This window comes from Haliea sp. (assembly GCF_040222615.1).
GTDB lineage: Bacteria > Pseudomonadota > Gammaproteobacteria > Pseudomonadales > Halieaceae > Haliea.
On record NZ_JAVKCQ010000144.1, the window covers coordinates 1 to 41,622 of the forward strand.

Here is a 41,622-nt window from a genome sequence, read left to right on the forward strand (position 1 = left end):
CGTCCATGTAGGCTCGTATCGCGCATCCATGCGCTCAACGGTCCCGGAACCCTCTGCCCCTCCCCTGCGCTGCTACCTTCGGTGCCATCTCGCAGGATTGCACTCGTCGAGGCGCAGCGTCTTGGAGGGGGGCTGGCGGGACTGTGTGAGACATGGTTGTCGAACACAAGCCTACATGGATGTATTCACGGCGTGTCCCGACAGCCCCCCTCCAAGATGCTGGGCCGCGCTACGAAGCACCCAATACCACGAGACACGAAGCTAGAGCCGCTCAATGATGGTGACATTCGCCTGCCCACCCCCCTCACACATGGTTTGCAACCCATACCGCCCCTCGGTCCGCTCCAACTCGTGCAACAAGGTCGTCATCAACTTGGTTCCGGTAGCGCCCAGCGGATGGCCCAGGGCGATGGCGCCGCCGTTGACGTTGGTTTTTGCGTGGTCGTAGCCGGTGTCTGCGAGCCAGGCCATGGCCACGGAGGCGAAGGCTTCGTTGATCTCCACCAGATCAATATCGGCGAGGCTCATGCCTGCGCGCTTCAGCGCGTATTCGGTGGCGGGGATCGGGGCGGTCAACATCCAGATCGGGTCCGCGGCGCGCACGCTCATGTGGGCAATACGAGCGCGGGGAGTGAGCTTGTAGCGCTTCAGTGCCGCCTCGGAAACGATCAGCATCGCCGAGGAGGCGTCGCAGGTCTGGCTGGAGACCGCGGCGGTGATGCTGCCGCCCTCCTGCAGTGGCTGCAGCTCCGCCATTTTCTCCATGCTGGTCTGGCGCGGGGTTTCGTCCATCGCGACCCCGACCAGCGGCGCGATTTCGCGGCTGAAGCGGCCTTCTTCAATCGCGCGCAGGGCGCGGCTGTGGGACTCCAGGGCAAAGGCTTCCATGTCCTGCCGCGTCAGGCCCCACTTGTCGGCAATCATCTGCGCCGAATTGAACTGGGACACCGGGACCTTGCCGTAGCGCCTGACCCAGCCCTCGCTGCCGGAGAAGGGGTCGCTGAAGCCCAGCGGTTCCGCCGCCAGCATGGCGGAGGAAATCGGGATCTGGGTCATGGTCTGTACACCACCGGCGATGACCACGTCGTTGACCCCCGCCATGATGGCCTGGGCGGCGAAGTGCACGGCCTGCTGGGAAGAGCCGCACTGGCGGTCCACGGTAGTGCCGGGCACAGCCTCGTCGAGGCCCGCCGCCAGCCAGCAGGTGCGGGCGATATCACCAGCCAACGGGCCGATGGTATCGACGCAGCCGAAGATCACGTCGTCATAGTCGCCGTCGGGAATGCCGTTGCGCTCCACCAGGGTCTTCAGCACGTGGGCGCCGAGGTCCGCGCCGTGGACGCCGGCTAGGCCGCCCTTGCGCCGCCCTGTGGGGCTGCGCACCGCATCTACAATATAGGCATCTGCCATGGTTCTGCTTCCTGTTCCGGGTTACTGAAAGGTGGCGCCGGCGCCGAGGACGGCGTCCTCGGCAAGAATCGCCTGCGCTACCTGTTGTTTGTGGAAGCCGGCGTCGCCCCAGGTATTGGCCAGCGCCCAGGCCTTCTTCATGAAAATGTGCAAGTCGACTTCCCAGGTGTAGCCCATGGCACCGTGGACCTGGATGCTGCTCTTTGCCGCCAGGTTTGCCGCCTCGCAGGCCGCCAGCTTGGCGTGGGCCACATGGCGTGTAGCGATTGCGGCGTTCTCGGCCACCGCGTAAGCGGCGCGATGCACCGGTGCCTTGGCGTATTCCAGCTTCACGGCGACGTTGGCCAGGTGGTGCTTGACTGCCTGGAAGGAGCCGATGGGCTTGCCGAACTGCTTGCGGTCGGCGGTGTAGGCCACGGCAAGATCAACCATGCGCTGGGCCAGCCCCAGGGCCTGCGCCGCGCAGCCCAGCGCGCCGCGGTTGAGGCTGGCGTTGCGCAGCTCAGCCGCCCGCTCGCCGGATACTACCGGCGTCACCCCCGGGTTAACGGCAACCGTGAACAGGCGGCGACCGGGATCGATACTCTGGCTGAATTCGAGGGCAAACTGTCCCTGTTCGAGGGCGTACCAATGGCCGCCCTGTTCCAGCAACAGCAGATCCGCCACATGGGCATCCTCTGCCAGCAGGTTCTGTTCCAGGGCGGCGACAATGCGCGCGTCGCCGGCCGCGGCCCGCGGCAGCCAGCCTGCCGCCAGCTCACCGCCGAGATCGGCAAGCAGGGGCACCCCCACCAGCACATGGTTGACCAGCGGCTCCGCCAGGGCGACATAGCCGCACTCCTGCGCCAGCAGGACAAAATCCAGCGCCGTCATGCCCAGGCCGTCGTGTTCCTCGGGCACCGTCATGCCGGTGAGCCCCAGTTCAGCAAGCTGCTGCCACAGGGCGGGATCGCGGCCGGTTTCGCTGTCCCAATCAGCGCGCAGGCGCTCGGGAGTGATTTCGTTGACCAGGAAACTGCGCACGGAGTCGTGGAACAGGAGCTGGTCTTCGCTGAATGTAAAGTCCATGGTTACCTCGGCATGCCCAGCATGCGCTCTGCGATAATGTTGCGCTGTATCTCGTTGGTGCCGGCGTAGATGGGGCCGGACTGGGAGAACAGCCAACCGTCCAGCCAGTTGCCGACACCCTGCGCCGCGGGCGCATGCGACAGCAGTTCCGCCCGGGCCCCGAGTATGCTCATGGCGGTGGCGTGCATGTTCTGGTCCAATTCCGACCAGAAGATCTTGTTGGTGGAGGACTCGGCGCCGATCTTGCCGCCCTGGCTCAGCCGGCAGGCAGTCTGGTAGGTGCTCAGGCAATAGCTCTCCGCGTCCATCCAGGCGCGGATCACAGCCTCCTTGACAGCCGGGTCCTGACTTGCGGTCGCCTCGTTGTCGCGGTACAGCTGCACCAGCCGGCGGGCGGTTTCCTGGAAGCGCGCGGGGGAGCGCAGCATCAGGCCCCGCTCAAAGCCCGCGGTGGCCATGGCCACGGCCCAGCCGGCGCCCTCGTCGCCCAGCCTGTTGCTGACATCCACCTCGACATTGTCAAAGAATATCTCGGCGAAGCCGGGCAGGCCGTCCAGCTGCGGGATCGGGCGCACGGTGATGCCCGGGGTCTTCAGCGGCACCAGGATAAAGGTCAGGCCGCGGTGGCGTTCGGATTCAGGGTCGGTGCGGAACATGCCAAACAACCAGTCGGCCCACACCGCGCGGGTGGACCAGGTCTTCTGGCCATTGATGATGTACTTGTTCCCTTCCCGGCGGGCGCTGGAGCGGATCGCTGCCATGTCGGAACCGGCGCCGGGCTCGGACCAGCCCTGGGCCCAGACGTCTCGGCCCTCGGCCATCGCCGGCAGGAACCGCGCCTTCTGTTCTTCCGTGCCGTACTCCATCAGCGTCGGGCCAAGCAGGAAAATACCGTTCTGGTTGACCCGCAGGGGAGCGCGCGCGCGGTAGTACTCCTCCTCAAAGATCAGCCACTCGATCAGGTCACAGCCGCGTCCGCCCAGCGTCTCGGGCCAGGTGACCATGCCCCAGCGGCCCTGATTCAGGGTAGCTTCCCAGGCCCGGTGTTGCTGGAAGCCCTCGGCGGTGTCAAAGCTCTGCAGCGGTTTGGCGGGTACATGCTCCGCCAGCCAGCTGCGCACCTCCGCGCGAAAGGCCTGCTGCTGTTCGGTATAGGACAGATTCATCGATGATTCCTGCGCTTAAAACTTGGCGTCGCGTTTCTGCACGAAGGCGTCGCGGGTTTCCTGGGAGTCGCCCAGGGTGTAGGCCTCCAGGGTAAAGCCCTGCTCCCAGCGGTACTTGTCCTCCAGGCTGCCGTCCTCGATACCGTTCAGGGCCTCCTTGGCCAGCTTTACCATGGCCGGGGATTTCTCCGCGATCTTCGCGGCAATCCCGCGCGCCGTCGGCAACAGCTCTTCCCTGGGCACCACTTTTTCGATGGCGCCGAGACGGTAGGCCTCGGCGGCGTCGATAAACTCACCGGTAAAGTACATGTAGCGCACCTTCTGCACCGGGAACAGACGCTGCAGGAGGGCGCCGCCGCCCATGGCACCGCGGTCGATTTCCGGCACGCCAAAGCGGGCGCAGTCAGACGCTACCAGAACGTCTGCAGCACCAGCCATGCCGATGCCGCCGCCGAGGACAAAGCCGTGCAGGGCAATGATGACCGGCTTGGGGTTACGGTGAATGGCGCGAAAGGTCTCGTAGTTGCCCTTGTTCACCGCGACAATACGCTGGGGATCCGCCGCCAGTTCCTTGATATCCACGCCGGCGCAAAAGCCGCGGCCCTCGGCGGCAATCAGGATCACGCGGACATCGTCGTTGTCGCCCAGCGCGTCGATCTCCCGGGCAATGGCAAACCAGCCTTCGCTGTTGAAGGCGTTGACCGGCGGCTGGTTGAGAATCATCTCGGCAATGCCGTCATTGATTGTGGTGCCAAAAGGTGTGCTCATATCAGCTACCTGCCTGTGTGCTGGGGTTGGCCCGCTGCGCCAGGGCAGTCAGGCGTTGCTCGGCTTCCGCGACGATGGCGCCCACCAGTTCCTCGCAGCTGAGCAGGCTGTCGATCACACCCGCCACCTGGCCACTGGGCAACACGCCCCGGGAAGGCTCGCCATCCACCATCGCCTTCTGAATGATCATCGGCGCGTTGGCGGACATGATGGCCTGGGCCGCAGTCATGTCGTCGCTGCGGGTCATGGCCAGGGCGGACTTCAGCAGCCCGACCAGGCTGGCACCGGTGTGCTGGCGAAACGCCAGGCCATTGCGAATCGCAATCAGCAGTTTACGCAGGGTGCCGGCCCGTTCCAGCTCGCCCAGCAGCTCGTTCATGATCATGCGCTGGGGCAGGCCATCCATTGCCCGGGAGACAATGATCTCCGCCGGGTTCTTGCAGTCCAGATAGCGCTGCAGGGTGGCGTCCGGCACCGGGGACTCCCGGGTGAGTAGAAACCGGGTGCCCATGGCAATACCGTCCGCGCCCCAGGCCATCGCCGCCACCAGGCCGCGGCCGTCCTTGAAGCCGCCGGCGGCCACCACCGGCACCCTGTCGCCCACGGCGTCGATCACCTGCGGAATCAGCAGCGTGGTGGGCACGGCACCGGTGTGCCCGCCGCCCTCCCCGCCCTGCACCGTCACCGCATCCGCGCCCAGCTCCACGGCCTTGAGGGCATGTTTGGGCAAGCCTACGGTGGGCATGCAGACCACCCCAGCATCCTTCAGCTTGCGAATCATGTCCGGGCCCGGTGAGCGCGAGTAGCTCACCGCTTTCACCCCGTGGCGAATCACCATGTCCACAATGGCCGCCGCGTTGGGCTGGTACATGTGAAAATTGACGCCAAAGGGTTTATCGGTGAGTTCCTTCACCCGCAGGATGTCGCGTTCCATTTCCGCCGGCGGGATAGTGGCGCCGGCGAGGAAGCCGAACGCACCGGCGTTGCAGCTGCCTGCCACCAGATTCGGGTCCGCCACCCAGCCCATCGCGGTTTGCACGATGGGGTAGCGGCAACCGAGCAGCTCTGTGAGTCGTGTCGTCAGCATCGGGGGCCTCAGGCGCGGTTGCCCGGCGGGTTGTCGGCAATCTGGACTGCGCGCTGGTTGTGCGGGTCCAGCGCGGCGATGATGGCCAGTTGCTCCACCGTCGGCGCCGGTGTCGTCGGGACCGTGGCGGGGATGCAGAGCGCAAAGCCGGTATTTTCCTGTACCTGCTCCACCGTGATGCCGGGGTGCAGGGAGAGCAGGCGCAGCTGGTGGTCGGGGCCGCCGAAATCCATGACGCACAGGTCCGTTATCACGCGGCGGATATCGAGGTCGTCCAGGGAGCGCCCGCGCGGCAGCCGAGCCGGGTTATAGCCGATCGAAGACACGTAGTCGCATTCGCCATCGATAAACACGCGGTTGTTGTGCCCGGGGACAAAGAAGCTGTTGGCATGGGAAATCGAGTTTCCGGGGAAGCCGCGGGCTCCCAGCATCATGACCTTGGGCTGCTGGTAGGTGCCGCCCAGGGCCGAGGTGTTGGTCTGGCCCCAGCGATCGATCTGGGTCGGGCCCAGCATGGCGTGACGCTTGCCGCTCCAGACATTGTCGAATATCCGCGAGAACCCCATCCAGGTTTCATTAGCCTGGCGGAAATCCGCCGGACGCTTGCCGATGGGGTTCGGCTCACAGAGCAGGAACGCCTCGGAGTCCGTCATCATCAGGTCCGGATTGAAGGTCTTCATGGCGAGGCTGGCGGCCAGGCGAGGAATCACGCCAATACCGGTGGCCAGCACCTCACCATCGTGGCGAAAGGCCTCGGCCGAGGCAACAATGCACAGTTCGGCCAGGGTGTAGTCAGTTGCTGCAGTAGACATGTGGTGTTTCTCCCTCGGCAATCAGTAGGTAGGCAGAGCAAGCGCCTTGATGGCATCGAGCCCGCCGACGTTGCGCTGGTACTCGGCTTCGTCTGCGCCCAGGTACTGGCCCAGGTAGCCCTCAATACCGCCATCCTTCGCCGAAGCGGTGTAGGCCTTGAAGTGCGCAACGTCGAATCCGTACAGGGGATTACAGGAGGTGGGGTGGGCGCCGCCGGGAATTTCCACGATGGCGTTGGTCGCCGAGCGCTCCCAGAACACTTCCCGGGCCCGCGCGGGGTCGTGGAAGAACTCGCTGTCCACCAGCTCGTCGCAGGAAACGATGGTGTTGGTTGCGGCGCGGGCAAACCAGTCATCCATGTAGTGGTCTGGACCCCCTATCTGGCACACCCCGTGAAAATCCGCCCGATCGACGTGCAGCAGGGACACATCCAGCTTCAGGGCCGGCATGGCCACCCACTCCTTGTCGTCGTAAGGACTGTCGACAAGCTTGATGTCCGGGTTGTGGGTCAGCACATCGGTGCCAAGGCCAACCTCGGTGGGAATAAAGGGCAGACCCCAGGCCGCAGCGCGCAGTCCCAGCAGCAGCATGCCCTCGTCGATCTCCATCACCTCGATCGCACCGCTCTGCCGGGCCTGGCGGAAATAGGGCTCCAGCGGTATGAAATCCAGGGAGACAAAGGCAAACACCAGCTTCTTCACCTTGCCGGCGGCGCACAGCATGCCGACATCCGCGCCGCCGTAGGCCACCACAGTCAGGTCCTTCAGGTCCGAACGCAGGATCTCACGCACCAGCGCCATGGGCTTGCGCCGCGGACCCCAGCCGCCGATACCGACGGTCATGCCGTCTTCGATTTGTGCCACCGCATCGCGGGCACTGAGCCGTTTATCCATACTGCTTTCCTTCAGCTGACGATCCGCGCCATGCGGTAATCGTGTTTGACAAAATTAACCCCCAGGGTGCTTTCCGTGCGGCGCACTCCGGGAATGCCGCTGACGCGCTGGTGCACGAATTCCGCCAGATGCTCGTTGCTGCGCACCATGGTGATGGCGAGGATGTCCGAGCGCCCCAGCATCTCGCCGACAAAACCCAGTTCGCTGATCAATGCCAGCTCCCGTGCCACGTCCTGTATTTGGTGGCTGCGCTCGACCTCAATCCAGATCCAGGCCAGCGCCCCCTGGCGAAACCGGTCGATATTGGTGATGGCGGTAATGCGAATCTGCTTCTCCGCCTCCATGCGCTTGACCCGGGCGCGCACGGTGCCCTCGGTGACGCCCAGCTCCGCCGCAATCTGGCGATTGCTGATGCGGGCGTCCTCTGACAATCGCGCCACGATCTGCCGATCCACCTCATCCAGCCTGCGTCCGCCGCTCACAGGGCTTCCCCCTCGTGGAAGGGGACCCAATCGGGCTGGTTCTTCAGCACATTGACCGCCAGCGAGGGGGTCAGCCGCCGCACACCCGCCATGGTGGCAATGCGCTCCTGCAGCAAACGATGCAGGGCGGCCTGGTCCTCGGCCACCATGAGAATCTCCAGGTCCTGGGCGCCGACCACGACATTCACCGAGAACACCTCGGGAACGGCCGCCAACTCCCGCGCCACCTCTTCGGGCGAGCGATTTTCCACCTGCACGCCGATGGCGAGCAGCATGCCGTAACCCGCGGCCTCGATATCCGTCACCGCCACCACGCGCATGGTGCGGGACTCTTCCAGCCGCCGCACCCGGGCCCGCACTGTGGCTTCGGTCAGACCCAACTCCCGGGCGATGGAGCGATAGGGCAGCCGCCCGTCAGCCCGCAGCAGGGCAATGATACGGTGGTAGGTATAATCCAGCTCGATCTGGGCAGCTGCGTCCTGGCGCTGTGCACTGTGGGACATGGCCGAGCTAGCTCCGCTCTGCCGCCGCGCGCTGGCGCAGCTCGTTTTTCAGCACCTTGCCGCCGGCGTTCATCGGCAGCTCGGCGACAATCCGCACCTGGCGCGGCACCTTGTAGTTCGCCATGTTGTCCCGCGCCCAGGCAATCACTGCCTGTTCGTCCAGCTCCGAGCCCGGCTCGGGCACAATCCAGGCACAGGCGACCTCGCCCATGCGCTCATCGGGCACCCCGATCACCGCAGCGCGGGCCACGCCCGACATGCTGTGCAGGCTGTTCTCGATCTCTGCCGGGTAACAGTTGAAACCGCCGACGATGAACATGTCCTTGATCCGATCGGTAATGCGGACATAGCCATCCTCGTCCATCACGCCGACATCCCCGGTTTTCAGCCAGCCGTCCGCGGTAATGGTGCGAGCGGTTTCCGCAGGGTCGTCCAGATAGCCTTGCATGACGTTGTAGCCGCGACACCAGATCTCTCCCTCGGTGCCGGCCGGGACGGTATTGCCATTGGCATCCACGCACTTCATCTCGACCCCGGCCATGGCACGGCCGGAGCTGTGGGAAATGCGCTCGGCGCTGTCCTCGGGTCGACAGATGGAAATCACGCCGCAGGACTCGGTGAGTCCGTAGGCGGTGACCACCACCTTGAACCCCAGCTCGCCGCGCATCTTCTCGATCAGGGATACCGGCACCGGGGCAGCGCCGGTCACGGCGAGGCGCAGGCTGGACAGATCGTAGTCCTGGCGTTGCGGGTGGGTCAGCAGTGACTGGTAGATCGTCGGCGGACCGGGAATCACTGACACCCGCTCACGGTGGATCTGCGCCAGCACCGCATCGAGATCAAACTGCTTCACCGGCAGCATGCGCGCGCCGCGGATGATCGCCGCCAGCCAGCCGGCCTTGTAACCGAAGGAGTGAAAGAACGGGTTGATAATCAGGTAGTTGTCCCGCTCGGTCAGGCCCACCGTGGCGCTCCAGGTCTCGAACGCGCGGATATTCTGACCGTGGCTGGTGACCACGCCCTTGGGCTGTCCAGTGGTACCGGAGGTGAACAGGATATCGAGTGTGTCAGCAGGGGTGAGCTGGTCGGCGCGAGCCTGGACCTCTGCCACACCGACAGCGGCGCCACCTGCCACGAAGTCGCGCCAGCTACGGGTACCGGGTACCTCCCCTTCCAGCAGGATGATGTCCTCCAGCGCGGGGAGGTCTTCCTGCTCCAGCATTTGCGGGTAGCGCATGCCCAGGAACTCGCCAACGGTAAACAGCCAGCGGGCGCCGCTGCGGCGCAGGATGAATCCCGCTTCAGCGCCCTTGAGCCGGGTGTTCAGGGGTACCAGCACGCCGCCGACGCTCTGGGCGCCGATGGCCGCGATCACCCACTGCCAGATATTGGGGGCCCAGATAGCAATACGCTCACCCTGCTGCAGGCCTGCCGCCAGAAACGCCCGCGCGGCCTCCACACGGGCGGCGTCCAGCTCCGCATAGGTCAGGGTAACCGCGCCGTCAGTCATGGCGATATGCCCCGGCAGCGCTGCCGCGGTGGCGGCAACAACCTGGGGCAGGGTACGCTGGGGCGGTTCAGTTGTTGACATGGCTACAGGCGCAATAACGGGTCATTGGCCTGCATGGTAGTCAGTCAAACCGGGAATGACAACCGGAATTCGTAAATAATCGACCCTCTAGCTACGAATAGTGCAAATAGTTATAAGCCCGGAAAGCTATAGTCCTGGAACTGCTCACGCAGGGACACCTTGTGGATCTTGCCGGTAGCGCCGTGGGGCAGCTCGGCGACGAACTCCACCGCGTCCGGTTTCCACCAGGTCGCCACCTTGCCCTCGAACCAGGCCAGCATCTCCTCTGCAGTCAGATCCTGACCGTCGCCCTTGCGCACCACGATCAGCAGGGGCCGCTCGCTCCACTTGGGGTGGTAGTGACCAATCACCGCCGCCTCGGCCACCTTGGGGTGACTCATGGCGACATTCTCCAGCTCAATGGAGGAGATCCATTCGCCGCCGGACTTGATCACGTCCTTGGTGCGATCCGTGATCGCCATGTATCCTTCAGGGTCGATGGTCGCCACGTCACCGGTCTCGAACCAGCCGGGCTCCGCGTGGGCGCCGTCCGCCTCGCGCTTGAAGTACGCCGAACAGATCCAGGAGCCCCGCACCTTCAGTGAGCCGTAGGCCTTGCCGTCCCAGGGCAGCTCATTACCCTCGTCATCGACAATCTTCATTTCCACCCCGAAGATCGGCCGCCCCGCTTTCAGGCGCAGCCTGCTGTACTCTTCGGCGGAATAGCGGTCTTTCTGGTCGGCGCTGGCATTGATACTGCCCAGCGGGCTCATTTCCGTCATGCCCCAACCGATGCGGCTCTCCACACCATAGGCATCGAAGCCTTCGGCGATGGACAGCGGACAGGCGGCGCCGCCCACCACGACCCGCTTCAGGGTCTCTACCGTTTTACCCGAAGTCTTCAGGTGCGCCAGCAGCGCCAGCCAGACCGTGGGCACCCCGGCCGACAGGGTCACACCCTCCTCGTTGATCAGGTTTGCCAGGGTTTCGCCATCGCCCATCTTGTTGCCGGGAAAAACCATCTTGGAGCCCGCCATCGGGCAGGAATAGGGGTTGCCCCAGGCGTTGACGTGGAACATGGGCACGATGGGCAGCACGACATCGCTGGCCGAAAGACCCATGGCATCGGGCATCATGGTGGCGTAGGCGTGCAGCATGGTGGAGCGATGCGAGTACAGCACCCCCTTGGGGTGGCCGGTCGTGCCGGAGGTGTAGCACAGGGCACAGGCATCGTTCTCGTCGAGCACCGGCCACACGAAGTCCTCACTGCCACCGGCAACCAGGGTCTCATAACAAATCGCGCTGGCCAGCTCAGTCGCCGGCATATTGGCCTCGTCCGTCAGCACCACCCAGCCTTTTACCCCGGGGCATTCCGGGGCCAGCTTCTCCACCAGTGGCAGGAAGTCGGGATCGAGGAAGATATAACGATCCTCGGCATGATTGATGATGTAAACCAGCTGCTCCGGAAACAGGCGCGGGTTGATGGTGTGACAGACGTAACCGCTGCAGGCGGAACCGTAGTAGGTCTCCAGGTGACGGTAGTCGTTCCAGGCCAGGGTGCCAATACGGTCGCCGCGAGCAAGGCCCCATTCCGCCACCGCGCTGGCCAGCTTGCGGGCGCGGGCAAAGGCTTCCCGATACGTGTAGCGATGACGCGGGTTGTCCCGGGTTACAGACACAATCTCCTGCTGGCCGTTCACGCGCTCCGCGTGCTGCATGATCTCGGTAATCAGCAGCGGCATATTCATCATCAGCCCTTGCATGGTGTTCTCCTGTGCTCATGGACAATTGTTATCGCCCGCATTGTACCGGCTTGCCCGGCATTTGCTATTACCTGTCGGGCAAGCCCGGCCTGCCGGTGCAATTGCTGTTCGCGGGCGCGGCCACTCGGCGCTACAATCAGGCCTGATGACAACACCAGAGCGTGGCAATGGATGTCAATCAGATCGTAACGGACCTACCGCGGCTTCTGGGGCAACCACTCTGGCAGTGGCTTCTGGGTGTCCTCTATCTTGCCATCGCCCTGCTGGCAGCCGTTCACGCCATGCTCTACAAGCGCGACTCCCGCGCAGCGATCAGCTGGATTGCCGTGAGCCTGCTGTTTCCCCTGCTGGGGCCACCGCTCTACTACCTGTTCGGTATCAACCGTGTGCGCAGCCATGCCCGCCGGATGAGCGGGCAGCGGCGGCCACTGCTGCAGGTCGGTCACGAGCGAGGTCTCATCACGCCGGAAAACACGCTGACCCCGCCGGGCCTGGACGACAGGCTCAGGCCCTTTGCCCGGGTTTCGGGACGGGTAGCCACCCACCCCATCGAAGCCGGCAACCGGGTAATGGTCCTGCACAACGGCGACGAGGCCTATCCCGCCATGCTGGCGGCGATCGCCAGGGCCAGCAGGCGCATTCTGTTGTGCAGCTATATTTTCGAGTCCGACCATACCGGCCGGCAGTTCGTGGCGGCGCTGGCCGCTGCCCAGCAGCGCGGGGTCGAGGTGCGGGTACTCGTGGACGGCATTGGCGAACTCTATTCCTGGCCAAGGGTCGGACGCCTGCTGCGACGGGAGCGTCTGCCGGCGGCGCGCTATCTGCCGCCGCGATTGCTGCCACCTTCGCTGTCGATCAATCTGCGCAATCACCGCAAAATCCTCCTGGTGGACGACCGGGAAGCCTTCACCGGGGGGATGAATATCGGCGACCGGCATCTTCTGACTTCGGGCTCCCACAAGCTCGCCGCCGACCTGCACTTCCAGGTACAGGGACCGGTCCTGGCCCAGCTCGAGCATGTGTTCCTGGCCGATTGGCGCGTCACCACCGGTGAGCAGCTGCCGCCACTGTGCGGGGGCATTCAGCCGCTCGCGGATGGAGCGGATTTCTGTCGCTGTATCAGCGACGGGCCCGACGACGATCTCGACAAGATTTCCCTGACCCTGATGGGCGCCATCTCTGCTGCCCGGGAAGAGATCCTGATCATCACTCCCTACTTTCTCCCTTCCCGGGAAATGGTGGCCAGCCTGCAGTCGGCGGCTCTGCGCGGAGTGAGGGTCGTGGTCCTGCTGCCCGCGGACAACAACCTGCCCTTCGTGCACTGGGCATCCCGCAACCTGCTCTGGGAGCTGTTGCTCTACGGCATCGATATCCGCTACCAGCCACCGCCTTTCTCCCACGCCAAACTGTTCGTAGTCGATCGCTGCTACGCGCAGGTGGGCTCGGCCAACCTGGACCCGCGCAGCCTGCGCCTGAACTTCGAGCTCAACCTGGAACTGTTTGCCGGCGAGAGCGTTGTGCAGCTTGCGCTGGAGGTCCAGCGTCGCTACCCGCTGTCAACGCCGGTGACCCTCGAGGAAGTGGATAATCGGTCGCTGCCCGCCCGACTCAGGGACGCTTTTTTCTGGCTGTTCCAGCCCTACCTCTAGGTATCGCCATACCGGGTGCCACAGACCAGTGCTATAGTCCCGACGCAAGCATTCATAACAAGATCGGAGTACTGCCCATGCCCCAACTGAGTACAGAACAGGCCCGAGCCTACTGGCGCCGCAACCTCGCCCTGATGGCAAAGCTGCTGGTCATCTGGTTCGCGGTGAGTTTCGGCTGCGGCATTCTGTTCGTGGAGCAGCTGAACCAGATCCAGCTCGGGGGCTACAAACTCGGCTTCTGGTTCGCGCAGCAGGGCTCAATCTATGTGTTCGTCCTGCTGATCTTCTACTACAGCCGCCGGATGGCGGCACTGGATCGCGAATTCGGCGTGGACGAGGAATAGGGCATGGAACTGCAAACCCTGACCTACCTCGTGGTCGGCGCCAGCTTCGCGCTTTACATCGGCATTGCCGTCTGGTCCCGGGCCGGTTCGACCCGCGATTTCTACGTTGCCGGCGGCGGTGTCCACCCGATTGCCAACGGCATGGCCACCGCGGCGGACTGGATGTCCGCCGCGTCCTTCATTTCCATGGCCGGGATGATTGCCTTCATGGGCTATGGCGGCTCGGTATTCCTGATGGGCTGGACCGGCGGCTTCGTCATCCTCGCCCTGCTGCTGGCGCCGTACCTGCGCAAGTACGGCAAGTTCACCGTGCCCGAATTCATTGGCGACCGCTTCTACTCGCGCACCGCGCGGGTCGTCGCGGTCATCTGCCTGATCATCTGCTCGGTTACCTATGTCATCGGTCAGATGAAAGGGATTGGCGTCGCCTTCTCCCGTTTTCTGGAAGTGGACTATGGCACGGGCCTGCTGGTGGGCATGTGCATCGTCTTCTTCTATGCCGTACTCGGCGGAATGAAGGGGATTACCTACACCCAGATTGCCCAATATTGCGTGCTGATCATGGCTTACACCATACCCGCCATCTTCATCAGCCTGCAGCTCACCGCCAACCCGATACCGCAGCTGGGCCTGGGCGGGACCCTGGCGGGGACAGACACCTACCTGCTGGAGAAACTGGACCTCATCGTGCAGGACCTGGGATTCCACGAGTACACCACCGATTTCCGACTCAGCGGGCTCAACATGTTTGCCTACACCGCATCGCTGATGATCGGTACCGCTGGCCTGCCGCACGTTATCATCCGCTTCTTTACCGTACCCAGGGTGCGCGATGCACGCAGCTCGGCTGGATGGGCACTGCTGTTCATCGCCATTCTCTACACCACGGCCCCGGCGGTCGCCGGCATGGCGCGCCTGAACCTGATGCAGACCATAGAGCCCAGTCCGGGCGAGTATCTGGTCTACGAGGAGCGGCCACAGTGGTTCCGCAACTGGGAGAAGACCGGCCTGCTGGCATTTGCCGACAAGAATGGCGACGGCCGGGTGCAGTACAGTGCCGACCCGGCCGTCAATGAAATGGTCACGGTCGACAACGACATCATCGTGCTGGCCAACCCGGAAATCGCCCAGCTGCCCAACTGGGTGATTGCCCTGGTGGCCGCGGGCGGCCTGGCCGCGGCGCTCTCCACCGCGGCCGGCCTGCTGCTGGCGATCGCCTCCGCGATTTCTCACGACTTGCTGAAGGGCATGATCGCACCGGGCATTTCCGAGCGCGCCGAGTTGCGTGCCAGCCGACTGGCAATGGCCGCGGCGATCATCGGTGCGGGCTACCTGGGCTTCAATCCGCCGGGATTCGCCGCCGGCACGGTGGCGCTGGCCTTTGGCCTCGCAGCCTCGTCCATTTTCCCGGCCCTGATGATGGGTATCTTCTCCAGCCGGGTGAGCAAGGAAGGCGCGGTCGCCGGCATGGTCGCGGGCATCGGGGTTACCCTGTTCTATGTCTTCCAGCACATGGGCGTCATGTTCATACCCTCCACCGCGTTCCTCGGCAGTATGCCGCCAAACTGGTTTTTCGGCATAGAACCCAACGCCTTCGGCGCCGTCGGCGCCCTGGTGAACTTCGCCGTCGCCCTGGCGGTCAGCCGTTTCACTGCAGCACCACCGGCCTCGGTGCGGGAGCTGGTCGAGCATATCCGGGTTCCCGCCGGGGCCAGCGCCGCCCGGGACCACTGAGGACAGCGTCCAGTGTCTGCCTCGCGCTCCCCGGACACCACCCCGCCGGGTACGCCGCAGCCGCTACTGGAGCTGGCGCCGGTGGCGGATTTCCTTCGTCAGGCCCTGCCGTTTCGGGAGCTGCCCGCGGCCGCGCTGGAGGAGACCCTGTCGGCGCTGCGCATCAGCTACCATGTCCAGGGCAGCATCCTTGAAGCAGCTTCGCCGAACCCGGGCCTGCGCATCGTCCGCAGCGGCGCCGTTGACCTGCGGGACCGCGACAAGCTCCTGCTGGATCGCCTGGGTGAAGGCGAGAGTTTCCATATCGGGAGCGGGAACACCGGCCTCGACCAGGTTCACGCCATCGTCATTGAAGACGCCCTGCTCTACCTGCTGCCGGATACCACCTACCACCGACTGCGGCAGCAGAACCGCGCCTTCGATCGCTACTTCAGCAGCCAGCGCAGCCGACGCCTGCGGCGGGCAGCGCGGCATCAGCCCCCGACCGGCGCCCTGCAACAGACACTGCGCGACAGCATGAGCAGCGCGCTGTTGACCGTTGCCGGCAGTGACAGCCTGCAGGACGTGGCCAGGGCGATGGCAAAGCGCCGGGTATCCTCGGCCCTGGTGCTGGTGGATGACAGGCTCGCGGGCATTGTCACCGATCGCGACCTGCGCGTGCGCTGTGTCGCCGAGGCGCTGCCCACCAGCACGCCAGTGGCGGCAATCATGACCCCGAACCCGGAGACCATCGACGCCGGCAGCAGCCTGTTTGACACCATGCTGCTGATGACCCGCCGCGGCTACCACCACCTGCCGGTCACCGAGGACGGCAGGCTCGCGGGCATGATCACCACCTCCGACCTGATCCTCGCGCGCCAGGACGACCCGGTCTACCTGGTCCAGCATATCTCGCGCCAGGACTGCGCCGAAGGCATCCGGGACCTGCTCACGGACCTTCCGCAGCTGGTGCTGCAGTGGCAACAGGCCGGCATGCGCGCGCAGCAGATCGGCCGGACCCTCACCGCCATCACCGACGCGGTCACGGTACGCCTGATCCAGCTGGCGGAGGCAAAGCTGGGACCCGCGCCCGCGGCCTGGTGCTGGACCGCATTCGGCTCCCAGGCCAGGGCCGAGCAGCTGCTGGGCGCGGACCAGGACAACGGCATGATCCTGGCCGACGACACTGCGCCTGAACACGCGCCCTGGTTTGCCGCGCTCGCCCACGAGGTCTGCGCCGGTTTGAACCTGTGCGGCTATCCCTACTGCAACGGTGAAGTGATGGCGACCACCGACAGCTGGCGCCAGCCGCTGGCCCAGTGGCAGGACACGGTGCGGCGCTGGACCGCCACCCCGACCCCTGCTGCGGTCATGCGCGTGAGCATCTTCTTCGACCTGCGCGCGATCTACGGCGACGCCAGCCTCTGCACATCGCTGCAGGCGACAATGCTGCAGCAGGCCTCGAACAACACCATCTTCCTCGCCGCGCTGGCGGCCAATGTGCTGGACAGCAGGGCGCCACTGGGAATCTTCCGCCGCTTTGTGGTGGAGCGCGACGGCGAGCACCGCGACGCCGTGGACCTGAAGAAACGCGGTGTTCTGCCCCTGACCGACATCGCGCGCCTGCATTCCCTGGCTCACCGCATTGAGGCCGTGAACACTGAAGAGCGCCTGCAGGCACTGGCCCGGCAGCGACACCTGGCCATGGGCGACAGCCGCAACCTGGCCGACGCCCTGCACTGCATCCAGCAGCAGCGCCTGCAGCAGCAGTGCCGGCAGCTGCTTCGCGGTGACAAACCGGACAATTTCCTCAACCCGCGCGAGCTCCCGACCATGGCCAGGGAACAGCTGCGCGACGCTTTCACTATCATCGACCAGGCCCAGGCTGCACTGCGGCTGACCTACAGGGCGGGACTGGACTGATGTGGCTGGCGCTGCGGCGGCTGCGCTGGGCGCGACGGGTAGCGGCGACGCCACTGCAGAACTGCTGGGAACAACCGCTCCCGGGCCGCCACAGCGACTGGCGCGCCCGGTCCTTCCTCGTCTGTGATGGGGAAATGTCGTCGCTGGATCCTGCCAGGGGGGAGCTGCTGAGCCTTGGCTGGGTCACCATTGCCGACGGCGCGATAGAGCTGGCCAGCGCCCGCCACCAGTTGCTGGCCAGCGAGCGCGGCGTCGGCCACAGTGCCACCATCCACCAGCTCACCGATCGCGATCTCGCCGGGGCTCCAGCAGCTGCAACAGCCATGGCCGCCCTGCTGCAGGCCGCAGCAGGCAAGGTGCTGGTTTTCCATCACGCCCGCCTTGACCTCGCCTACCTGAACCGGCTCAGCCAGCGGCTCTACGGGGCTCCTTTGCTGCTGCCGGTGGTGGACACACTGGAACTTGAAGGAACACGCCAGCAGCGCCGGGGACACCCACTACCGGCCGGCGCGCTGACCCTGCAGGCCTGCCGCGCCCGCTATGGGCTGCCGGCCCACGGGGCCCACAATGCGCTGCTGGACGCGCTGGCGACTGCGGAACTGCTACTGGCGCAGATTGCCCATCGCAACAACCGCCAGAGCCGGACCTGACGCGGCAGGCACCGGGTCGCGCCAGACAGGCGTGTCACCGCCCGCCGCCTCCGCCACCACCGCCGCCTCCGCCGGAGGAACCCCCTCCCCCGGATCCACTGCTGCTGCCGGGAGGGGCGGAAGAGGATGCAATGCTGCTGCTGAAACTCGAACTGAGTGATTCCGTGAGCTGATTCAGGCCGTGGCTGTGTGCACCTGCGTACCAGGCCCTACGGCTGAGGAATTGCTCCGCCGCGTCCTGACCCACCGCCTGCGCAAACCTGGCCGTCCAGGCGTCTGCCACCTCCAGGGCTACCGCGTAGGGCAGAAGCTGCTCGAATCTCTCTCCATCCAGTACCGGTTGTTTATTCGGCCCGACAAGCCGCTCCAGGTCATCAGCCTCGGCAACAGACAAATACAACACAAAGCCATCGATCTCATCCAGCAGCTGTCTTCCAGCCGCGGTGGGAGCGCCGATCAAAAAGATATAGCCCACGAGCGGCAGAATGCCGAAACCCAGGATTGCGACAGCGAAAGGCTGCCCCGAATCAGCCGTTGTGGTTACCATGCCGACAACAAAAATGGCGATGTAGCCCAACACAGCCTTTACAATATGGCCGCCATTCGATGAGTAGAAGGTGCCCTCAAGAAGCGCCTTGTTGCTGGCTGCGTCCGCGGTTCTGGCGAGCCGCAGCCGCTTCTGGCTTTCGGGTTCGGTGTCGACAGCGAGTGTTCCCGCACCGGTCGGGAAAACTTCCTTGACCAGGCGTCCAGAGAGAGCCTCTGCGGCTGGCACAGGCATTCCCGCGTCACGGATAAGCGACCAGCGGTCCTTCCGCCAGCGGCGATCCTCAACAGCAATCCGGAAGTAGCCTGCCACGGCGCAGTACAGAATATCTGCGGTGAGACACAGCGGATCGAAGCGTAAACCGCGTCGCATCATGCGCAGAGCCCCGGGCGGCATTCCCCTGGGAATTTCATAGCGGGGAAAGATCACACCGCGCCGTGGATCGCGACCAACACGCCACCAGGAAGACACCAGGTACGCCAGCCAGGGGACGAGGAGGGCCAGGAGCATGAGCTTGCCCAGGTTATCGCGAAACCAGCGCAACAGCTTCGTCGCTGGCGACGGCTCAACCAGCACCCCCTTGGGGAAGCTCAACACTATTGTCAGCCCCTCTCCGGGAGACAGAGGCCGGGTAATCCGCCATTGGCCCTGGCCAGGCGCGACCACGACCGCTTCATAATTCTGAGCTTTGCTGCCCTGCACGCCGGTGTAGCCCTCCGCAGACAGCTGGTCTCGCGGCACAGGAGCAGGCAAGCTGACCGCTACCTTGGCGTCAGCGATAGCGAACGCCCACCCCGTGCCAATCGCATTCCAGTACAGTTCATCGTGGTCGGCAAAGAAGCCGATCTGGTTATCGGTTCGGTAGCGCAAGGTGAAGCGGTAGGCGCGGGGAAACACCGGCAGGAACCGATCGTCCCCGGTGTTCACTCTGACGCCATTGGATAGATTTTCCGTAAACCAGGGCTCCGGCTGGCCGTCCCGGAGAACTTCAACCACCTCAAAACCCACTACAACGTTATTACCCCAGCGGTCTTTGTAGCGCGTCGGGAAGTCTCTGTAGATCCCTTTGCGGATTTTTGCCCGCTCCGCAATGACTGTGATGTGTTCCGTAAGCAACAGGTCACCAGACTCAAGGATCTCCACCTCCACATCGTAGCGGCTGATCTCTTCTGCACACGCGGCGGGCAGTGGCAGCAAGGACAACAGCGCGAGGAACAGCGCCCCTGCCAGTCGCAACGGCAGGGCGATTACCGATCGCTCACGGCCTGGCTGGGGAAATTCAGGAACAATCAGCATCAAAGAACTCTGCCTGTCTAAATCCAAACATTCTGGCCACCAGCAGCGCGGGAAACTGTTCCACCAGTATGTTGTTTAGCTTCACGGCGCCGTTGTAGAAGCGGCGGGCGTACTGGATGTGATCTTCGATGGCAACAAAATCACGCTGCAGCCTGAGGAAGTTCTCCCCCGCCTTCAGCTCCGGGTAGGCTTCCGCTACCACCATGACCGAAGCCACCCCCTCCAGCACGCCCGCCTCGGCTTGAAACTGCGACCGTGGACCGGTCGCGGCCAGCGCATTTGCCCGCTGCTCCATAACCCGGGCCAAGGTCTCCTGTTCGTGCCGCGCATAGGCCTTGACTGTGGTAACCAGTATAGGCACCAGGTCGTGCCTCCGCTTGAGTTGAACGTCGATATCCGACCAGGCAGCCTCCAGCTGGTTTCGCAACCCGACCAACCGGTTATAGATGAGCAATCCCCATACTGCGGCACCCAGCAGCGGAACTGATACGAGAACATAGTCGGGCATCCGGTTTGACCTGTGCTAGCGGCGTCGTTTGCTGCCTAAACGAAGGTTACCCATTAGGCCCCCACTTGGTACCTACGGTACAGATGTTCTTAACCGTTTGGCATTTGTGTGGCACGATGCCGAACGGTCATCCCGGGGGATGCCAGTACTTGAAGCTCGCTACCGGCTATCGACAGGGCAGGTGTGAAGTCAAAGACTGTATAAAAATTATCCAATAATAGGAAGAACCCCATGAACAGCCTAATACACCTTGCCCTTCTCGCCCTGGCCCTGGCATTGCCGACCACCGCGTTGGCCGATGAAGTCAATCCAGCGGACACCGCCTGGATCCTTACCTCAACCGCCCTGGTGCTGTTCATGACCATACCCGGCCTGTCCCTGTTCTATGCGGGGCTGGTGCGGGTGAAGAATGTGCTGTCCGTCCTGATGCAGTGTTTCGCCCTGACCTGCCTCATGTCCCTGGTCTGGTTCGTCCTCGGCTATACCATCGCCTTTGGCAGTGACGGGGTCGAGCAGGGGCCATGGATCGGCGATTTTGGCAATATCCTCTTTGCCGCCATCAGTATGGACTCGGTGAATGGCACCATACCCGCCAGCCTGTTCGCCATTTTCCAGATGACCTTCGCGATCATCACGCCGGCGCTTATCGTCGGTGGCTTTGCCGAACGTATGCGCTTTTCCGCCATGCTGCTGTTCAGCACCGTATGGCTCCTGGTCGTCTACGCGCCGGTCTGCCACTGGGTCTGGGGTGGTGGCTGGCTGGGCGCCATGGGCCTGCAGGATTTCGCCGGCGGCACCGTGGTGCATATCACCGCCGCGATTGCGGCCCTGGTAGCCGCGCTGGTGATGGGGCCGCGGCGCGGCTTTGGCACGGTCGCCATGCCGCCGCACAACCTGACCCTGACGGTTGCCGGGGCAGGCATGCTGTGGGTCGGCTGGTTTGGCTTCAACGCGGGTTCTGCGGTCGCCGCCGATGGCAGCGCGGCGATGGCCATGCTGGTCACTCACCTGTCCGCGGCCTGCGGCGCCCTGGCGTGGATGACCATGGAATGGGTGCGTCACGGCAAGCCGTCGGTGCTGGGCATCGTAACCGGCATGGTCGCCGGCCTGGGCACCATTACACCGGCGTCCGGGTCAGTGGGGCCTGCCGCGGCAGTGGTCATTGGCTTCAGTGCCGGCGTAGTCTGCTACTTCGCCACCAACTACCTCAAGCAGAAATTGCGCATTGACGACAGCCTGGATGTTTTCCCGGTGCACGGCGTCGGCGGGATACTGGGAACCCTGCTGGCCGGGATTTTCTGTTCCACCCAGCTGGGCATTTTCAGCGGCAACGGTTTCTCGGATGGCATCGACAGCATAGTCGGGCAGCTGACCGTGCAGGCCACGGGCGTGTTTGCGACCCTGATTTACACCGGGATCGCGAGCTATGTCATCCTCAAGCTGGTCGACAAACTGGTCGGCCTGCGGGTGGACGAAGACGAGGAAACCCAGGGCCTGGATCTTATCCTGCACGATGAGCGGGGCTACGACCTGTAACTCCTGAGCCGCTGACCGATCGACCCGGGGCAGGCTCCGCCCGGCAGTGCAATCAGCTAACCGGGTGCGCCCGGTTCTCCACCAGGTGGTCCACCACCGATGGATCCGCCAGGGTACTGGTATCCCCCAGGTTGCCGACCTCGTTTTCCGCGATCTTGCGCAGGATACGGCGCATGATCTTGCCCGAGCGAGTCTTCGGCAGCCCCGGCGCCCACTGGATGACATCCGGCTTGGCGATGGGGCCTATTTCCTCCGCACACAGGGCCACCAGCTCCTGGCGCAACTGCTCGCTGGGCTCGACCCCATCCATGGGCGTGACAAAGCAGTAGATACCCTGGCCCTTGATGTCATGGGGATACCCCACCACCGCCGCCTCGGCGATATCCTCGTGCAACACGAGGGCGCTTTCCACTTCCGCAGTGCCCATGCGGTGGCCGGAGACGTTGAGCACATCGTCCACGCGGCCGGTAATCCAGTAGTAGCCGTCCTCGTCGCGACTGGCGCCGTCACCGGTAAAGTAGTAGCCGGGGTAATGACTGAAGTAGGTGTCGACCATCCGCTGATGATCACCGTAGATGGTGCGGATCTGGCTGGGCCAGGAGGCCTTGATGACCAGGTAGCCGGCACCGGCTCCTTCGATCTCGCTGCCATCCTCATTCAGCAGGGCCAGCTGCACGCCGAAGAAGGGCATGCTGGCGGCGCCGGGCTTGAGATCCGTGGCCCCGGGCAAGGGGGTAATCATCTGCGCCCCGGTTTCGGTCTGCCACCAGGTATCGACAATCGGGCAACGGGAGTCGCCTACCGTGCGGTAGTACCACTCCCAGGCCTCGGGGTTGATCGGTTCACCCACTGAACCCAGCAGCCGCAGGCTGGCCCGGGAGCTGCGCTTTACCGGCTCGTCACCGTGGGCGTGGAGAGAGCGGATCGCGGTCGGTGCGGTGTAGAAAATATTGACCTGGTGCTTGTCCACCACCTCCCAGCAGCGGCCCGAGTCGGGCCAGGTGGGCACCCCTTCGAACATGAGGGTAGTGGCGCCGTTGGCCAGGGGACCGTAGAGGATGTAGGTGTGACCGGTCACCCAGCCGACATCCGCCGTACACCAGAACACCTCCCCTTCCCGGTAATCAAAGGTGTACTTGAAGGTCATGGCGGACTGCAGCAGGTAGCCGCCAGTGGTGTGCAGCACGCCCTTGGGCTTGCCGGTGGAGCCGGAGGTGTAGAGGATGAACAGAGGATCTTCCGCGTCCATGCTTTCGGGCTCGCAGGCCGTTTCCGCTGCGGCAGTCGCCTCCCGGTAACAGACATCACGACCGTCCTGCCAGCTCACCTCCGCCCCCGTCACCCGCGCCACGATGCAGCTGTGCACGTCGGGGCAGGATTCCAGTGCCTTGTCGACATTGGCTTTCAGGGCGATGGTCTTGCCGCCGCGGCGGCCTTCGTCCGCGGTAATGACCACCCGGCAATCCGCGTCCTGGATCCGGTCCACAATCGCAGTGGGAGAAAAGCCGCCGAACACGACCGAGTGAATGGCGCCGATGCGGCTGCAGGCGAGCATGGCATAGGCGGCCTCGGGCACCATGGGCATATAGATGCAGACCCTGTCGCCCTTGTGTACGCCACGCGCCCGCAGCACATTGGCCAGGCGGCAGACCTGCTCGTGCAGCTCCCGGTAGCTGATGTGCTGGCTGGCGGCAGGGTCATCACCCTCCCAGATCAGCGCTGTTTGGTCGCCGCGGGCGGCCAGGTGACGGTCGATGCAGTTGACGCTGACATTGAGCTTGCCGCCGGCAAACCAGCTGGCTCGACCGTCGCGGAAATCGTAGTCGACCACGGTATGCCAGGGCTGGTCCCAGCTGAGGAACTCCTGCGCCTTTTCGCCCCAGAAGCCGGCGGGATCCTCCACCGAGCGCTGGTACATGTCACGATACCGCTCAGCTGTGATGTGGGCGTCGCGGAAGCTCTCGGGAACTGGATGAACAGGAAAATTTGACATGTTATGAGACCGCTATTGGGGAACTGGAGCCCCGATGATACTGACAGATCGCCGCGGTGCAACCGGCAGGCGCCCAGCCGTGGCGACAACGGCCCTCGCTACCGGCGGCCTAAGCCAGCCATTCCCAGCGGTCACCTGCATTCACTTGCCTGGCGCGACCCTCCGCAGCCAGTTTGATCAGGTGCGCCGCCAGCGACAGCTTGGCCCATTCGTGGCGCGCCGGATCGACATCGTCATAGACGACTTTCACCAGCGCGTCCATTTCCGCCTGCCCCAGCGCGGACAGGCCCGCGACCACCTTGCGCTCACGAGCCAGTCGGTGTTCCACCAGACCGGCGACTTCCTCACGGGGCGTGTGAATGAGGTCGCCGTGCCCGGGGGCAATACTCTGCAGCGGGTAGTCGAGCAACAGGCGCAGGGACTCGATGTAGGCCTTCATATCACCCCCCGGCGGCACGATCACGACAGTGGAACCGTTCATGATGTGGTCGCCGGCAAACAGCATGCCGTCTTCCTCCAGCAGGAAGCAGTAGTGATTGTTGACGTGGCCGGGAGTATGCAGCGCGCGCAGGGTGAACTCCGGCGCCTGCAACACCCAGTCGTGGGAGAGCTCCAGGGTCGGCTTGAAGGTGTCGTCCTGAAAACGATCGTCTGCCGGCAGCGCGCCGATCACCTCGGCACCGGTGGCCGCCGCCACCGCCTGCCAGGCGGGGGAATGGTCCGGGTGGGTGTGGGTGCAGACTATCCAGCGAATCCTGTCCCCCGCCGCCGCCAGGATGGCGTCGACATGGGCGGGAATGGCCGGGCCCGGGTCGAGGACCGCGACCTGCTCGGTGCCGAGTAGATAGGTGTTGGTACCCGGCCCGGTCATCATGCCCGGATTCGGCGCCACCAGGCGCCGAACGCGGCTGTTGAGAGTGAAGGGTATACCGTGCTCGAACATTTTTTCAGACCATGTTGCGGATGGGCACCAGAGGATTGACGTCCGCTTCGTAGTCGACCCCGTCGACCTCGAAACCGAACAGCTGCAGGAACTCGCGGCGATAGCCGTCGAAATCCGACAGCTGGTGCAGGTTGTCAGTATCGATCTGTCCCCACAACTGCGCCACTTCCGCCTGCACCGCCGGGTCCAGCTCCTTGCCGTCCGCCCGCAAACGGCCCTCGGCGTCCAGTTGCGGGGCGGGACTGTAGAGGGCATCACGGAACAGGCTGTCGATCTGCTCGATACAGCCTTCGTGGCTACCCTGTGCCTTCATCACCTTGAACAGGATAGCCAAATAGATCGGCATCGCGGGAATGGCCGCGCTGGCCTGGGTGACCACAGCCTTCAGCACCGATACCCGGGCATCGCCGCCTTTCCCCGCCAGCTGCTCGCGGAGTCCCACCACGCGCCGGTCCAGATCCTGCTTGGCGGCGCCGATGGTCCCGTGCCAGTAGATGTCCCAGGTCATTTTCTCGCCAATATAGGTGTAGGCGGTGGTTTTCGCCCCTTCCGCCAGTACACCGGCCTCATCCAGCGCCTCGATCCACATCTGCCAGTCTTCTCCGCCCATGACGGCAACCGTGTTGTCGATCTCCTCCTGGGTGGCGGGCTCCAGGTGAAAGTCCTGCACTTCCTGCTTGTCCGTATTGACACCCTTTTGCACCGCCGGCTTGCCAATGGGCTTGAGCGTGGAATTGTGGATCACGCCGGTCACCGGGTGCTGGCGCCGCGGCGCAGCCAGGCTGTAGACCACCAGATCGACCTGGCCCAGGTCTTCGCGAATAGTGGCAATGGTTTTCTGCTTGATCTCGTCGCTGAAGGCATCGCCATTGATGCTTTTCGCATACAGCCCCTCGGCCTCGGCGACAGCGTGGAAAGCCGCGCTGTTGTACCAGCCGGCGGTACCGGGCTTGGTCTCTGTACCTTCCTTTTCGAAGAATATGCCCAGGGTCGCGGCGCCGGCACCGAAGGCGGCGGTGATCCGCGAGGCCAGGCCATAGCCGGTGGAGGCGCCAATCACCAGCACCCTTTTCGGGCCATTCTCAAGGGGGCCGTGCGACTTTACGTAGTCGATCTGGTGGCGAACGTTGGCGGCACAGCCAACAGGATGGGTGGTGGTACAGAGAAAGCCGCGTACGCGGGGCTTGATGATCATGGTTGGTATTGTTCCCGATGCATGGTGACAACGGCGCACCCCCCGGAGCGCCGTTCTGGAGGGCCTGATTGTAGCACAGCAACATCGCGGTTCGACCCCGGTTGGCAATCACCCGCCGGAGCGCCTCAGCCCTGATTGGGAAGATTGGTGATCCACAGAGTCTGGTAGGGCTGCAGCAGCAACTGCAGGTCCCTGCTGGAATAGCGCTCGCCACTGATCAGGTCACCCCAGCCGTGATCGTCGATCAGATTGATGTCCAGCAGGTTCAGTGGTTGCGGCTGATCGGTGATATTGCTGATGCAGAAGATGCTCTGTCGACGGTTGAGACTCTGGCGCCAGAAACCAAACAGCGCCGAGCCCAGCTGCAGGGTGAACTGGGTGGCATTGGGGTGAAAGGCCGGCTGCGCTCCGCGCAGACGCAGCAGGGCAATGAGCCGGTTCAACACCAGGGAGTGATCACTGTACGGGTCGGCCAGTTCCTTCTCCAGCGCCGCCAGCGACCACTGGTGGCGGTTGATGGCACGACTTTGGCCGCTGTGCTCCAGACGCTGGTAGTCATTGCGCGTGCCCAGCAGGCTGTGGATATAGAGGCCGGGAATGCCCTCCAGGGCGAACATGATGGCGTGGGCACAGACAAAGCGTTCCAGGCCCCAGGTATCCGCACCGCGCACCGTGCCCCGGAGGGCATCGTACAGGGCAATATTGACCTCATAGGGGCGCCGTTCGTCGCCCTCCAGCGCGCGCCAGGACACCCGCCCGCCAAATCCCTCCAGGGCAGTGATCAGTGTCGACAGCTCCTCCTCGCTGAGCAAGCCCTCCGCCGGCCGCAGGCCGATGCCGTCATGGGAGGCGATGAAGTTGAAGTAGGTGGTGCCATTCTGCGCCGGCGGCATGCTCATCAACCAGTGCCGCAGATAGGTGCAGTCGCCGCTGAGCAGAGTGTTGATCAGCAGCGGCGGCAGCGAGAAGTTGTAGACGCAATGGGCCTCGTTGGCATTGCCAAAATAGGACAGGTTTTCGCGATTGGGGATGTTGGTCTCGGTGATCAACATCGCGTCCGGGCGGGCGTGCTCGAGCAGGGTCCGCAGCAGGCGCACCACCTCGTGAGTCTGTTCCAGGTTCAGGCAACTGGTGCCGGTGATCTTCCACAGGAAGGCGATGGCATCGAGACGGAGAATGCGCACCCCGCGATCCAGGTACAGGCGCAGGATGGAGACGAACTGCAGCAGCACCTCCGGATTGCGGAAGTCCAGGTCAACCTGGTCGTGGCTGAAGGTGCACCAGACGTGCTGCGTACCCCGTACGGTTTCCACCTCCCGCAGCAGAGGCGAGGTACGGGGCCGGACCACCGCGGCGAGGTCGGTGTCGGGTGGCACGGTAAAAAAGTAACCGCGCCCGGGCGCTTCGTCGCGGAGAAAATTCTCGAACCAGGGGCTGCGACTGGAGCAGTGGTTGATGACCAGGTCGGCCATCAGGTCGAAATCGTCGGCAATGGCGCTGACGTCCTCCCAGCTCCCCAGGGCCTCATTGACGCTGGAGTAATCCAGCACGGCGAAGCCGTCATCCGACGTCCAGGGGTAGAACGGCAGGATGTGCACACCGCTGAGGACCCCCGCCACGTGCAGGTCGAGGAACCGTTTCAGGGTATGCAGCGGCTTCTCCCCCGGTGCCACCACACTGTCACCGTAGGTGATCAGCAGCGCATCGCGCTCGCTCCAGTGATTGCAGTGAGGCTGGGGCGCCTCGACTTCCCGGCCCAGCCCCATCGCCGCCAGCAGCTGCTCCACCATGGCCGCGTCCGGGTGCACCGCCGGCACCCCGTCGTAGATCATCAGCAGGTGCTGCAGCAACCGCTCCCGCAGGCGCTGCAGGGGACTGTCGACGCTGCTATCCACCGCTACCCCCGAACTCCACCTGGTCCTGCTCAACGGCATCCCACAGCCGCTCCAGAACATCGGGAACGGCGCTGATCACGCGGTTCCAGCTGGGTATGAAGGGCCGCTCCATCGGGTACTCAAGAAACGCTTCCCCCGCCTTCATGATGTTTTCCGCAAACATCTCCACCGCCACTTCCTCATTGTGGATGTCCAGGGTGAGACCGTTCATCACCGCATCGTTGTGGTAGGTCTCGACGAAGTCCAGGGCGATGCGGTAATAGGTGGCCTTGAGGGAACGGAAGGTCTCGCTGTTGAAGGTCACGCCGCGGGTAGCCAGCTTGCGAAACAGGGCCTTGGCGATGTCGATGGACATCTTGGACAGACCCCGGGTGGAGTCCTCACGGGACATTTCCTGGTGCTTGTGATCGTAGACATCGGCGATGTCGACCTGGCACAGGCGGTTGTTGGCGTAGTTGCGGTAGACTTCCGACAGCACGCCAATCTCCAGGCCCCAGTCACTGGGAATGCGGATGTCCGTCAGCACATCGCGACGGAAGGAGAACTCCCCCGCCAGCGGATAGCGGAAGCTGTCCATGTAGTCCAGGTACTCCATGTCTCCCAGGGTCTTCATCAAGGCCCGCAGCAGGGGCGTTACCAGCAGGCGGCTGACCCGGCCGTTGATCTTGCCGTCCGCCACCCGGGCGTAATAGCCCTTGCAGAACTCGTAGTTGAATTGCGGATTGGCCACAGGGTAGATCAACCGCGCCAGCAGGCTGCGGTCATAGGTGAGGATATCGCAGTCGTGCAGGGCCACGGACTCGGCGCGCCCCGAGGCCAGGGTGTAGCCCATGCAATACCAGACGTTGCGGCCCTTGCCGAGTTCCTTGGGCGCCAGGTCGCGGGCTTGCAGCTCGGCGTCCAGGGCCTTGAGCCGCGGCCCGTCATTCCACAGTACCCGATGGCGCTGGGGCAGCTTGCCGAAGAACCCCAGCGCGTGCCGGTACTGGGCCTCGTCGGCACGGTCCAGCCCAATCACGATCTCCGCCAGGTAAGGCACCGCCTGCAACTCCTCGACGATGTGCGGCAGGGCCTCACCCTCCAGCTCGGAAAACAGGGAGGGCAGTATCAGGCCCAGCGGGCGGGAGCGGGAGAAGCGCAGCAACTCCTGCTCCATGTCGTCGATGGAGCGGTGGGACAACTTGTGCAGGGTAGTGATAATACCGTTCTGATAAAAATCGCCCATGGCGGTCACTCCTGTGAATACGGGTCCAGGTGTTGCAGCCACTCCAGCACTCCCCGCGCCCAACCTGCGGGCCCGAATTCCTCGCTGTAGCGGGTATTCTCCTGCCGCTGTAACGGCGGGAAGCCGTGCACCGGGGAGCGGATCACGAGCGCATGGCGCGCACTTTCGAGCATAGCGCTGTCATTGGCGCTGTCACCTATGGCCAGATCATGCACATCCCGTGCCGGATCCACTCGCTGGTAGCAATTGCGCAACCAGCGCAACGCCGCGCCTTTGTCACAATCGCCCGCCACACTGAGGAAACGCCCGCCCTGCAGCACCGTGGCCCCGGACGCGGACAGGGCCGCAGCGAAGGCCTCGCGGCCCGCAGCGTCGCCCCGCCAGAGCACCGGTTCACTGTAGTCGCGCTGCAGCGCGCGCGTGGCAGCCTCCGGCTGCAAACCGGTGGCCGCCATCACGCCGTCCAGGCCCATGGCCTCGAAATGCGTGAACTGCGCACCAAACTCAGGCTTGAGTCGCGCCAGCTCCAGCAACCAGCGCTGCCGGGGCGGTGCGAACTCGCGTACCCAGCCGTCCCCGTCGGGCCTGCAGTCGGGCGGCGTCCGGTCCAGACTTGCAGCGGGAACAAACACCGCCGCACCATTTTCCACGATGAATGGATCGCTATTGCCCAGCTCTCTGCGCAGCGGCTCAATCTCGGCCCGGGTCTTGCTGCTGCAGAGGATCAGCGGTATCCCGCACTCGCGCAGGGCCTCAACAGCGGGCAGGGCCGCCTGAAAGCTGTAACTGTGGTGGTCCAGCAGTGAGCCGTCCAGGTCGCTGAACACCAACAGCAGGGGGCTCATTCGGGCACCCCGGGGCCATGCCAGGCACTGATCACCCGCTCGCGGTCCAGCTCCCAGACCACCTCCATGCGCGGCGCCAGGGTGGCCAGGCAATGCCGCGTCAGGCGTTCGTAGTGCTGGACGAAGCGGGCGAGAGCCGCTTCATCCATGACCCGGGAACCGGCCACAGGGCTCTGGGCCGCGGCCAGCTTGCGTTCCTGCTCGGTGCGCCAGCGCAATACCTCGTCGAAGGACGGCGCCCGCAGCATCAGCCAGACATCGACCCGCTGGTGCAGCCGGGCGTAGTCACCGGCCAGGCAATCGTTGGCATGGCGGCGCCAGCGGCCCTCGCTGTCTTCAGTCCGCTCCAGGGCATTACAGGGCTGGGTGAGGTCCGCTTCAGTTTGGGGCGCAGCGCCGAGGCACCAGCCTTCCAGCAGGATAACATCCAGCGGCGGCTGCACCCGCGGCCACTGTTCCGCCGGCGCGCGGTCGTCCCGCGCCTTGTCGAATCTCGGCACCGCCACCGGCTGGGTTTCCGGCGCCGAACCGAGGGCCTCGAGGATCTGCAACAGCAGGGTAATATCGTGGGTGCCGGGGACGCCGCGGGTACTGAACAGGGGATGTACCTGCGCCGCCAGCCGTTGGCGCTGGAGCCGCGTCAGATAGACATCGTCGATGGACAGGGACAGGGCGCGCAAGCCCGCTTCCTGCACCAACCACTGGCAGAAGTAGTCGCTGAGCGTGGTCTTGCCCGAGCCCTGCGCACCATTAATGCCCACCACCAGCGGGCAATTCGCACCAGAACGGTGCGCCGCCAGCCTGGCGACGACCGGATCGAACCAGCGCGCGGCCTGCTCGAGATAGCCAGCCGGCAACAGCTGCTGCTGGAGAAACTGTTCGCGCCAGTCTGTCGGTGAGTCGCTTTTCCCCATCACCTCGCTCTTCTCCCCACCTGCTTGTTCCCAATGTACTAGCAGGTCGCGTGCCAGCCCTCACTCCGTTCCGGTCAATGGTCTGGCGCGAGGGCTGCGGATCGCCAAGCGCCGTCTACAACAGCAGGCGGCGTATATCCCCGAGCAATGCCACCAGTTGGGTACAGAAACGGCCGGCGTCGCCACCATTGATGACCCGGTGGTCGTAGGACAGGGACAGGGGCAGCATGGTGCGGGGCTGGAAGGCCTGCCCGTCCCAGACCGGCTTGACGCTGGCCCGGGACACGCCGAGGATCCCCACTTCCGGCGTATTGACGATGGGCGAGAAGCCGTTGCCGCCAATACCGCCAAGGCTGGAAATGGTAAAGCAGCCGCCCTGCATCTCCGCCGGCTTGAGCTTGCGTTCGCGAGCCTTTTCGGCCATCTCCAGTACTTCCTCGGCGAGTTGCCAGAGGGATTTCTGGTCGACGTCGCGGATCACCGGCACCATCAGGCCCGCTGGCGTATCCACGGCCATGCCAATGTGGGTGTAGCGCTTGTAGACCAGGTTTTCGCCATCCGCTGACAGGGAGGCGTTGAACTTCGGGTTGTCCCGCAGGGCGATGGCACAGGCCTTGAGCAGGAAGGGCATCGGGGTCAGTTTGGTGCCGCGCTGCTCCGCCTCGGCCTTGAGCGCTTTGCGGAACGCTTCCAGTTCGGTGATATCCGCATCGTCGAACTGGGTGACATGGGGCACATTGAGCCAGCTGCGCTGCATGTTGGCGGCGGTCAGCTTGTCCAGCTTGGTCCGGGCCACGGCCTCGGTCTCTCCAAAAGCGCTGAAATCGACTTCCGGCACAGCGGGAATCCCGGAGCCCGAGGTGACTGCCGCAGCCTTGCCGCTCAATGCCCGCTGCACGAAGCCCTGTACATCCTCTTTCAACACCCGATCACGGGGGCCACTGCCGGACACCTTGGTGAGATCCACACCCAGTTCCCGTGCCAGCTTGCGCACAGCGGGCCCCGCATAGACGATCTGCTCATCCGTGGGTACCCGCGGCGGCGTCGCTTCCGCAGCGGTTACCCGCTCTGTGGCCGAACGCCTGGCTGGTTGCTCCACCGCGACCTCGGCCTGGCCGGAAGCAGTCGCGGCAGAATCCGTTTGTGGTGCCGGCTCGCTGCGGTCGGAACCACCGCCCGCATGTTCCAGCACCACCAGCGGATCGCCCTGGCGCACCGCTGTGCCTTCCTTCACCAGCCACTTCACAACGGTGCCGGCATGGGTCGAGGGCACCTCCATGGATGCCTTGTCCGACTCCAGCACCACCAGCGAGTCGCCCTCCTCGACCTGGTCGCCCACCTGGACGCTGAACTCGATAAGATCCACGTCGTCCTCGGTGCCGATGTCCGGTACCGTGATGGTGATTTCCCGGACAGCGCCGGTACTGTCCTCGGCGGCTGCACCGCCATCCTTGTCCGCAGCGGCGGTAGTTGCTGCCTGCTCCTCCGGCTCTGCGGCCGCTGCCGCGGCAGGCTCCGCCTGCCCCCCCCTGGGCGGCGCGGGCTCGTCGGCATCCCCGGCCTCCTCCCCCGCTGTCTCCACCACCAGGATGGGGGCGCCCTCGGCCAGTTCATCGCCAACCTTCACCAGCACCTGCAGCACCTTGCCGGCCACGTCCGAGGGGATTTCCATGGACGCCTTGTCCGATTCCAGCACCAGCAGGCTCTGCTCCAGTTCAATTTCGTCGCCCACCGCGACCAGCAGTTCAATGACTTCGGCGCCTTCCGCGCCGCCGATATCCGGTACCGTTACCTGTTTCTTAGCCATGCGCTTCGTATCCTGTACCGTTATACCGTCAGCGGGTCGAGCTTGTCGGCGGAAATGCCGAGTGCCTGCATCGCGTCCACCACCACAGCGGGTTTCACCGCGCCCTCGTCGGCGAGTGCCCGCAGGGCTGCCAGCACCACGTATTCGCGACTCACCTCGAAGAACCGACGCAGGCGGTCACGGGTATCGCTGCGGCCGTAGCCATCGGTGCCGAGCACCATGTAGGGACGCGGAATGAACTGGCGCAACTGCTCGGCATGGGCCTTCATATAGTCCGTGGCCACCACCACCGGACCGTCGTGGCCCTCCAGCTGTGTCGTCAGCCACGGGACCTGTGGCTCCTCTCCCGGGTGCAGCAGGTTCCAGCGCACAACCGCCTTGCCCTCTCGCTGCAGCTCATTGATGCTGGTCAGGCTCCAGATATCCGCGGCCACGCCGTAGTCCTGCTCCAGCAGGGCTGCGGCGGCCTCCACTTCCCGCAGGATCGTGCCGGCGCCCATCAACTGCACCCGAGGCCCTTTCTTCCGACTGGAGCGCTTGAGCTGGTACATGCCGCGGACGATGCCCTCTTCAACGCCCTGCGGCATTTCCGGCTGTTGGTAGTTCTCGTTCATGGTGGTGATGTAGTAGAACTTGTTCTCCCCTTCCCGGTACATGCGCCGCAGGCCGTCCTGAATGATAACCGCCAGCTCGTAGGCGTAGGCGGGATCATAGCTGACGCAATTCGGGATGGTGCTGGCGAGCAGGTGGCTGTGGCCATCCTGGTGCTGCAGGCCCTCCCCGTTCAGCGTGGTGCGACCGGCGGTGGCGCCGATCAGGAAGCCGCGGGCCTGGCTGTCGCCGGCGGCCCAGGCCAGGTCGCCAATGCGCTGGAAGCCGAACATGGAATAGAAAATATAGAACGGCACCATGGAATAGCCGCTGGTGCTGTAGGACGTTGCCGCGGCGATCCAGGCCGAAAAGGCGCCCGCCTCGTTGATGCCCTCCTCCAGGATCTGCCCCTTCTGGTCTTCCTTGTAGAACATGATCTGCCCCGCGTCCTGGGGCGTGTAGCGCTGCCCCATGGAGGAGTAGATACCGAGCTGCCGGAACATGCCCTCCATTCCGAAGGTGCGGGCCTCATCCGGCACAATCGGCACCACGCGCTCGCCGATCTGTTTGTCTTTCACCAGGGTGGACAGCATGCGCACAAAGGCCATGGTGGTGGAAATCTCGCGCTTGCCGCTGCCCTTGAGCTGATTGTCGAAAGCCGCCAGCGACGGGGTCTCCAGCAACTCCATGTCCTTGCGCCGGGCCGGGATGGATCCGCCCAGCTCCTCGCGGCGGCTTTTCATATAGCGCATTTCGGGGCTGTCCGGCGCCGGCCGGTAGTACGGCACGTCCTTCAATTCGGCATCCGAGATGGGAATACCAAAACGGTCGCGGAATGCCTTGAGGCTGTCCAGGTCGAGTTTCTTCAGGGAGTGGGTTTCATTGTTGGCCTCCCCTGCCTCGCCGGTGCCGTAGCCCTTCACGGTCATCGCCAGGATAACCGTCGGACGCTCGTGCTGGGCGACTGCCTCGGCGTAGGCTGCGTAGACCTTGTAGGGATCGTGACCACCGCGATTGAGGTACATGATGTCCTCGTCAGACAGGTCGCTGACCAGGTCGAGCAGCTCGGGATACTTGCCGAAAAAATGCTCGCGGGTGTAGGCACCGCCGTTGTACTTGTAGTTCTGCAGCTCGCCGTCACAAACTTCATCCATGCGCTGCTGCAGCAGGCCGGTGGTGTCCTTTTCCAGCAACGGATCCCATTTGCGGCCCCAGATGACCTTGAGCACATCCCAGCCGGCGCCGCGGAATACGCCCTCCAGCTCCTGGATGATTTTGCCGTTGCCGCGCACCGGTCCGTCCAGGCGCTGCAGGTTGCAGTTGACCACAAAAATCAGGTTGCCCAGACGCTCGCGCCCGGCCATTGAGATGGCCCCCAGGGACTCGGGTTCGTCGCACTCGCCATCGCCGAGGAAGCACCAGACGTTGCGGTCGCCGTGCTCCAGCAGGCCACGGCTTTGCTGGTACTTCATGACATGGGCCTGGTAGATCGCCTGGATTGGCCCCAGGCCCATGGACACCGTCGGGAACTGCCAGTAGTCGGGCATCAGCCAGGGGTGCGGATAGGAGGAGAGGCCGTTGCCGTCCACTTCACGGCGGAAATTGTCCAGCTGCTCTTCGCTCAGGCGTCCTTCAAGATAGGAGCGGGCATACATGCCCGGTGCGCTGTGGCCCTGGTAGAACACCAGGTCACCGGGGTGCTCGGCCTCCGCACCGCGAAAGAAGTAGTTGAAGCCGACATCGTAGAGGGTCGCGCTGGAGGAGAAGCTGGAGATGTGCCCACCCAGCCCCTCGTCATTATCGTTGGCGCGCATGACCATGGCCAGGGCATTCCAGCGCACCAGCGAGCGGATGCGGCGCTCCATGAACAGGTCGCCGGGCATCATTTTCTGGTCCTGGGGCGCAATCGTGTTGCGGAATGGCGTGGTGATGGCGGTCGGCAGCCTGACCCCGGTTTCCGTGGCGTGCTTGGCGAGCTCTACCAGCAGCTCGGCGGCGCGCTCGGGGCCACTGTATTTGCTCACGGCATCGAGCGCTTCCATCCACTCCCGGGTTTCGATCGGGTCCTTGTCTTCGGTCATGCGGCTATCGCTCCTGACGAGAGGTTGAGGCTGGGAAGCGGGGCAATTTTATAGTGTCAAATTAGAACCTTTCTGCGATTCCCCCGCTGCCGACAGTATAGACTCCGACTCCAACTCTTGCGCGAATCGAAGCAAAGTCAGTGAAAACAGCAGCCGCAAGGTACACCAAGACAGGCCGCGTGACAAACCGATGGTTCCTTTATAGAACCATCTTATTGCCATGCGCGACCAAAAAAGAATGGATACTATTCGATGGTGAAGAACGCCTGCCTGGCCTTGAGCGCGGCCGCGGACTCCACAGTCTCTCCGTAGCCCTCCGGCTGGGAGTTCGCCCTGCCCGGCGCGATTACCAGCAGGGAGTGGCGCTGCTCGCGGAACACGCCGGTGAAATAGGCGCTCCAGTCCTCCAGAGTCAAACTGCTCACCGCGTCCGCCATTTGTTGGCGGCCGTCGAAGGCAAACTCCTTCTTGGCGATGGACTGCCAGTAGAACTCGGCCCGCTCCCACAGATTCTTGTCCGGGCGCTGGATCTCAGCCACCAGCGACTTGCGATAGCGCAGGAACTGTTCCTCATCCAGCGCGCCCGTCACCCCGTCCATGTAGGTATCGATCGCACGGGTCACCTCGGGCGCGGAGGCGCTGGGTGACTGGATCAACAGCATCAAGCCGGGGATGTCCAGCTGCGGCCAGGGGAATGCGCTGACCACGTAGCCCAACTGCTGCTCGGTGCGCAACTCCTGGAAGAACCCGGTCTTGATGATGTGCGCCGTCAGCGCTGTCGCTGCCCGATCCCGCCAACTGCGATCGCGACCCTGCAGGTACCAGCCGACCACCGCGTCATCATGATCGACCGCGACCGGATAGAACAGGCTTTCGCCCGGTGCAATACGGGTCACCCGCAGGGGTGGCAGGGAAGGCGGCTCGCCCTCACCCAGCAGCTCACCGACCCGCGCCGCCAACTGGGGCACAATGGCGGCCTCGTAGTTGCCGTAGAGCATGGTCTCGGCGGTTGCCTGCGCCCAGAAGGCCTCCACCCATCCGTTCAGCTCCGCCAGGGTAATGCCCTGCAGAGCGCGGACCAGGCTCTCCTCGCCCCACTCACCGTGCAGCAGCGCCTCGCGCAGGTCATCAATTACCTGGCTGCTGGGGCGCTTGGCCACGCTGTTCTCCAGGTTGCGGATCATGTCGGCGCGAATATTGTCGAACCGCTGCTCGCCAAACGAGGACGCCTGGACCACATCCAGCAGGCGGTCCAGCAGCAACAATTGCTTGTCGTTGTAACCGCTGACCCGCAGGCTGATACCCTGGGCGTGCTTGTAGACATCGAAGTTGAGCCCCGCGAGCTGCGCCGGGTAGGCAAACTCAGTAACGGCGTCCTTCAGCAGCGCGGTATACAGCACCGCGGCGGCGGCCTGGGTCGCGCTCTCCCCCACCTCGGGCGAGCGGAAATTGATGTAGAGCGCGCCGCGCGGAATCGTAAATTCCGTGTCCTGCCCGAACCATACCGCCTGCCGGGTTTCCGCCAGAACCTTGACCGGCGCGCTGGCGACCGGGCTGGAGGACACCAGACTGGTATCCTCCGCGATGAACTCATTCGGAGGCGGCAGGGCCAGGCCGACACCCTGCACCGGGGCGGTCCAGCGTTGCAGCCGTTCCGGCGGCACCGGTTCGGCGCTGTAAGGTACCATATAGAACGGGGATTCCCGGTCGACTTCGAGCGACTGGTGGCTCAGGGTCACCAGGGCATTATCGGGAACCACCCGCGACAGCAATTCCGCCAGCATGACGGGATCGTAGTCGGACATCAGGCTGCCGCCGCGGAGAATGTCCTCGGGAGCGTAGTAGTGCATGCCGCTGGCGAGGGCGCTGGCGTAGTTGATGGGTTCAGATTTCTCCCGGAAGCGAAACTGCAGCTCGGCCAGACGCGACTGCTCATCATACAGCCATTGCTGGGGCCCCTCCTGGCGCAACATCTCCAGATAGGCGAACAACAGCTGCAGCACCCGCTCGCGCTGTGCCAGACCCTCCTCGGTCAGGCCGACACTGACGCTGAACAGGGCGCCGCCGCGCCAGCCAAGCCCCGAACCGGCGCCGAGGCTTTCCGCCAGGCCCTCCTCCTTCAGCCGGGCCAGCAGACTGCCGCTGCCCTCATGCCCAACGAGGTTGCCGAGGTAACCGAGCGGATTGCTGCGGTAGGCACTGCGATAATCCGGCACCGGGAACGACACCTCCAGCTGGCGCAGGGTCGCCTGGGGCTGCACCTTGACCAGCATGGGCAGAGCGTCGGGGGCAAACAGGGGAGCAGCAATCACCCCGGTTTCGATACCCCGGTTCGGTACCGGCGCAAACCGGGGCACTACCATCGCCTCCAGTTCATCCAGCGATTCAGCGCCGAAGACCACCAGCCGCATTTTGTTGGCGGAGTAATGCTGTTCGTAGAAGCGCAGCAGATCATCGCGTATCGGAGCCTGGGGCCGGTCCGCCAGGGTTTCCAGACTGCCTACGGTGAACTGGCTAAAGGGGTGTTCGGGGTTCATCACCGCCTGCAACACATCCAGCCCCCGTCGCGGGTCGCTGCGCAGCCCCATCTGGAATTCCGCTTCCACCGCATTCATCTCCCGTTCGACATAGCCCTCGTCGAAGCGCGGTGCAATAAAAAAGCGGGAGAACCTGTCCAGAGCGTCTTCAAGGTGGGGTGCCTGAATGTCAAAGAAATAATTGGTGTGTTCGAAACTGGTGTAGGCGTTGTGGCTGCCACCGTGCTCGGCAATGTATTGCTGATAGTCGCCGGCCTCTGGGTACTTGTCGGTGCCGAGAAACAGCATGTGCTCGAGAAAATGCGCCAGTCCTTCGCGGCCGGGCGGGTTATCGCCACTGCCCGCCAGGACATCCAGCGCGGCGGCGGCCTTGGGTGCCCCCGGGTCGGATATCAGCAGCACCTGCAGCTCGTTGTCGAGGGTCAGGTAACGGTAGGCATAGTCGTCATTCGGGCTTTGTACCGGCTGGGTCCCGGCACCGGGCAGGATGGCGGTGGCACAGGCCACCAGAAACAACAGCACAAAGCTGCCTGCCAGCGGCCGCAGCCAGCGGCCGAAGAGTGTTGCTTGCATGCCTTACTCCAGAGTCTTGGTGTGGCCCGGCCCTTCCATCGGAGTGGGCCAGGCATTGATGACAGCCTTGATCAGGGTGGCGAGCGGAATGGCAAAAAATACCCCCCACACTCCCCAGATACCGCCGAAAAACAGCACCGCCAGGATGATGGCAACCGGGTGCAGGTTCACTGCCTCGGAGAACAGCAGCGGCACCAGAACATTCCCGTCCAGCCCCTGGATAACAAAGTAGACAAGCACCAGGTAATAAAATTCACTGGCAAAACCCCATTGGAAATATCCCACCAGCAGCACCGGGAAAGTAACCAGTGCCGCCCCCAGATAGGGAATGATCACCGACAGACCGACGGACAGGGCCAGCAGAGCGGCATAGTTGAGGCCAAGCAGGACAAAACTGAGGTAACTGACCGAGCCCACGATCAGTATTTCCAGTACTTTGCCGCGGGCGTAGTTTGCGACCTGGGTATCCATCTCGGTCCAGATACGCCGCAGCAGGGGCCGCTCCGTGGGCAGGAAAGTCCCCAGCCAGGACAGGATCAACTGCCGGTCCTTGAGAAAGAAAAACACCAGGATCGGGATCAGGATCATGTAGACCAGCACGGTCAGGATGCTGGGGATGGTCGCCAGCGACCGGGTCACCAGCTTCTGCCCCATCCCGCCCATTTCCGCCTGGGCGAGACCGACCATCTGATTTATCTGCTGCTGGCTGAAAATCTCCGGGTAGCGCGCCGGCAACACTGCCAGCAACTGCTTGCCCTGCTCCAGCATCCGCGGCATTTCCGTCGCCAGGGACACCAGCTGGCGCCACACCAGAGGCAGCAGCCCCAGGGTCACACCGAAAAAGATGCCTATAAACAGGATGTAGGCGACCGTAACCCCAACCCATGACGGCAAGCCGGTGGCCTGCAGGCGCCCGGCCAGGCCTTGCATGAGGTAGGCCAGCACAATGGATGCCAGCACCGGGGCGAGGATATTGCCTATGGTCATCAGCAGCAGCACCGCGACGACCAGCAGCACCAGCAACAGTACCGACTCTTCCTCGAACAGGTAGCGTTTGTACCATTTATTGAAGATATCCAGCATGGATTCGGTCCCGGGTGCCTACAACTTCTGCAAAAGGTAAATATAGACGCCAGCACGTTCTTCTGACGCCAGGAGAGTATGCCCTGACTGCTCGGCGAATACCCGGAAATCCCGTACCGAGCCCTGGTCTGTAGCCAGTACCCGCAGGCATTCGCCGGACTGCATTCGATTCAGGGCGCGCTTGGCATGCAGCAGGGGCATGGGACATTGCAGCCCGCAGGCGTCCACCTCTACCGCCACTTCATCTGTCACCTTGTTCTCAGTCTCCTGTCAGCGTGGCGCACGAGTATATCCATTCGCTGCCGACACCCCAAACTGGATTGAACTTTTCCGCGCTGCCGCCATCCCAAGGCCAGTACCGGTGCTGGGCCGACAACAGGCAGCTGGCGTACAATGAACAACTCGCCGGAAAATATCCGGCGCCCAATCCGCGGTGAAGACCCCTGGTATGAGTTTACGTCCCCCAAAGCGCGCCCGGCTGAACGCCACCACACTGGCGCTGCTGCTCGCCCTGCTCCTGCCGGGCGCGGACCTGCGCGCCACCGAAGGGCTCAAGCTGCCGAACCTCGGCGAGTCCAGTACCAGTCTGTTTTCGGCCGAGTACGAATACCAGCTGGGGCGCACCTGGCTGCGCATTTTCCGCAACCGGGCGCCGATTGTCGATGACCCGTTGCTGTTCGACTACCTGGAAGACCTTGTCTACCGCCTGGCAACGCACAGCCAGCTGGAGGACCGCCGGATAGACCTGGTAATCGTGGACAGCCCCGAGATCAACGCCTTTGCGGTGCCAGGCGGGGTGGTTGGCGTCAACAACGGCCTGCTCCTCTACGCCCAGACCGAGGACGAACTGGCCACCGTGCTGGCGCACGAACTCGCCCACCTGAGCCAGCGCCATTTCTCGCGCCGGGTGGAGTTCCAGCGCAGCCAGCAACCCCTGAACCTGGCGGCCATGCTGGCCGGCTTTGTCCTGCTGGCCACAGCCGGCGGCGAAGCTGGCATGGCGGCACTGTCCGCCGCCCAGGCTGCGGCCCAGGATTCGGCGCTGCGCTACAGCCGCGGCAACGAATCGGAGGCAGATCGGGTCGGCATGCAAACCGTGGTGGCGGCGGGCATGGATCCCCACGCCGCGGCCTCCATGTTTGAGCGCATGATGCAGGCGTCGCGCTACGCCAGCGGCAACCGCATCCCGGAATTCCTGCGCACCCACCCCCTGTCAGAAAACCGCATCGCCGATACCCGCAACCGGGCCCGCCAATACACCCGACCGCCGCTGCGCGACGACACCGAGTACCAGCTGATGCGCGCCAGGGTAATCAATCACCTGGCCGCCACACCGGAGGAGGCCATCCAGAAATTCCGCGGTGAACTGGACGGCGATACCCGTTCGCGGGAAGCCTCCACCTATGGCCTGGTACTGGCCCTGACCGAGGCTGGCCGCGTCGACCAGGCCGCCCTGGAGCTCGACAGCATCTGGTCACAAAGCCCTGACCGACTGGAATACAAGCTGGCCAACGCGGAAATCCTGATGACCCGGGGCGAGCCTGACAAGGCCGCCGAGCTGCTGTCCGGAGAGCTCAAGCTGACGCCGGGCAACCACCCGCTGACCATGGCCTATGCCACCGCGCTGATGCAGGGTCGCAAGCCGCACCTGGCAGAAGCGGCACTGCTGGACCAGAGCCGGAACCGGCCCGACGACCCGGCGCTTTGGTACCTGCTGGCTGAAGTGCAGGGCCTGTCGGGGAATATCGTCGGCCTGCACCAGTCGCGCGCCGAATACTTCATCCTCACCGGCAACATGGATGAGGCCGAGCGCCAGCTCAACTATGCGATGAAGCTGGTGGGCAGCGATCACGTCACCGCCGCACGCCTCAACGAACGCTTGCGCGACGTCGCGACCCTGCGCCAACGCATGGAAATCTAATCAGGTGCGGCCGGCCAGGTGCGGCCGGCGAGGTGCGGCCGGCGAGGTGCGGCAGTCAGGCGTTGCCGATCACGCCTTTGCGCAAACCGGCAGCAAAATCCAGCATGCGCCGCAGAGGCACCATGGCCCGCTCGCCGATGGCGGGGTCGACAAACACTTCGTTGTCGGTGCGCCCAAACACCTGGTCAAGGGATTCCAGTTCGTTCATCGCCATCCACGGACAGTTGGCACAGCTGCGGCAGGTCGCGCCATTACCTGCAGTCGGGGCGATGATGAACTCCTTGTCCGGCGCCTGCTGCTGCAGCTTGTAGAAAATGCCCTGATCGGTAG

33 protein-coding genes are annotated in these 41,622 nt (G+C 64.1%); 7 read left to right on the forward strand and 26 right to left on the reverse strand.

The annotated features are described in order from the left end of the window. Positions 1–261: 261 nt before the first annotated feature. The 11 genes from RJQ10_RS11740 to RJQ10_RS11790 form a co-directional block, all read right to left on the reverse strand. Entirely contained in the window at positions 262–1,410 is a 1,149-nt protein-coding gene (locus RJQ10_RS11740) for an acetyl-CoA C-acetyltransferase (protein WP_350146780.1), read from the reverse strand. 21 nt (positions 1,411–1,431) lie between these two features. Next, the gene (locus RJQ10_RS11745) at positions 1,432–2,478 is read right to left on the reverse strand and encodes an acyl-CoA dehydrogenase family protein (protein WP_350146781.1); all 1,047 of its coding nucleotides are present in this window, start codon (positions 2,476–2,478) and stop codon (positions 1,432–1,434) included. A 2-nt stretch (positions 2,479–2,480) separates the two neighbouring features. Beyond that, positions 2,481–3,644: an acyl-CoA dehydrogenase family protein gene (locus RJQ10_RS11750; protein ID WP_350146782.1), complete on the reverse strand. Its 1,164-nt coding sequence runs from the start codon at positions 3,642–3,644 to the stop codon at positions 2,481–2,483. 15 nt (positions 3,645–3,659) lie between these two features. Next, positions 3,660–4,412 (reverse strand): enoyl-CoA hydratase family protein, encoded by a 753-nt coding sequence (locus RJQ10_RS11755; protein WP_350146784.1) that lies wholly within the window; start codon positions 4,410–4,412, stop codon positions 3,660–3,662. Position 4,413: 1 nt separating this feature from the next. After that, on the reverse strand, positions 4,414–5,499 hold the full coding sequence (locus RJQ10_RS11760; RefSeq protein WP_350146786.1) for an NAD(P)H-dependent flavin oxidoreductase: 1,086 nt from the start codon (positions 5,497–5,499) through the stop codon (positions 4,414–4,416). Between the two features lie 8 nt (positions 5,500–5,507). After that, the gene (locus RJQ10_RS11765; RefSeq protein WP_350146788.1) at positions 5,508–6,311 is read right to left on the reverse strand and encodes a CoA-transferase subunit beta; all 804 of its coding nucleotides are present in this window, start codon (positions 6,309–6,311) and stop codon (positions 5,508–5,510) included. Between the two features lie 21 nt (positions 6,312–6,332). Then, positions 6,333–7,205 carry a CoA transferase subunit A gene (locus RJQ10_RS11770; protein ID WP_350146790.1) on the reverse strand — a complete coding sequence of 291 codons (873 nt, stop codon included), beginning with the start codon at positions 7,203–7,205 and terminating at the stop codon, positions 6,333–6,335. A gap of 11 nt (positions 7,206–7,216) precedes the next feature. Further along, positions 7,217–7,687, reverse strand: coding sequence for an Lrp/AsnC family transcriptional regulator (locus RJQ10_RS11775; RefSeq protein WP_350146792.1), 471 nt, complete (start codon positions 7,685–7,687; stop codon positions 7,217–7,219). Then, positions 7,684–8,190 (reverse strand): Lrp/AsnC family transcriptional regulator, encoded by a 507-nt coding sequence (locus RJQ10_RS11780; protein WP_350146794.1) that lies wholly within the window; start codon positions 8,188–8,190, stop codon positions 7,684–7,686. Before RJQ10_RS11780 ends, RJQ10_RS11775 begins: the two co-directional genes overlap by 4 nt. 7 nt (positions 8,191–8,197) lie before the next feature. After that, positions 8,198–9,781, reverse strand: coding sequence for a FadD3 family acyl-CoA ligase (locus tag RJQ10_RS11785; protein ID WP_350146796.1), 1,584 nt, complete (start codon positions 9,779–9,781; stop codon positions 8,198–8,200). 110 nt (positions 9,782–9,891) lie between these two features. Further along, complete coding sequence (locus RJQ10_RS11790) at positions 9,892–11,523, reverse strand: long-chain-fatty-acid--CoA ligase (protein ID WP_350146797.1); 1,632 nt, start codon at positions 11,521–11,523, stop codon at positions 9,892–9,894. 167 nt (positions 11,524–11,690) lie between these two features. On the opposite strand from RJQ10_RS11790, the gene RJQ10_RS11795 reads away from it, so the two are divergent. From RJQ10_RS11795 to RJQ10_RS11815, 5 genes are all read left to right on the forward strand, one after another. Continuing rightward, entirely contained in the window at positions 11,691–13,172 is a 1,482-nt protein-coding gene (locus tag RJQ10_RS11795; RefSeq protein WP_350146799.1) for a phospholipase D-like domain-containing protein, read from the forward strand. A 77-nt stretch (positions 13,173–13,249) separates the two neighbouring features. Continuing rightward, positions 13,250–13,516 carry a DUF4212 domain-containing protein gene (locus RJQ10_RS11800; protein WP_350146801.1) on the forward strand — a complete coding sequence of 89 codons (267 nt, stop codon included), beginning with the start codon at positions 13,250–13,252 and terminating at the stop codon, positions 13,514–13,516. Positions 13,517–13,519: 3 nt separating this feature from the next. Then, positions 13,520–15,250, forward strand: coding sequence for a sodium:solute symporter family protein (locus RJQ10_RS11805; RefSeq protein ID WP_350146803.1), 1,731 nt, complete (start codon positions 13,520–13,522; stop codon positions 15,248–15,250). A 12-nt stretch (positions 15,251–15,262) separates the two neighbouring features. Then, on the forward strand, positions 15,263–17,152 hold the full coding sequence (locus tag RJQ10_RS11810; protein ID WP_350146805.1) for a DUF294 nucleotidyltransferase-like domain-containing protein: 1,890 nt from the start codon (positions 15,263–15,265) through the stop codon (positions 17,150–17,152). After that, positions 17,152–17,802: a 3'-5' exonuclease gene (locus RJQ10_RS11815; protein WP_350146807.1), complete on the forward strand. Its 651-nt coding sequence runs from the start codon at positions 17,152–17,154 to the stop codon at positions 17,800–17,802. The genes RJQ10_RS11810 and RJQ10_RS11815 overlap by 1 nt, the downstream gene beginning before the upstream one ends. A 34-nt stretch (positions 17,803–17,836) precedes the next feature. Here the strand turns inward: RJQ10_RS11815 and RJQ10_RS11820 are convergent, their stop codons facing one another. Both RJQ10_RS11820 and RJQ10_RS11825 read right to left on the reverse strand, forming a co-directional pair. Then, complete coding sequence (locus tag RJQ10_RS11820; protein WP_350146836.1) at positions 17,837–19,645, reverse strand: DUF2207 domain-containing protein; 1,809 nt, start codon at positions 19,643–19,645, stop codon at positions 17,837–17,839. Continuing rightward, positions 19,629–20,153 (reverse strand): LemA family protein, encoded by a 525-nt coding sequence (locus RJQ10_RS11825; protein WP_350146809.1) that lies wholly within the window; start codon positions 20,151–20,153, stop codon positions 19,629–19,631. The genes RJQ10_RS11820 and RJQ10_RS11825 overlap by 17 nt, the downstream gene beginning before the upstream one ends. Before the next feature lie 231 nt (positions 20,154–20,384). On the opposite strand from RJQ10_RS11825, the gene RJQ10_RS11830 reads away from it, so the two are divergent. Continuing rightward, a complete protein-coding gene (locus tag RJQ10_RS11830) occupies positions 20,385–21,689 on the forward strand; it encodes an ammonium transporter (protein WP_502880238.1) in 1,305 nt (434 codons plus the stop codon). Between the two features lie 52 nt (positions 21,690–21,741). Here RJQ10_RS11830 and acs read toward each other — a convergent pair whose 3' ends face one another. The 12 genes from acs to RJQ10_RS11890 form a co-directional block, all read right to left on the reverse strand. Then, positions 21,742–23,682 (reverse strand): acetate--CoA ligase, encoded by a 1,941-nt coding sequence (gene acs / locus RJQ10_RS11835; protein ID WP_350146811.1) that lies wholly within the window; start codon positions 23,680–23,682, stop codon positions 21,742–21,744. 109 nt (positions 23,683–23,791) lie between these two features. Beyond that, the gene (locus RJQ10_RS11840) at positions 23,792–24,625 is read right to left on the reverse strand and encodes an MBL fold metallo-hydrolase (protein WP_350146813.1); all 834 of its coding nucleotides are present in this window, start codon (positions 24,623–24,625) and stop codon (positions 23,792–23,794) included. Between the two features lie 4 nt (positions 24,626–24,629). After that, positions 24,630–25,820 carry an enoyl-ACP reductase FabV gene (gene fabV / locus RJQ10_RS11845; RefSeq protein WP_350146815.1) on the reverse strand — a complete coding sequence of 397 codons (1,191 nt, stop codon included), beginning with the start codon at positions 25,818–25,820 and terminating at the stop codon, positions 24,630–24,632. Between the two features lie 125 nt (positions 25,821–25,945). Continuing rightward, positions 25,946–27,652 carry a sugar phosphorylase gene (locus RJQ10_RS11850; RefSeq protein ID WP_350146840.1) on the reverse strand — a complete coding sequence of 569 codons (1,707 nt, stop codon included), beginning with the start codon at positions 27,650–27,652 and terminating at the stop codon, positions 25,946–25,948. Positions 27,653–27,707: 55 nt separating this feature from the next. Continuing rightward, entirely contained in the window at positions 27,708–28,940 is a 1,233-nt protein-coding gene (locus tag RJQ10_RS11855; RefSeq protein ID WP_350146817.1) for a glycosyltransferase family protein, read from the reverse strand. Positions 28,941–28,945: 5 nt separating this feature from the next. After that, positions 28,946–29,785 carry an HAD-IIB family hydrolase gene (locus RJQ10_RS11860; RefSeq protein WP_350146819.1) on the reverse strand — a complete coding sequence of 280 codons (840 nt, stop codon included), beginning with the start codon at positions 29,783–29,785 and terminating at the stop codon, positions 28,946–28,948. Beyond that, a complete protein-coding gene (locus tag RJQ10_RS11865; protein WP_350146821.1) occupies positions 29,782–30,699 on the reverse strand; it encodes a hypothetical protein in 918 nt (305 codons plus the stop codon). The genes RJQ10_RS11860 and RJQ10_RS11865 overlap by 4 nt, the downstream gene beginning before the upstream one ends. Before the next feature lie 115 nt (positions 30,700–30,814). Further along, the gene (gene aceF, locus RJQ10_RS11870; protein ID WP_350146823.1) at positions 30,815–32,506 is read right to left on the reverse strand and encodes a dihydrolipoyllysine-residue acetyltransferase; all 1,692 of its coding nucleotides are present in this window, start codon (positions 32,504–32,506) and stop codon (positions 30,815–30,817) included. Between the two features lie 20 nt (positions 32,507–32,526). Beyond that, positions 32,527–35,178: a pyruvate dehydrogenase (acetyl-transferring), homodimeric type gene (gene aceE / locus RJQ10_RS11875; RefSeq protein WP_350146824.1), complete on the reverse strand. Its 2,652-nt coding sequence runs from the start codon at positions 35,176–35,178 to the stop codon at positions 32,527–32,529. 245 nt (positions 35,179–35,423) lie between these two features. After that, positions 35,424–38,288, reverse strand: coding sequence for an insulinase family protein (locus RJQ10_RS11880; RefSeq protein WP_350146826.1), 2,865 nt, complete (start codon positions 38,286–38,288; stop codon positions 35,424–35,426). Between the two features lie 3 nt (positions 38,289–38,291). Continuing rightward, a complete protein-coding gene (locus RJQ10_RS11885) occupies positions 38,292–39,371 on the reverse strand; it encodes an AI-2E family transporter (RefSeq protein ID WP_350146828.1) in 1,080 nt (359 codons plus the stop codon). Positions 39,372–39,389: 18 nt separating this feature from the next. Then, positions 39,390–39,623 carry a sulfurtransferase TusA family protein gene (locus RJQ10_RS11890; RefSeq protein ID WP_350146830.1) on the reverse strand — a complete coding sequence of 78 codons (234 nt, stop codon included), beginning with the start codon at positions 39,621–39,623 and terminating at the stop codon, positions 39,390–39,392. Positions 39,624–39,819: 196 nt separating this feature from the next. On the opposite strand from RJQ10_RS11890, the gene RJQ10_RS11895 reads away from it, so the two are divergent. Next, positions 39,820–41,292 carry a M48 family metalloprotease gene (locus RJQ10_RS11895; RefSeq protein WP_350146832.1) on the forward strand — a complete coding sequence of 491 codons (1,473 nt, stop codon included), beginning with the start codon at positions 39,820–39,822 and terminating at the stop codon, positions 41,290–41,292. A gap of 55 nt (positions 41,293–41,347) precedes the next feature. Here the strand turns inward: RJQ10_RS11895 and nadA are convergent. Then, positions 41,348–41,622 (reverse strand): quinolinate synthase NadA (nadA, locus tag RJQ10_RS11900; protein ID WP_350146834.1); only part of this gene is annotated, 275 nt, incomplete at its 5' end.

Coding starts and splice junctions, on each gene's coding strand:
- RJQ10_RS11885 (WP_350146828.1), bottom strand. CDS start 39,371: ATGCTGGATATCTTCAATAAATGGTACAAACGCTACCTGTTCGAGGAA.
- RJQ10_RS11740 (WP_350146780.1), bottom strand. CDS start 1,410: ATGGCAGATGCCTATATTGTAGATGCGGTGCGCAGCCCCACAGGGCGG.
- RJQ10_RS11790 (WP_350146797.1), bottom strand. CDS start 11,523: ATGCAAGGGCTGATGATGAATATGCCGCTGCTGATTACCGAGATCATG.
- acs (WP_350146811.1), bottom strand. CDS start 23,682: ATGTCAAATTTTCCTGTTCATCCAGTTCCCGAGAGCTTCCGCGACGCC.
- RJQ10_RS11805 (WP_350146803.1), top strand. CDS start 13,520: ATGGAACTGCAAACCCTGACCTACCTCGTGGTCGGCGCCAGCTTCGCG.
- RJQ10_RS11770 (WP_350146790.1), bottom strand. CDS start 7,205: ATGGATAAACGGCTCAGTGCCCGCGATGCGGTGGCACAAATCGAAGAC.
- RJQ10_RS11820 (WP_350146836.1), bottom strand. CDS start 19,645: ATGCTGATTGTTCCTGAATTTCCCCAGCCAGGCCGTGAGCGATCGGTA.
- RJQ10_RS11830 (WP_502880238.1), top strand. CDS start 20,385: ATGAACAGCCTAATACACCTTGCCCTTCTCGCCCTGGCCCTGGCATTG.
- RJQ10_RS11795 (WP_350146799.1), top strand. CDS start 11,691: ATGGATGTCAATCAGATCGTAACGGACCTACCGCGGCTTCTGGGGCAA.
- RJQ10_RS11750 (WP_350146782.1), bottom strand. CDS start 3,644: ATGAATCTGTCCTATACCGAACAGCAGCAGGCCTTTCGCGCGGAGGTG.
- RJQ10_RS11825 (WP_350146809.1), bottom strand. CDS start 20,153: ATGCCCGACTATGTTCTCGTATCAGTTCCGCTGCTGGGTGCCGCAGTA.
- RJQ10_RS11850 (WP_350146840.1), bottom strand. CDS start 27,652: ATGATCTACGACGGGGTGCCGGCGGTGCACCCGGACGCGGCCATGGTG.
- RJQ10_RS11780 (WP_350146794.1), bottom strand. CDS start 8,190: ATGTCCCACAGTGCACAGCGCCAGGACGCAGCTGCCCAGATCGAGCTG.
- RJQ10_RS11760 (WP_350146786.1), bottom strand. CDS start 5,499: ATGCTGACGACACGACTCACAGAGCTGCTCGGTTGCCGCTACCCCATC.
- RJQ10_RS11855 (WP_350146817.1), bottom strand. CDS start 28,940: ATGGGCGATTTTTATCAGAACGGTATTATCACTACCCTGCACAAGTTG.
- RJQ10_RS11755 (WP_350146784.1), bottom strand. CDS start 4,412: ATGAGCACACCTTTTGGCACCACAATCAATGACGGCATTGCCGAGATG.
- fabV (WP_350146815.1), bottom strand. CDS start 25,820: ATGATCATCAAGCCCCGCGTACGCGGCTTTCTCTGTACCACCACCCAT.
- RJQ10_RS11815 (WP_350146807.1), top strand. CDS start 17,152: ATGTGGCTGGCGCTGCGGCGGCTGCGCTGGGCGCGACGGGTAGCGGCG.
- RJQ10_RS11865 (WP_350146821.1), bottom strand. CDS start 30,699: ATGGGGAAAAGCGACTCACCGACAGACTGGCGCGAACAGTTTCTCCAG.
- RJQ10_RS11895 (WP_350146832.1), top strand. CDS start 39,820: ATGAGTTTACGTCCCCCAAAGCGCGCCCGGCTGAACGCCACCACACTG.
- aceE (WP_350146824.1), bottom strand. CDS start 35,178: ATGACCGAAGACAAGGACCCGATCGAAACCCGGGAGTGGATGGAAGCG.
- RJQ10_RS11860 (WP_350146819.1), bottom strand. CDS start 29,785: ATGAGCCCCCTGCTGTTGGTGTTCAGCGACCTGGACGGCTCACTGCTG.
- aceF (WP_350146823.1), bottom strand. CDS start 32,506: ATGGCTAAGAAACAGGTAACGGTACCGGATATCGGCGGCGCGGAAGGC.
- RJQ10_RS11745 (WP_350146781.1), bottom strand. CDS start 2,478: ATGGACTTTACATTCAGCGAAGACCAGCTCCTGTTCCACGACTCCGTG.
- RJQ10_RS11785 (WP_350146796.1), bottom strand. CDS start 9,781: ATGTCAACAACTGAACCGCCCCAGCGTACCCTGCCCCAGGTTGTTGCC.
- RJQ10_RS11800 (WP_350146801.1), top strand. CDS start 13,250: ATGCCCCAACTGAGTACAGAACAGGCCCGAGCCTACTGGCGCCGCAAC.
- RJQ10_RS11765 (WP_350146788.1), bottom strand. CDS start 6,311: ATGTCTACTGCAGCAACTGACTACACCCTGGCCGAACTGTGCATTGTT.
- RJQ10_RS11880 (WP_350146826.1), bottom strand. CDS start 38,288: ATGCAAGCAACACTCTTCGGCCGCTGGCTGCGGCCGCTGGCAGGCAGC.
- RJQ10_RS11840 (WP_350146813.1), bottom strand. CDS start 24,625: ATGTTCGAGCACGGTATACCCTTCACTCTCAACAGCCGCGTTCGGCGC.